The organism is Bradyrhizobium sp. LHD-71, from assembly GCF_031157255.1.
In the GTDB taxonomy this organism is placed as follows: Bacteria; Pseudomonadota; Alphaproteobacteria; order Rhizobiales; family Xanthobacteraceae; genus P52-10.
In genome coordinates this window covers 115,344-173,014 of the sequence record NZ_JAVIFX010000016.1, presented here as the reverse complement: position 1 = coordinate 173,014, position 57,671 = coordinate 115,344, and the positions used below count along the sequence as shown (strand labels likewise).

The following is a 57,671-nucleotide window of genomic DNA, read 5'->3' as shown; positions in this document are numbered from 1 at the left end:
GTCTGGCCGAAGTCGATCGCGTCATCGTTGCTGATCTGATCAAGAAGCTATCCGCGCGACATGCCGTCGTTCTTATCGAACACGATATCGATCGCGTTCTCACGATCTCCGATCGCATTTCCGTGCTCCATCAGGGACGCATGATTGCCGATGGCCGCCCGACCGACGTCGCCAAACATCCGGACGTCATTGCTGCCTACCTCGGTGTCGCCGATCCCAAGCACGTATCGCCACGCGAGATCGAGCGCAACATTCGCGCGCCAGCGCGCCTGCTCCTCGAGGCTAACGGCGTCGCCTGCGGATACAGCGGCAGCACGGTGCTGAGCAACCTCGACCTCAACATTCGCGAGGGTGAAGCCCTCGCTCTGCTCGGCCGCAATGGCGTTGGCAAAACGACGACGCTGCGATGCCTGACCGGCACGCTTCCCGCAGTCGCCGGCAAGATCAGTTTCGAAGGTAAGTCGATCAGCGGACTGAAGCCCTACGAGATCAACCGACTAGGTATCTCGCTTGTGCCAGAAGGACGCCGCCTCTTCCCCAACCTGACCGTCATGGAAAACCTGCAGCTCGCGTCCCGTCCCGGCGGAGCGAGCCTTGAACAGGTCTTCGACCTGTTTCCTCGCTTGCGCACCCGACAGAAAGCGAAAGCCGAAAACCTGTCGGGCGGAGAGCGCCAGATGGTCGCGATTGCTCGGGCTCTCGTCGTACCGAGCAAGCTGATCCTGCTCGACGAACCGTTCGAAGGTTTGGCCCCCACGGTCGTCAAGGAGGTCATGGACGCGTTGGTGAAGTTGCGTGGCAAGGTCGCAATGATCATCGTCGAGCACCACGCGGAAAGCGTGCTGCCGATCGTGGATCGCGCTTATGTGCTGGTCAACGGTCAGGTCGCTTTCGACGGCGACGCGGGTACACTCGAGCGCGATCGCGACCTGCAGGCGCGGCTGCTCGGTGTCATGCAAAGCAACGAACTTGAAGCCACCCTCAAGCGTGCTGCAATTTGATCTGGAAAGAAATGTTAGAACTTAATCTGACCGGCGCAACCCGTCTTAACTTCATTTTGGGCGACCCGATCGCGCAGGTGAAGTCTCCAGCCGGGGTAACGAAGGCGTTTTTCGACAGAGGGCACGACGGCTTGCTCGTGCCGGTGCAGGTCGGCACGGACGATCTCGGTTCTTTGCTGTCCGTCGCAGATCGTCTTAAGAATTTGGACGGCATCGTCGTCACGGTGCCGCACAAATTCGCATGTTTCGAGCATTGCGGCAGCGCCAGCGAACGCGCCTGCTTCCTGGGTGCCGTCAGCATCATGCGCAGACGCAAGGATCGCGGCTGGCACGGCGACATGCTGGATGGCCTTGGCTTTGTCGGCGCCGTTCGCAGCAAGGGTTACGATCCGCGCGGAAAACGCGCGCTGCTTGTCGGTGCCGGCGGAGCGGGATCGGCCATCGCAATGGCCCTGGTCGAAGCCGGCGTCAGGGAACTCGCCATTCATGATGCGGACACTTCGCGACGCGATGATCTGATTGGACGGTTAAAGACACTGGGTCGCTCGAACATCATCGTCGGGACTTCCGATCCAAGCGGATACGACCTGGTGGGCAACGCGACACCGGCCGGCATGAAGGCGAGCGACCCATTGCCCATCGATGTCACGAAGCTTGCCCCCACCGCCTTCGTCGGTTGCGTCATCACTGCACCGTCGATCCCACCATTAATCGAAGCTGCACGGCGCCTTGGCTGCCTGACCACAACGGGCACGGAAATGTACAACGCAGTTCAGGATTCGATGCTCGATTTTCTGCTCCCAGATACATCATGAGCAAAAGCACCTCTTGTGTGTAACAACTCAGCCGTCGCCCCCAGGAGCAACAGACGATGACCGCCTCACAACAAACCTCGGCCCGCAACGACGCGAAGCCGGCTCTCGACTACGATGCCATCATCATTGGGGCGGGCATGTCGGGCATGTATCAGCTCTATCGTTTGCGTGAACTCGGGATGCGGGTGCGCGTGTTCGAGGCCGGCACCGGCGTCGGCGGCACCTGGTACTGGAATCGCTATCCGGGCGCACGCTTCGACTCTGAGAGTTACTCCTACGGCTACTCGTTTTCGAAGGAATTGTTGGAAGAATGGAACTGGTCCGAGCATTTCGCCGGCCAGCCGGAAACCCTACGCTATCTCAATCACGTGGCCGACAAGTTCGATCTGCGCCGCGACATCCAATTCCGCAGCCGGATCAGTGCGGCAATCTACGCGGAGGACACCCGCAGCTGGGAGGTGACGCTGGAGGATGGCAGCCGCCTCCATACACGCTTCTTGATCACCGCCATTGGCCCACTCTCCACCCCGACCATGCCCCGGATCAAGGGAGTGGACATGTTTCAGGGCCAGTCCTTCCACACCGCCAGATGGCCGCATGATGCGGTCGATCTTGCCGGCAAACGGGTCGCCGTGATCGGGACCGGCGCCACAGGCGTGCAGACCATTCAGACTATCGCCGGGAGCGTCGGGCACCTGACCGTGTTCCAGCGCACGCCGAATTGGTGTGCACCGTTGCACAACAGCAAGATCGACGCGGAGACCCAGAAGAAGATCAAGGCCGGCTATCCCGAAATTTTCAAGCGCTGCCAGGAGACCTTCGCTTGCTTTCTGCATACGCCGGATCCGCGCGGAGCCTTCGAGGTTTCGGACGAAGAGCGCGAGGCATTCTACGAAACGCTGTATTCCGAACGCGGCTTCGGTATCTGGCAGGGCAATTTCCGCGACATACTGATCGATCGACAAGCAAACGCGACGATTAGCGATTTCGTGGCGCGGAAGATTCGGCAGCGAGTGAAGAACCCGGACGTGGCGGAAAAGCTCATTCCGAAGAACCACGGCTTCGGCACCCGCCGGCTGCCCTTAGAAACGTTTTATTATGAGGTCTACAACCAGGACAACGTCGAGTTGGTGGACATCTCGGAAACACCGATCGAGCGGATCACGCCGAAGGGCATCGAGACCAGCGCTGGGAAGTACGAATTCGACATTATTATTTATGCGACTGGCTTCGATGCGATCACTGGTAGCTTCGATAAGATCGATTTCCGCGGTGCGGGTGACGTGCGATTGAAGGACAAATGGAAGGGCGGGCCGCAGACTTATCTTGGCATAATGGTAGACGGCTTTCCCAACATGATGATGCTGATGGGGCCGCACACAGCGCTCGGTAATATTCCGCGCAGCATCGAATATAGTGTCGATTGGGTCACCGGCCTCATCCGCTTTGCACGAGAGTCCAATTTCACGCGCATGGAAGCTACCCCAGCCGGGGTGGCATCCTGGACTGATCACGTCAAGGCGCTTGGCGTGGGCCTGCTCTCGAACGAGGTCAACTCCTGGATGACCGGAATCAACAGCAACGTGGAGGGAAAGCAGACTAGAATTATAGCACGCTATAGCGGCAGTGCTCCAGCCTACCGCGAAAGATGCGACGAGGTGGCAGCGAAACGATATCAGGAATTGGCAATGGCATAGATGGCCAGCAAAGGCACGATCATTTCGATAACGCGGTTTGCGCAGCCAATAACACGCTTTTGGCGCCGGCAAGCGCTCGCCTTGCCCGTGCCTCTGCGTCCATCGTTCGCGCAAGTTCCGTGGTCGGGACTTCAATGCTGATCGTAATGTCCGTCGGCATGGCCCGCGTCAGCGAAACGAGATCGATGCCACCCTCGCCGGGAAACATTCGCTCAGCCCGGGCGGCATGCAACAGTTCTTCTGTCGTCGTGGGCTTTTCGGCTGGCCCATCGCACAATTGCCAATAATGGAGTCGGTCACCCGGAATGTCGGCGATATCGGCAATTGTGCTTTCCGATCTGTCAAAATGCAGAGCGTCCACAAGGATGCCGGCATTTGCCTGTCCAACTTGTTCGACCACGCGTATCGCGGTCCTCAAGTCAGGCACAAACGTCCAGGGCATGAATTCGAGATCGGCGGTGAACCCGTGCTGCGCAGCGGCCTCGCAGAACTTTGCGAAACGATCCATAAATCGAGCCAAGACGGGATCGTACGCGGCGACCAGAATGTGCTTCGCACCTAGTCGCGCGCCCGTCTCGAAGAATCGAGAGAATTCTGCAACCTCGGTCTCCGATCTAAATGCGACCACTTCCAGATCTGCGACAGTCAGGCCGGTTGCGTCTAGCCGCGCGATTGTTTCTCTCAGTTGCGCCTGGTCGTCCATCAACGGATAGGCGATGCCTCCGGGAATGGCGGGTAAAAGACGGATTCCGACGTGATCGTAGCCGCAGGCTGCGGCGACATCGATCAGCTTTGGCGGTGCAAGTTCGAGCGCAGTCAGCGCGGCGAGCGAAAACGATGGCACTTTTTAGCCCTTGCTGGATGAATGAGATGTAATGAGTTCACTGGCGATGCTTCATCATGACATCGGCAAACTGAAAGCATCATCGCGCAGCCTGACTGGCGATGACAGCGTCTATGACCGCGATCAGGCGAGGAGCGTCGGGCGCCCAACAAACCGATAGATCAGGTGAACGCTGCGGTAGCCAACCGCCGCAGCAATTCAACAGGTCATCACGGTTGCAATTGCACGAAGCCCTGCTGGACGAGTTCTACGATGCGAAAATTCGCTCCGGCGTTGATCTTCACGCCGGGCAGCATGTCGCGGTTCGTCCAGTGATTGTCCCTCATGGTCTTCCCACATTCCTCGAACTCGACACCCAACGCTTGCAGTTCAGCAATTTGATCTTTGTAAGGATTGCCGCCTCGCCACTTACGCGCCTGATTATAAGCGGCGTCGCCGAGCATCATGTAGCCGGAGCTGCCATGGAAGACAGCAACGAGGCGGCCTTTCACGCCTGCTTCGTGAAATTGCGCGCTCATCACGCGGAGGAACGACAGCCCGGTCGGCTCGTCACCTTCGAAAGCCGGCCGGCTGATATTGAACACGACTTTCGCGGCCGAGACCTTCGCCGGGATGTCGATCGTGAGGCCCGGCTGCGGGGGCGCTCCCTCAGCAATGGCCTGCGTGCCCACGAGAAGCGCAAACAGCAGGCCCGTTCCCAGCCGTCGCGCGCGCCGCTCCCAGATCATCCTTGATCGACCGTTTGGGAACGTGTTGAAATCGTAATTCGTCATCATCACCCCTTGAAAACATCGCGAGACCGCGCCCACGCAGGCATGCTGGAGAGATGTATCTATTCAATCATATGCTGGTGTAACAAAATCGTATCTTTCAGCGATAAAGTTGGTCGCATAAATCGAACACGCTGAGGAGACGACCTCAGCGGTGCGACCTGCTCAAGGGAGCGTCATGACTGAGGGAAGCGGGTCACCGGCAGTTCGTGGTGACGGTATTGCCGAAGGCAGAGCTGGTGCAGGTCCGCGGAGCGCGCCGTGACCGGTTGGCTGGCTATGGCAATGGCTGCAGCCCGGCTATAGGCCGATTGGTGGCCCTGGTGTCGCTGCCGCCATTCGGCAATTAGCGTAATCGGCGGTGCCGTACTGCAGGCCGATACTGCTACAATGTAAACTGCGCTCCGACCGTCGCTACCGCTTCCGTAGCCCTTAAGGGCGCTGTGGAAGAATTCCGAAGAGCATCCGATGTCGAAACGAATCGACAAGTCGTGGGCTGGTTTTCGCCAGCATTGAAAATATCGAGCACGACAGGTGCGTCGACCTGTTTTCGCGTCCGGATGGGAGCTACGGATTTGAGGAGTTCAGGCGCGACGTGGAAGACCGCGGCGATTGGACACCGGTTCAGTACTACTCAGGTTCTGCTTGTGCGTCGCAGGACGCCGCGCTAGCGGCGGCAATGCAATCTGTGGTCTGGCTAGCGGAAGCGGTGCGGCGAAGGCCGCTGCCGTGCCACCAAACCCGGCAGCAACTGTCTTGACAGTGTTCCCTATTCGTTCTCATTAGGCAATGGCCCGATCGCCCGCCGCGTGTCCCGTTGCTAGCGAGGCGGTTAACGGAATAAGGGCCTCACAAATTGCGGATGCGGGCGGCATTGGGAAAACGCGCCGCGAAGTCATCCGGTGAAGAACATTCGTGTACTTCGACTTGGCCGCAAGCTATACCGTGTACGTAGCGTACTCCGTTGAGTACGCCGTTGTTGTAAACCGGCGCCGTGGTTCCGGTGCGGACGCGCATTGCGGCGTCCATCGCAGTGCTATTCTGTGGCGGTTCGGATGACCTGGGCGGTTGCTGCGCGTTCTGGTCGTTGCCTGCGCGTTTCAGCTCGGCAATGATCGACTCAACCTCTTCTTCGGTCAGGCGCGCTTTCAGCAAGCGCAAGACGTTGTCAGGCAGAAGTTGCTCGCTATAACCCTTTCTGCGGCAGTCGCTGTCCCTGAGGTTTGGTCTGGTTCCACGGCCAATTGCGCGTCTAGGGCGAGACGCAAGCGTTTGATGTCGCGCCTCGAAAGCCGTTTTCAGCATCGCTTCGAAGTCGAATGCGCTGTCATATGCGCCCTGCGGTCCGCTACGCGGTGACGCGAGTTGGTATCGAGTCACGGCGTCCCTAAAACTCTTGAGGTATTCGGTCGGTAGCATGTTCAAGTCCTTTCAGTTGGGGTGGAGACATTGCGGACTTCACCGCTGGTTCCTTACCAGCATTGGCACCGAGTATTCGGCCTGATTGCGAACAGGCGAATGAAGGTCCTGGCCGTTGAGGCATTGGGGCTTCGCCATAACTGATTACGCAATCGACATCGGCATCGAGCCGCACCAGTCTGGTTTCGCTATTGATCACGGCACTCTGAGTGGATGCCGCTCCGATGTTGACGCTTTGCACCGTCACGAGGGTGCTTAAGTCGGCGACCTGTGCAGCTACCGGTTCAACTCGGCTCCCGACATTGTGTAAGCGGCTGAATTCCACGATCGAAAGTGACGGCATCTGTTGTCCTTTCTCTCCGGCTTCGGCTGCGAGCCTCAGCGTCTTGGGTGCTACCTTCAGTAGCTTCGCGGCATTGCCAAGATTGAGCCAAGGTTCGATCCCGCCTTCGTCACGCTTGAACACCGGGATGCGGTAGTTCGAACGCATGGAGGTGACGCGCTGACGAGTCCAGCGGTTACCACTGCCCGTCTTGAGACCGTTGCGGTTGAGGATGCCTGCGATCAGATCGTCGTTGGCGATCATCACCAACTGACGTACGGCTTCGATGATATCGGCGGAGGTGCTGTTGCACTGTCCGTGTCGGCGTTTTGGCAGCTCGCTGTGGGCACCGCCCGCCCAGTGGGCGATCAGGACGATCTCGAACGCGGTATCATCGATAACGGCGACAACCTCGTGGATGAGGGTGCGCACGATCCTTAACCAGCCGTCCATCAAACCGGGTGCAGCTCAATCGTCGTAACCCAGACCGGGCCACCCGCCCATCCTGGTATCAGTTTCAAGCGACGTCATGCGTAACGCAGATCCCAAATGACCCGATCCTCCAAGAAACTATCGCTTTGGGATCGCCAACTGTCAACAGTTGTCAGAGCCGCGATATTCTCTCTCAAGGCGGCTGACCAGTTCGCGAACACTCGGAACGTCGTCGATCAAACCCACACCTTGACCCGCCGACCATAGATCACGCCATGGCTTCCTAACCGATAGGCGTGGATCATCCGCAAGAATGTCCTGCAAGCGAACTGGATCGAAGCCGTTTTCCTCAATGGACCTAATCATGAAGTTGCATGAGACACCTTTCGTGAACACCGGTGTGTATGCCAGCTCGTGGCTTTTGCTGTTCACAATCATCGCCTTGTAGCCGTCCGGCGCCATTGATTCTTGGGTCGCGATGAAGCGCGTGCCCATGTAACACAGGTCCGCACCAAGCGCCTGAGCCGCCCGCATTGAGCGACCCTCGCTGATTGATCCGCCAAGGACGATGGTGCCCCGGAAGAACTTCCTGACTTGCGGAACAAACGCAAACGGGCTGAGAACGCCAGAGTGTCCACCTCCGCCACCGCAGATCAAGATGAGCCCATCAACGCCTGCCTCGACCGCCTTTTCGGCGTGCCGAAGCGTTGTAACATCGTGAAAGACCAGCCCGCCCCAGTCGTGCACGTACTTTACGATCTCTGTCGGATCTCCCTTGACCGTGATGACAAGCGAAATTTGTCTTTTGCGACAGATTTCCAGGTCACGGACGTATCTTGGAGTGTCGGTGCGCGCCTTTGAAGGCGCGCCGATGTTAGCCGCCACCGGGCCGGTGCGCTGGCTGGTCTCACGCCGGTACTTCTGCAACCGCACCGATATGATCTCGTGCCACTCATCATACTCGTCGGGAGAACGCGTCGAGGAGGCTGGGGCCACGCCGACGATACCCGCCTCTGCTGCTGCTGCAACCAGCGAAGGACCGGTTACGAGGAGTTTCGGTGCAGCAATGACCGGCACCGTAAGATCGCGGAACAATGGCGGTAGGCTGCCAACTTCCGTGGCTTTCCGATCTGCAGATGACGTGAGCATGAGGCCTCCTAGAGAGACGTGTCACCACCAAGAAACTGCTTCACGATCTGGCGACGCAGAATCTCGTTGGTCCCGTCGGCGACGTTAATCTTGCGCATCGTGATGAACGCATCGGTTAGAAACATCTCGTTGGTGAAGCCGATCGCGCCGTGCGTTTGCATCACGCGATCGATTGCCTTCACGCCCGCCTCGACGGCAAACGCCTTTGTCATGGAGAGCTCTTTTGTTGCCGGCAACCCCCGATCGAGAAGTTGTGCGACGTTTATGCTCATCAAGTGTGCGGCATGAATCTGCATTGCCGACTCCGCGAGTGGAAACATGACGCCCTGATATTCAGAGATGGGCGTATCAAACGTCCGCCGCACCTTGGCGTAATCGAACGCCATTTCAATCGCCCAGCGGCAGATCCCGACGACCCGGGCAGAATTGTAGATCCGGCCCAATCCGACGCCCAACATCGCGGTTCGGAAGCCTTTATGCAGGGTGCCGACCAGGTGGTATGGCTCGAGCCTCAGATTATCGAAATGAAGCACTGCCTCGTCGCCACCGGGACTGCCCCACATTTTGATGACCTTCTCGATCACAAAACCTGGCGCGTTAGTTGGAACAAGAAAGGTGCTGATGCCGCCCGCCCTTTTTGAGGCCTGTTCCGGATCCGTGACCGCAAAGACAATTGTATAATCAGCGTGAGGACTGTTCGTTGTCCAGATTTTGCTGCCGTTCAATCTCCAGCCGTCACCGTCCGGCGTCGCTCGGGTCTTGATCATCGCGGCATCTGACCCGGCGCCCGGCTCTGACAGTCCAAAGCAGAGTGTCGTCTTGCCCGACATGATATCCGGAAGAAGCAGCTTTTGTGCTTCAGCGGTCATATTGTTGAGAACCGCACTTGGCCCCTTCGCCCAGTGACTCACCATATGATGACCCAGCCAGTATTTCATTCCACACAGTCGGAAAATTTGTTCCCAGACCGCGAAATAGCCAAGGACAGGAAAGCCGCCACCACCCATCTCCTTGGGCGCGCACATCGCATAAAATCCCGCTTCGGCGGAAGCCATGCGTACTTCACTGATCACCTCCCAAGCGTCATGGGAGAAACGGCCGTCCTCTTTGTAGAGAAGACGCTGATTTGTCAGCAGCTCTTCGTGCTTTTGATGGCGAGGAAACACCTCGGTCTTCAAGAACCCCTGGACCGCCTCGAGAACGGCTTTGAGATCGTCGGAATACTCGTAAGCAATAGCAGTCATTTTTATCCTCCTTGACGTTTATTAGCCCTGCTCATTTCCCGAACGCATCCCAGTCAAACAGGGCCGGCTGCTTCTGTACGAAGCGCTGCACCGCCGCCTGATGATAGGCATCAGTACGAGCCGCGGACTGGGCATACGCCTCGAGATCCAGCACTGTTTTCGGATCAAGGTGCAGCGATTGATTGAGAATCGCCTTGGAAAGCCCGATTGCACGCGTCGGCGCATTGCAAAAGCGTCGTGCCATCTCTCGAGCTGCATCCATCAGCTTTTCGGTGGCATGGACCGAGTGAACAATGCCAAGCTCTTTCGCCTCATGAGCGCCAATCCGGCGCCCCGTAAACATGATTTCTTTTGCCTTCTGCAACCCGACCAGTCTCGGGAGAAGAAACAGCCCATTCCAATCCGGGACGAGCCCGATCCGGACAAAGCTCTGAATGAAGACCGCCCGTTCGCTTGCCAGGATGAAGTCGCCGACAAGCGCAAGATTAAAACCCGCGCCCAGCCGCAGCCCCGTCGACCGCCACGATAACGGGCATCTCGAGGTTAAGGAGATCCAAAAGCCGATTGTGCGCTTCACGCAACCGATCGCGCGCTGCAAACGCCGCGCTGTCGCGACCACGTTTGTGCATCGCCTTCACGTCGCCTCCAGCGCAGAAGCCGCCACCGGCTCCCGTCAGGATCAGCGCTTTGATCTGATCTCCAGCGCCAGCTTTCAAGACCTTGAGTGCTTCGTCGAGATCTCGGCGCATCACCATGGACAGCGCGTTTCGCGCGTCCGGCCGGTTGAGCGTCAGCGTGGCAACGTGGTCCTCAATATCAAGTGTAATCTCAGAGAACGAATGAGTATTCGCGTCAGTCATAGATCCGGCTTCCTTCTCATGGTGTCACAATACTCGTGATGGCCGCGTCCCGCGGACATGCCAGGGACCGCTTATCCTGGGTTGAGCAGACGCTCGCGCCCTAGCTGTGGACGATTACCACATTGCGCTGCACGTTCTTCGCTAGCGTTCGTCGCGCGCCTAAGGGTCTATCGTGCATTCGAGAGGGCGCCGCGCAGATAAACCGAACTCTGTCACACCTGGCCGATGTGCAGATCCCTGGGCCATTTCTTCTCTCAATTTATGACTCCCTTTTTGACTAGCCTATACGAACCCTCGCGCAGGGGTCGACGACATTCCCGGCAGCGCGCGCAATATCGCATATGCAATGGGCGGCCGTTTGGTGATCAAGACAACTGCTGACAGTTGGCATGCAACGCGCGAAACCTAATCGATCAGTGGCTGCCCCCCGGCTCACACAGGGAAGAAAAACAGCCGCAGTGTACGACTCAGGCGCAAGCAGAGTGGCAGGCCCGATCATCGTCGTCGCGCTGGGAATGTCGATGACGGCGGCGCTAAATGTCTTTCGAAGACTGTGCGCTGGAGAATTCCGCTATCGACTCTTGGAGTATGCGCGCGAGATCTTGATGGCTTCGTTTGATCAGGGACGCAGATCCGGCGATGCTCAGCACGAGAGGCTTCTTGAGAATATCGTCGAATGGCAAGCGCACAGCGACCGATCCGATACCCTTAAAAACGCCGCCGGTGATCCAGGCATAGCCGTTTGCTCGCGTTTGTTGGACCTTTCTCATCACAGCGTCGGCCTGCACCTTTTCGCTGTATGGGCTCTGAGCGTTGATTGATCGCACCAGTTTGCCAATCTCAGCGTCGTCGCACTCTGACAACAGAACAAGCCCGGGCGCGGAACGGCAGATAGGCCGAAGCGTGCCTGGTCTAAGCGCTAGTTTGGGAGAAGCAAACCGGGCGGCAACATGGATATACTGCACCTCTTGGCCGTTCTGCGTACAAAGCAGAGAGGTGATTTTCGTCTTTTCGTGAACGCGATGGACTAGATCGAACAATGTTGATCGGCCGACCGGGCCTGCCTGTATCCATCCGCCTAAAAGCGCGACGCGCATCGTCGGTGCGAATTGACGCGTCGCAGCGTCGTGATTGAGATAGCCAAGCTTGCGCATCTCGTTCAAAAGAAAGGACGTGCTGGACTGTGGGTACTCAAGTAGCTTCGCTATCTCGCCCGCGCGAGCTGGCCGACGTAGTTTCTCAAAGAGGTCAAGGACAGCGAGTGCCCGACCTGCTGACTTGACGCTGCGCTCGACTGGCATTGCCGCACCCTCAAACCTAGAACACAAGACAGTGTTTAGGGTGAAGCGCTACCGCGAATTTACAGAATCGTGCATGAGGGCATTTGATCAGAGCCGACTCGACCGTTCCCACCCGCGTCCAAGGATTAATGCATGGCCACCTGCAGCGATCAGCCTTGTATATTGGCTTTCTTGATCACGTCGCCCCACCTTTGTCGTTCGTCGACGATGAACTGCGCCAGCTCGGATGGGGTTAAGGGTGGCGACTCTCTCCCGGGTTGCACCAAAGGGGGCTTCTCAGGACCATCGCCGGCGATCTCTTCAATCACTGCCTTGTTGAGCGACTGAACGATGTGATCGCTTGTCCCTCGCGGTGCACAGAACGATATGAATGGTAGGTTGAGAACATTTGGGAGACCCAGTTCAACAAAGGTCTCGACCTGTGGGAACAACGGGATGCGTTTGGTGTGGCTTACGGCCAACGGTATCGCTTCTTTGCGCTCAACCCAGTCGACGATCTCGAAGGGAGTGACAAACATCGCGTCAATCGTTTTGCTTTGCAACGCCAGCAGTGTGTCGGCGCTTGCCCGGTAAGGTATGATCGCGGCGTCGATATTCGCTTCCCTCACGAAAAGTTCCGACACAAGATGGACGGTTGAGCCGATAGAGCCAGTGCCGATGTTCAGCTTGCCGGGATTCTTTCGCGCGTATTCCAGAAGGTCGGGTAAAGACTTCGGGCCGAAATCTGGTCGCACAACCAAAACGCCGGCGCCGCGTTGAACGAGGGCGACAGGAATGAAGTCAGAAACCGGGTCATAAGGAAACTTTCGACCTGTATTCTGCCAAATGAAATAACCGTTGATCAGCTCACCGTTGGTGCCAATGAGCAGTGTGTGGCCGTCTGGTTTGCTCCGGGCTACTGTTTCTGCCGCCACCGTTCCTGCGGGGCTCGGCTTGTTATCGATGATAAAGGGAACGCCAAAACGTTTGGATAGCCGTTGGCAAACCGGCCTGACAGGAAGGTCGATACTGCTCCCGGCCTTTCCGCCGATCAGAATCTGAACTGGTCTGGTAGGCCGCCAGTCCTGCGCGAGAGCCCGCTTCGAAGCCAGAATCATTGTCGAAAAGCCTGCAGCATATGTCAAAAGCTCGCGCTTTGTGATCATGTGTCTCCTCCACCGATGTAGCTGCCGTTACCGCGCAGTCTACCCCTATAAGACAGCACTAGTCGGAACTCAGAAAGCCGGCTCGCGGCTCTCGAGCCACATATTGCATATGCAATTGAACAGACTAACGTCGGCGGCCAACCAGTGGCAATTCTCTCGCGCGAGCCGGAGCGACACGAGAAGAACTGACGCTCCAAGCAGATCACCGCCGGACAGCGCAATTCGGCGGCTGGGCAAGCGGCCCAGGCGCGAGCCGGAAACTACACAGCCCTCCGTCCGCGCCCTGCAGGCCAGGAAGCGCGTTGGGACAGACTGGTCAAACGGCGCCGTCGCCGCGGCCCGTGCTGGATCGCTCTTAGATGCTTGGTGCATAGAGCCGGGGAAGCCAGAGGCCGACGACTTGCGCAGGCAAGCCAAGTTTCACGCTGCTGCGCGGGCCTTCTTTAGCGGTCCCAACACTGAATAGGACTGCACGCAGACCCGCGATTGATCTGCACTTCCCACCGTCATCTATCCATGGAACAAGAAAGATGATCTGCCGTTCGGGCTCACAGATCCGCTCGATCAGCGGTTGTGTGTACCGAAAACTTAAGCTCGGGCGTAGTGGTGGTGAAGTCCGCCAAGGATGACGCGTGATCTGATGCTTCCGATGCGCTGAATTTGGCGAGTGACCGGCGCATCCTTATCCAATGATCGATGCGTTCTGATGTCGTTGTAATAGCGAGCATAGGATCGCAGGATATAGCGTAGATGCGCCTCACCCAAGGCAATGATGTGGTCCACACACTCACGGCGGATCGACCCGATCAGCCGTTCTGCGAAGCCATTCTGCCAAGGCGAGGCTGGTGCGGTAGGCTTGTCCCGGATGCCCATGGAGCGCAATCGGCGTGTGACGACGCTGCCATAGATCCGGTCGCGATTGCGGATAAGGTAGTGCGGGGCCTCATCCCAAGGAAATGCCTCCGTGATCTGACGTGCAACCCATTCGGCCGTCGGGTTTGCGGTGACGTTGATCCAGATGAGCTCTCTGCGGCCGAGCCCGACGATGACAAAGCCATAGAGTAGGCCGAAACCAACAGTTGGAACAACGAACAGGTCCATGGCGGCAATGTCTGGCGCGTGGTTATGCAAGAAGGTCCGCCATCCCTGGCTGGGCGGCCCCCGCCGATTGACCATGTACTTGGCGACGCTCGACTGCGCGACCTCAAACCCGAGCTTGAGCAGTTCGCCGTGAATGCGTGGCGCGCCCCAAAGCGGATTTTCGACGCTCATCCGCCGAATCAACAGGCGCAGCTCCGTCTCGATCTGCGGTCGCCCTCCCACTGGGGCGCGACTTCCAACGCCGGTAGCAACGAAAGCCGGCCCGGTGCCAACGCAGGAGCGTCTCGGGCCGGATGATCGTGAGAACCTGCAGGATTGATGGAAACCAGCGATACAGCTGGACAAAGAACCAGCGATCATTGTTCGTGAGCCGGACGCGACCATGCAGCCTACGCCTCAAGACAATCAACTGATGTCGAAGCACCGCGTTCTCGGCTTCAAGCCGCAACTTCGACTTGAATGGCGAGGTCAGGACGGCAAGAACGAAAAGAACAGCCCGATCATTCCGCCAGCTTAGGCGATTCCGTCATGTCATCAACTCGGGTAAGGTTTTCGGTACACACAGGTACCGGCAAGGCTGTTCTCCAGAGCGAACAACTCTTGAAACCCTATGCCCTTGCCGCCGTCAAATCCATGGGCGAAGTCACAGATCTGCAATGTCATCGCGACTCGAACGTGTGACCTTTGCCTCTATGGGCCTTGCTTCTTCCAACTCGCCAATTGCCCAGACCCGTCCGATCCGCTAGATCTGTCGCAACGCACCCGTACCTTAGCCGGATAGAGAGTTGTTGCGGCGAGGGTTGAACGAAGATCAACGCATTGAAGTCCTAGAGATTTCCGCCGAGTTCGAATCCCATGCATTCTCGGCGCGGGCGTGAATTTTTGTCCTAGCCTTAGAACGTGTTCGCGCGCTTTGCGCCTTCAAACATCGACCTACTGCCCCACTTCTAGCGGAACGGTGAAGACAAAAACTCGGCGGGCTGTACACTTTCACCAACCACTTGAAGATCGTTCCTGCTGATCAGTTCCGAACGGTGCACTTCAGCAGCGCTCATGGCGGCCATCGTCTGTCGCAACGTGCCGACATTCGATCCGAGCGACACAATCCCGCCTAACACCACAGCGATCGATGCGATGGCAGCGACCTGATTGAATCCGAATAGGCCGAGTATAGTAACGAGCAGCAATACGACGCCGCCGGCGATTGCCGCTTTGGAAAACATTATGAGTTTTCGGCATCCCTCGGAAACTTCGGCAAGTTCCTCAAATCGCGCTTCGATCCGTGAAATTTCGCCGCTCGGATTGTTCTCGTCCATCAGATTCAAGATTACATCCGCAAGGTTCACCGTTGGAAGTGGCGGGTCTGCTCATCTCCTTCCTCAGCGCTACGGGCATCCATCACGATCGACGAAATGTCCGCTCAGTGCAAAATCGGTGCGCAGGTATCCTCTTGCTTTCAGACTATCTTATTTTCCGGACTCCAGAGGTAGCAACACCAGTTGCATGTCATTGCCGCCTTGTTCGGCGCGTAGACTCGGGCGAACCGAGATCCAACATATCGAGTTCCGGGTCCGCCGCGGTCCTCCTAACATCACCCAAACATCGGCGAGGTCCGCTTTGGCCTCATGAACGGACATTGTTAGCTCGAAGCCAAGCGTCGGCTAAGGCCAAGAGCAGACATTCGGAGATCATAAAGCTTGCAGTGGCGATCGCGCCAAGCAGCAATCTTCAGGTGAGGATCGCGGGCGTCGTGCCGCGCGACAGCCAAGCGACCCTCAACACTGGGACGTGGAACTCCTCGTCGGCAGCGTTCGCTGACGGCGCCTTGAAGCTTGAAGCGCACGCCGAGCTCACTGAAGTCGACAGTCTTGTTGTTCGCCTTGAAGGTCATGCCGCCCTTGCCGTCCGGCACAGGTACGAACGTGGTGCCCAGGGCGTCTACTCTGGTTGAATGTTAAGTTGTTTCAAGGCTGCAATTAGTGCAGCCGAGTCATCGGTGAACCTCTTTTTCGCATTTGCGGCCGGAATGGCAGGATCCAGATGAAACTGCTCGGTCGCCTGCTGAACACGCGAATCTTTGCCGCCCAGAACCAATGCTTCAGAGAGCTTTTCGAGTATATCTTCGGGTGTTTGGGCCGGTGCCCAGAACCCAACATAGCCACGAATATGCGACGCCTGCGGTTTAAGGCCCTGCTCAGCCAAAGTCGGGACGTCGGGAAAGGCGCGATTTCTTGTTCCCACCGAAGCAATCAGCTTGCCCCGCCCGGCTTGTAAAACCGGCAACGTCGGAGCCGTGCTGCCGACCCCAATGTCGGTTGAACCAGCCATGAAATCGGACCACATGGGAGCTTCGCCACGATAATGGATGGGCTCGATTTTCAATCCGTACTGCTGATTGAGCTCTGAAGCCACCAAGTGTGGCGTCGAACCGATGGCATATGTAGCCATGCTAAGCTTGTCGGCTTTCTTTGCGAACTCCACAAACTCTTTCAGGTTGCTGATGCCGGTGTCGGGCTGTACGACAACCAAACTACCACTACCAGCAACGATCGTTACGATTTCGAAATCCCTCTCAGGATCGTAGGATAGATTCTTCATCGTAACGCGATTCTGAATCATCGTTGTCGAGATGGAGGCCATGAGGGTGTAGCCATCGGGTCGTGCTTGCTTGACGTCGAGGGCGCCGACAGTCCCGGAGCCACCGCCTTTGTTCTCAACGACAAAGGGCTGACCAAAGTGACGGCTGAGAAACGCCGAGTATGCTCTTGCCACGACATCGGTCGAGCCGCCTGGCGGATAACCGCACACGACCCGCACGGGTTTTGTTGGCCACCCGGCTTGCGCAGAAGCTCGCCAGCCGAGCAAAGCCGAACTGGCGATCGCCGTTCCTGTTGCAATAAGTGCCCTACGATTCATGCGCTTAGCCATCTGTCGGATCCTCCGTGTTCTTATTTTAGTGTTCGATTGTAGACAGTGTCGCCGCAACAACTGTAGTGGCCTGCGTATGGATTGTGAAGCAGCTCGCGACTGCACGCCCGGAGCATTTTCGATATTGGAAAGAATGATGATGGACAGCTTGTCGTCGGGATAGACCGCGGAGAAGATCGGACGCGAACTTGCTGCCCTCCAGTTTGGTATTCCCAAGATGCATCACGAGGTGCCGATCGATCCGGCATTGCTCGAGGGATACACGGGATACTATCAACTTGGGCCTAAGTTCATCCTCAATCTCACACGCGAAGGGAGCCGATTGTCTGTCCAGGCCACGAGGCAAACGACAATAGAGGCATTTCCTGAAAGCGACCGGCTCGTCGACCTACAAACTGCCTTCGACGTGGACTCCAGCGGGCATGCCACTCGGCTCGTGCTAAATCAAAATGGCAGGGTTCCTCCACGACCACGCATTGACGAAGCCGAGGCGAAACGGATCGAGGCGCACAACCAAAAGAGTGCAAGGCAGTTAGGATGGGCCATTTCCGGAAGTAGATCACCTACCGACATGAAGTGAAATTCTTCACGTTGGATCGCTCAATTGGTTTTCTCGGAGGTCAGATAGTTCACCGTCATCATCGCAAGCGCGCGCACGCCGACGACGAGTGCGCTCTCATCGATGAAAAAGTCGGGGCTGTGGTTCGGTGCGGCTTTGGTAAAGTCTTGACTGCGCGGCACAATACCGAGGTTGAAATAAAGCCCGGGCACTTGAGCGAGGAACACCGAGACATCGTCCGCCGCGCCGGAAAGCTCACTGAGGATCACATCGCCGTCGGCTGCGCGCTCCAAGACCGGCACCATGCGCGCGGTGACGCGCTCGTCGTTCAGGGTCGCGTCGTAGATTTCGAGGATATTGACCTCGGCCTTTGCGTCGGCGCTGATGGCGATATTTTCGGCGATCTGCTTGATGTCACGATGGATGCCCTTGCGCACCCCCTGGTCGTATGTACGGATGGTGCCGGTCATCTCGACGCTGTCGGGAACGATGTTGCCGCGCGAGCCGCCATTGATGGTCGAGATGCCGACCACTGCCGGTGACTTCATCAAGTCGGCGCGCCGGCTGACGATCGTCTGCAAGCCAAGCACGATCTGCGACGCGGTGGTGATCGGGTCAACGGCGCGCCAGGGAAAGCCGGCGTGGCCCTGCCGGCCGATGACCTTGATGCGCAGTCCGTCGGCGCTGGCCCTCGCCGGCCCGCCGCGATAGGCGAGCTGGCCCGCGGGTAGACCCGAGGTGACATGCAGCCCGAAAACGGCGTCCGGCTTCGGATTCTGCAGTACGCCTTGCTGGACCATCAGCTTGGCGCCCCAGCTCTTGCCCATCAGGGCGGCGGCGAACGGATAGAGACTTGGTCCTTCCTCGGCTGGCTGGAAGATGAATTTCATGGTGCCGGGCAGCTTGTCCTTCATCGCTGTTAGAACTTCCGCGGTCGCCATCAGGATAGCGGTATGCGCGTCGTGTCCGCAGGCGTGCATGACATCGACCTCGCGGCCGAGATATTTCATCTTGGCCTTGGACGCGAAGGGAAGGCCTGGCGGCTCCTTCACCGGCAGCGCGTCCATGTCGGCGCGCAACGCCACTACTGGGCCGGGCTTGGCCCCTTTCAGAACTGCTACCACGCCGGTGACAGCCACGCCGGTCTTTACCTCGAGGCCGAGGCTGGTGAGGTGCGCGGCGACGAGCGCGGACGTGCGCGTTTCCTGTTCGCCCAGTTCCGGATGCTCGTGGATGTCGCGCCGCCAGGCGATCAGCTTGCTTTCGATCTCGGCCGCGCGCTGCCGGATTTCCTTCTCCAGGTCAGGAACGGGCGATTGCGCGTGCGCTGGCGGCGGCATGGACGCCGCGAGAAGGACGAACGGCAGTAAAAAACTAAGATGCCGTGACATGGGCTTTCTCCGGGGCGGGAATGGAAATGATGCGCGGGTGTCCCATTTTCAACCAGGATTTCCCGCAAGCTGCGGCGCCAAACCTTTGAGAAGGCTATCTTCGAACGGCATCGGCGGCGGGAGAGTTCGGTGGAGGCCTCCGTCACGCTGCTTTGAGGCCGCCAGCTTCGCCCGAAGTTGACGACCCTCGAACATCAATACTGCTATCGCCGCATTGCATCCCACGCCCGGCACGATCGAGATCGTGTTGCCGAGCGCCGTTCTGCTGTCGGTCGACAGCTACGTCAACGACATTGCCTTGAAGCGCGTACCGCAGGCGCTCGGCGCATCGCTCACGTTTCGATAGGCAGCGCGAACGACGCGCCGAGAGCGACAAGGTCGGCCTGGCGATGGACGCCGACCTTGTCGAACAGTCGCACCAGGTGGGTCTTGACCGTGCTAATACCGACGCCCAGCGCCTCGGCTGTTTCGGTCATCGTCCGCCCTGCGGTGATGTGCTCGAAGACACGAACTTCGGCAGCCGTCAGGTCGAACAGGGCAGCAACCACTTCGCTTGGTGCGCGAGGGGGATGCGTTGCCGGGGCGATGAAGATCGCTGCGACGGCGTTCGGCGCCACATTTGGCCGCATCACTCCATAGCGGAGCGGCAGGACGTGCAGCACACGCGCGTCACCCTGGGCCGTCCGTGCGGGCACGCCGATGCCTTTGCGGCCGATAGCGCTCTCGTTTTCGACTGCCTGGGACACCGCTGCGGCGAGGGCCGCACCGACGCCACTTGATTGTGCGGTCAGCATATTGTTGCGTGATCGGAGAAGGTCACCTTCGGCAAGTAAGGCGCGCGCGGCGCGGTTGGCATGGACGATCTGAAGCTGGGGACCGGTGAGCACGACCGGCACTGCCAAGGTATCGAGCACGGTTTCGAACGTGGCGACGGCCATCGTCCTGACGTCGAGCAACCCGCTGATAGCGGCGGCACGCTGGAGATCTGGGATGAGCAGCTGCGTCGTGGCAATTTCGTGCTCACCGATGGGGCCGGCCTCACGGTGCCGCCCGAACCCCATCACGCCCATCGTCCTTAAATCACGCACGAGGATGACATTCATCGTATCGATCACGCCACCCGAGATACCGACAGGGCCGATGCTAGACTCACTCTGGTTCCCGAATTCCGCGGCCCTTCCGGGAAGGAAGGCGGCATCGAATGCGTTGCTTAACTTGGGCAGGGTCTGCTTCGGTGGAGGAGTCACCGGCGCCTTCGCAGGCGCGGATGGCAGAAACTGTCGCCCGGCCGCCTTGATCATGGCATAAAGGATAAGTTGCTCTTTGGGTGTCAACATCTCACTGAACTGGTCTAGTTTCTTACCAAGACCAATCACATCATCGTCGGCGACAGCAACCTCCGGCATATGTTCTTCCTCTGACTATGCGCTAAGGATAGGCCCACCGCGCCCCGGCCGCCCTGAAGGACTGCCGTAGAGACACCGGAGAAACGCCGGATTTTTCCGTAGGCGTCCCGCGCCGACACTGGCAAAGTACCTGTCCGCACTTGTTCGGGATGGGCCCCAGTTCGATGGAATCACACACATTCTCGTACCGCATCGGCGACTATCAACTCGACCCGGTTCGCCGGGAACTGCGCTTTGGCCAGGCGCTGCGGCGGCTCGAGCCGCAGGTGTTCGACACCTTGTTGTTTCTTGTCGAGAACCGCGCGCGCGTCGTCAGCAAGGACGATCTCGTCACGGCGGTGTGGAACGGCCGCTTCGTGTCGGATGCCACCGTTGAAAGCCGGATCAAAGCCGCGCGCAGGGCGGTTGGCGATGATGGACGGTCCCAGAAGATCATCCGCACGATCCCTCGGCGGGGCTTCCGCTTCGTCGCCGACGTCGAGGGCGTGGATGGCCAGGCGGGCAAGATATCGTCCGCGAACGACAGGATGTCCCTCGCCGTATTGCCCTTCAGAAACTTGAGCGTGGCTTCCGGGCTGACGTCTTTCATCGACGGCATCGTCGGGGACTTGATCATTGACCTGTCCAAGTTCCCCTCGTTGCGCGTCGTCGGCCATAGCTCGACGGCCACGTACCACCAACAACCCTTCGACCTTCGCGGAATGGCGAGGGAACTCGACGTTCAATACGTGCTCGAGGGCAGTCTGGAAGAGACCTGCGAAAGGCTGCGGATCACGGCGCAACTCACCGAGGCAATCTCGGGAACGCAGCTCTGGGCCGAACGCTTCGACATCAACCCGGTCGATCTGCCTGCGGCTCGCGACGACATCAGGATGATGATCGTCGGTTCGTTTATTGGCGTAGGTAGTCCGCTCAACAAGGCCGAGCAGCAGCGTGCGATGCGAAAGTCGCCCGATGCGCTGACGGCGCGCGATCTGTACTATCGGTCCGAGGCCGAGTACTACAAGTTCAACAGGATGGCCAACGAACAGGCCCGGGCTCTCCTGGAAAGGTTCCTCGTGCTCGATCCCGGCAGTGTCGCCGCGCACTCATTGCTGGCACGGGTCCACTTGTGTGATGCCCAGTTCTTCAGGCCTGAGTGCCGTGCGCAGTCCCTTGACCTGGCGCACAAGGAAGCACGGACGTCCGTTGAACTGGATCCCATGGACTACAGGGGTCACTGGGTGCTCGGAGCCGTTCTTCGACAGCGCGGCGATTCTGACGTCGCGATGGCCGAGTACGAGCGCGCGCTTGATCTCAACCAGAACAATCCGGGCACGTTGGCCGAGTGGGGGGAGTTCCTCTCCCTGTCGGGCCGCGCGGATCAAGCCGTGCCCCAGATCCAGCGGGCGATGACACTCAAACGCTTTCATCCTGACTGGTATATCCGGGCGCTGGACCGGGCCTACTACAACGCGCGTCAGTATGAGGAGGCAATCCGGCTTGGCAAGCGTCTCCAGAATCCTCTTGTCTCGGTGCTCGAGAATGTCGCGGCAAGTTATGGCCAGCTGGGCCGGCATCAGGAAGCAGCATGCATGGTCGAGAGGATACTCGCCATCAAACCCGACCATTCCATAAAGTCATTCATCGCTAACAATCCCGAAATGGAACAGGGCGTACTGCTCCATTTCGTGGAAGGGTTGCGCAAATCAGGACTGCCAGAAAGGTAGTGGCGCTGGGCATCCGCCCTGCCCGTCCCGCCTTGCCATGAGGATCGCGGCTGCGGGTGCCGCCGCCCCGCGCCGGGCATCGCGCAACATCCGACGCACGTCACTTCATCCGGTTACTTCCTTTCGCCCGCGAGACTGGAGGCAGTGCCTGCTCCCAGCGAGCCGTAAATCGCATGCGCGGAGTCGGAGCGAATCCAGATTGCGAGTTCGCGCGCTGTCACTCTGATCGCGGCACATTGGCTTGGAAAAGGACAGCGCTGCCGACGCATGTCGAGGGGCACCGAGTAGCAATGGTCCGGAGGAAGCAGCTCGCCGACATAGAGAAGGGCGTCGATCATACCACTGCAAAACGCGGCCTCGGCAGACTTGGTAATCCCCTCGTGGCGACGAGCGAACGGCATCCTGGCAGCCCGGCCTGACGGTCACATCAAGCCGTGCCCAGGGGTTTCGGCCAAGCCGGCGTGCCCGATCGCCAATCCGGTTGGGACAATGGTCAGGGCACGGCGCATGCATGCTCTCCGACCAGCATGCTTAGACAAAGAAGCTCAGGCCGGACATGACAAGCAGGAGGTTGACCGTCAGTGCGAACTGCCGGTCATTGAGCCGATTGAAGAAGACCAAGCCGAAGGTCGAGCCGAGCAACATTGCCGGCAGATAGGCCACTCCGGCGAAGTCGAACGAAGCGTGGCTTCGAGAGGCGAGGCCCGGCAACGATATGAAAGCGATGGCAGCGAGCTGCACGATCAGAATGAAGGGCTGGTAAAGCCCGCGTTGCTTCTCTTTGGACCAGCCCTTGAAGCCACACCAGATCGTGACGAAGGCACCGGGAAAGGCGGCCGCGCCTCCGGTGACTCCACCGAGAAAGCCCGCCGCAGCATCGAGAAATACGCTCTGGCGCCTCACGATCATGGGACGGCGCAAGATCATGAAAACGGCGTAGAGAACCAGGAAAGCGCCGACAACTTGGCCGTACAGGGCGGGCCGGGTATGGAGCAGGACGAAGATACCGAGCGGCAATCCGAGCGCGGCGCCGAGGAGAAAGATCGACAGAGTGCGCCAAGGGATTTCGTGCCGCAAAGCCCACACCATCAGGGATTGACCGCCGACACTGCAGATCATCATGATCTGCACGGCTCGGACCGGGTCGTCGATCAGGTGGAAGAGCATCGCGCCGCAGATGGCGGAGAAGGCGAAACCCGCAATCCTCGATACGAGTGCCGCGGCGAGGATCGCGAGGATAATCCAGAGGGAGCGCTCGGTGGGTGTCAGTGCGACCAACCACGTCGTGTAGGCGGCTAGCGAGAGCACGCCGATGATGCCAAGCGCAAGACGATTGGATTGGGTCGGAAAGACGAACTGCTCATGACCCTCCCGCTCAAGCCACGCACCGAATCTGTGCCGAGAATTTGATCGGGCCGAAGTGCGCTCCTGGCACCAACAACTGACATGGATGGTGTGACGCGGATCTGGTAGCCATCGCAAGAATTGCTGGCGTCCAAATGCTTCGGTCTTGTCGTGCCGCACAGGAATCTATTGCGGTTGCCGTGTACGAGCGGAACTCCGCAGCGTCATTATGACACTTCAGAGGTGGGGCAATAACGAGAACGGTCGCATGTGAGATTGTTACTTCTCCGCTCCCGGCGCTTCAGGTTTCAGGTAAACGATCAGGCAACAGCAGCACATTCCAAGTCCAACCAGAGGATATTTCAGCGCAACAATCGCGGCCGCCGCGAAGACACAGAGGGTGGTGATCGACCTGAAGCGCATGATCCTGCGCTCCTTGGGCGAGACCTCTTTGACTGGAGCTCGCTCAATAAGCTCCCAAATCAAGGAAATATAAGTCGCGTTTACGAGGAAGAAGACCGCAGCATAGAAAGCAACCGGCTGCGGTGCCAACTCACTCACGGCCATCCAAGCGGTGGAGAGTGGAAGCAGAGACACGGAAAACAGATGCACGAAATTGAACCACATTAGACGTGGAGTGGCCTCGGTGGCATACCGCATGAGATGGTGGTGATTGGCCCAAACGATCGCGATGAAAATATAGCTCACCGTATAGCTGAGCCATGTATGCCAGAGCGACAGGAGGGCCTTGAAGGTGGGGAGCTCCGGAGGCCGCAATTCCAAAACAAGGACCGTTATAAGGACAGCGAAAACCGCGTCGGAGAACAGGCTCAGTCGTTCCGGGCTCCTTCTTGCGTGTGGCACGGCCGTCACCCCTTTCCTCCATCGACACCGATTCGATGCTCTACCGAACTCAGAGGGCTGGCCTCCTCTGCCCGTCAATGTTGCGAGACGATCACTTCAGGAAATCGCGAATGCTTTCCACAATTTTGTGGGCATGCGTTTCCAGGGCGAAGTGGCCAGTGTCGAAAAAGCGAACAACCGCACGAGGATTGTCGCGCTTGAATGCCTCGGCGCCTGACGGCACGAAGAACGGGTCGTATTTGCCCCATACCGCCAAAAGCGACGGCTTATGCGTGCAGAAGCACTCCTGAAATAACGGATACAGTGCCTTCGATCTCAGTGACGGGCACGCGCGCCGACCAATCGTCGGTAACTGTCCATGTCTCAAGGTCGTGCTTGGGCGGCCGGCCGATGCGGGGCCACGGCTCCAACGGGATGTAAAGATCATCGGGCGGGATGCCGAGATGCGGATAGTCGCGACGGTCTCTACTAGGTTCTGTGCGCGCTCGGGACATCCCGACAGGATCGCGCGATCAGTCGAAATCAAGAATACCCCAATTTTACGCGTTAATTGACGCGGATCGAATGGAATCCTGCCAGATTGCCGCGTAGCTTCTCGAACTGATTGCTGGGCGGCACGCGCAAGTCCTGATCGGTCGTCGCATCGTCGATCATCTGAAGTTTGCGGAACAACCGGGCCTCGAGATCGGGCGGGATGTACCGCGAGCGGACATCATCCACGAAGAAGGCACGTAGCCACTCATCCCGAAAGCCAACGATTATCCCAAGGCTCCAGTCAGCCAAGAACCTATGTACCACTCTATGGGTCAGCAAGCCATGTCCTCGCCTACGAATGCCAAGCCCTGTGTCGGCATTGGAGCGCTCGCGCTCCCAATCAGCCTTACCTGCTTAGGAAGTGGGGGAGTCTCAGCTGTGATTTCACCCTCAGCTGAGATCCATGAGCTGGTCCGTCAACCCGCATCGCACCATCACAGGGTTCCGCGAACTCCATCGGCCCTGCCGCCACGGGCGTGCCGACACTCAGCGATAAGATGACGATGGCATGCTTGAAATGTTATGGCGTGCGGTCCCCTAACGATGACTCAATCATGTTTTCGTTTGAACGACAAAGAGACGTGGGAACCAACTGGGCTTGTTCGATATCGCCGATGGGCCAAGACCGGAAGACCTCAAAGTGAGTGTGACGCGTCCGCTAGGGTTGCGTCACCGCCACGAGGTACATCAGCTGCGATGCCGCTGCATAGATTGCGGCTGGCAATGGCACCTGGTTGGGATGCGACCATGCTGTCGCTGATCCAGGCTCTTGCCCGGCCATAGATGAATCTGTCGCCATAAGCGTCGTGCGCTGATAGATTCGCAGAGCAGCAGTCCGCGACCGCAAGGCAGATAACGACTTCGCCTTAGTAACTCGCGACGATCGATGCATCCGCCGCCAAAGCGTCACTCGCCTGGGTCATAGCCGCAGCAAGGTCAACGTTGCAGCCACGCTGACAAAAAAAAACGGCACCTTTTCGGGACACCGCCAAGAAGTTCCACATGCTCGATTAGCTCCTCAAGATGAACTGATTAAGCGCCAATCGCAAATCTATATTTTAGGTAAGGTTGAACAAACCTTATGGACGATGGTTACCGGGCTCTTAATGCTTCGATCAAGCCGCGCCGCTAAAGTGCTCTGAGCCCACAAAACTGGACCGTTTTTGACTAGAGTTTTCCACGCCGATTCCCCGGGCTGGGAGGAGCGGAGAGCGATAAAGGCATCGAGATTTTCGGACGCTCGGATGGCGTTCATTTTGAAACAGACCACCGATGGAATGCCGGTGGCGAACGTTTGCCGCAAGGCCGGTATTAGCCAGGCGACCTACTTCAATTGGGAGAAGAAGGTACGACGGGTTGCTGCCGACCGAGATGCGCCGGTTGAAGCAGCTCGAGGACGAGAACGCCAAGCTGAAGCGGATCGTCGCAGATCTGTCGCTCGACAAAGAGATGTTGCAGGACGCTATTCGCCGAAAGCTTTGAGGCCTGTCCGGCAGCGCAAGCTGCTTGACGAGATGCGTGGTGAGTGGGACGTGTCGATCCGAAGGGCATGTCGTGTATTCGAGGTCGACACACCCACCTATCACTACAAGTCCCGTCCCCCCGGGCAGGCCGTCCTCGAACAGCGGATCAAAGAGATTTGCCAGACTCGTGTTCGTTATGGCTATCCGGCGGATTCACGTGCTGCTGCGGCGTGAGGGATGCCGCCACGGGCAGAACAAGACACGCCGCATCTACCGCGAATTAGGGCTGCAATTGCGCAACAAGACGCCCAAGCGGCGCGTCACGGCTAAACTGCGTGACGATCGCAAGCCGGCGACACGATCGAACGAGACTTGGGCCATGGACGTCGTGCACGACCAACTGGCGACCGGTCGCAAGCTCCGCGTGCTCACCGTCGTCGATACGTTCTCACGCTACTCCCCTGCGCTGGAGCCACGCTTCACGTTCCGCGGTGCCGATGTTGTGGAGGTGCTGGAAAGGGCCGGCCGGAAAGGGGATTCCCGGCAACAATCCGGGTCGATCAAGGCACTGAGTTCGTCTCACGCGACCTGGACCTGTGGGCTTATCAGCGCGGCGTCACGCTCGACTTCTCGCGACCAGGTAAGCCCACGGACAACACCTTCATCGAAGCCTTTAACGGCCGCTTCCGAGCGGAATGTTTGAACGCCCACTGGTTCCTGAGTCTTGCGGATGCCCAGAAAAAGTTGGAGGATTGGCGCAAGTACTACAATGAAGAACGCCCGCATGGGGCGATCGGCCAGAAGACGCCGATCATGTTGCTGATTCACGATGGCGCAGCCAGCCCGCCATCATAGACAGAGCCGGAAAACTCTACCCGCCGGCGGTCCAAAGTTCGGCCTCAGTGCAAAAACCCTGAGACTCTAACCGCTGCTGGATGAAAGTTCAGTGGCAGGTCATTCCAGCACAAGGACGCGGCGTCTCCGATGAATGTCATGCCGCGTCCCATGCTGTCAGGAGGTCAAGTTTCGGAATGGCCAATTGAACGCAACGCCACTCCCGACGAATCGTTGCTAGGCACAGGTTGAATCCGCGCTCAATGCACCGTGCCCCCCGGTAGTTCGTCTGCCTGGCTCAGCAATTGCTCGCCCACAATGGCGGACAGCAGCGCATCGATCTGGTAGAGCAAGCCTTCTGGAGCGAATTCCACCTTTGGTTGAGCTCTTAGTTCGTGGGCGACAACTCTTTCGATCAGCACGCTACCGAAGCCCTGGCGAGTAGGAGGGACGACTGGTGGTCCACCGCGTTCTCGCCACTGAAACCGGAAACGAGCTCCAGCACCTGCGCCCTCGATCGACCAATTGATTGCGATCCGACCATGAGGCCCCGACAGCGCGCCATATTTGCTGGCATTGGTGGCAAGTTCGTGCACCAGCAGGAAGAAGGTCTGGGTCAGGCGGGGATTGAGCATCAGATCGGGTCCGGAAACGTCGACCCGCTCCGAGAAGGCTTCGAATTCGAGACGGATGATCTCGGCGATCCGAGCGCCTTCGAAACCGCCATTCACCAACACTGATTGGCTGCGTGCCAGCGCATGTATGCGATTGCTGAGTGTCTCGCGTGCGTGGTCGATTGACGTCTTTCCAGAAAGGCTGCGCGACACCATGGATTGAACAACGGACAGCAGATTCTTACCGCGGTGCGCGAGTTCATCCGAAAGGACGCGTTGACGCTGCTCGGACGCCTTTCGCTCTGTGATGTCACGAGCGATTTTCGAGGCGCCGATGATGGTGCCCTTCTCATCCCTTATGGGGGAGACGGTCAGCGAAACGTCCATCGGCGAACCGTCCTTCCGGACGCGGACGGTTTCGAAATGGTCGATGTATTCACCCCGCTTGAGCCGCGCCAGAATTTCAGGTTCTTCGTGCAACCGATCGGCGGGAATGAGCATCGTAATGGGCTGACCGACGGCTTCCTCCGCCGTGTAGCCGAACAGATGCTCCGCGCCGTTGTTCCACGTTGCAATAACGCCCTCCAGCGACTTGCTGATGATAGCGTCCTCTGATGATTCAACAATGGCTGCCATCCTGGCGCGGGTCTCTTCTGCCGCTTTGCGCTCGGTGATGTCCACGAGCATATTGATGCCGCCAACAACCCGGCCGTCCGCATCGCGCAAGGGCGTCGGGTAGGGTGTAAACCAACGCCGCTCGCCGTCCGGTCGCTCGATGACGGCTTCGGCGCCGCGAACGATGCGGCCTTCCTTCAGTGCGATGGCCATGGGACATTCGTCATGCGGCATCGGCGTGCCATCTGCGTGATAGAGCTTCCAGCTCACGCACCATTGGTCCGTACCCAGTTGCGGAGTACGCCCGGAGAATTCGACTGCAGCGGGATTGAAGTGCGTGATACGACCCTCTGCGTCGGTCGTGTAAACCGCCGCGGGGATCGCGTCGATCATCTCGCGGAAACGACGCTCGCTCTCCCGCAAATTCGCATTGAGCTTTTCCAGGGCTTGGCGAGACTGGACCGCATCTTCCATCAGATTGAGTGCGGCGCGGCGTGCATCTTGAACCTCCGCATTGGCCGCCTGCAGTTCGGCCACGCGCTGGCCAAGTTCGGTGTTGACGTGATGCAGACGCTCTTCGCTTTCGCGCAAAGCCTGTTCGGCGCGCTTACGCTCGGTAATCTCGCCTTGCGCGTTCTGATAGAGACGACCGTTGTCGATTGCGATCGCTGCTTGAGCCGCAATTCCCAATAAGAGGCCTTCTGAACGCCCCGTAAAAACACCCGGCTCGGGATGACCAAAGAATAGTCCACCAAGGACGTCGCCCGACCGGGAGATCACGGGCGCTGCGAGATAGCTTCGGACGGGAAGATGACCTTCGGGCATGCCATAGTGCGGCTCGTTCTGGCCGTAACGAGCGTCCTTCACAACATCGTCTAAACGCACGGCCCCTTCACCCCTGAACGTGGGGCTGAACAGTGCAGAATTCCGGGGCAACGGAAACTCGGCGAACGCCTCTCGCGGTGCGCCCGCGAGCGCATAAAGCATGTAGCTCTCGCCGCGCTCGTCAGTCACGTTGTAGAAAAACGCGCCGAACGCGGCACCGGTCAATTCGGTCGCAGCGTCGGTGACGGCTTGTACGGACTTCTCAAGATCAAGTTCGGCCGCGATGACTGACCCGACACGGTTCAATACCGCAAGCGTGCGCGCTTCTTCCCTCAAGCTCGCATCCGCTTCGCGTCGAATACGCGCCAATTCCAGATTGCTGCTCACCCGAGCGATCAGCTCGCGCGCCGAGAACGGCTTGATGAGATAATCGTCCGCGCCGGCCTCGAGGCCTTCCACCCGGCTCTCCTCGCCGGCGCGCGCCGAAAGCATGATCACCGGAAGATCGCGCAGCGCCGGGTCGGCGCGGATCGCACGCACCAGTCCAAAGCCATCGAGATGCGGCATCATCACGTCGGCGAGCACAAGGTCGGCGCGACGCTCGCGAAGGGCTTGTAGGGCTGCTTCACCATCCGCGACCGCCTGCACGTCGCAATTGCCAGCGAGCAGCCGGCGCACATAGGCTCGCATATCGGCATTGTCGTCGGCAAGGAGAATGCGCACGCCATCTCGCAGCGGTGGCAAGTTGCCGGGCTCGACCATCGCGCTCGGTGCCTCGATCAAGGGCACCACTTCGTCTGGAAGCCAGCGCAGCGCCTCTTCGACATAGGCGTCCGCGCCGACGGAGGTTGATGTAAGGCGCCCTCCGGTTCCGATCCGATCTTGCGGCAGATGCGCTGTCCCGAACGGAATGCTTATCGTGAAACTGGTGGAATGGTCCGCTCCGCTGTCGGCGCGGACTGTGCCGCCGTGAAGTTTCACGAGCTCCTGCACCAACGCGAGCCCGATTCCGCTGCCCTCGTGCGTTCGGCTCTTCTGCCCTTCGATTCGATGGAACCGTTCGAACAGATTCGGCAATTCGTCTTCCGGTATGCCGACGCCGGTGTCGCGGATCGACAGCTCAGCCTGCCCATCGACCTCATGCACACTGACCGCGATCTCTCCTTCGAAGGTGAATTTGAAAGCATTGGACATGAGGTTGAGAACGATCTTCTCCCACATGTCACGATCGACATGGACGGGTCCGGGAAGAGGAGGACAATCCACGACAAGCTTCAGACCTGCGCGTTCGCAGACTGAGCGGAAATTGCTGGCAAGGTCGGCTGTCAGCACGGCAAGATCGACGGCTTCGTAAGTCGCCTGCGCCCGGCCTGACTCGATCCGGGAAAAGTCGAGCAACGAGTTGACAAGCTTGAGAAGGCGCAGCGAGTTGCGGTGCGCGACATCGACCCACTCACGCTCAGCGGCCGGCAAATCCGAACCTGCGAGAGCGTCCTCCAGCGGGCCGAGCATCAAGGTCAGCGGCGTGCGGAACTCGTGACTGACGTTGGAGAAGAACACGGTCTTGGCCCGGTCGATCTCGGCCAGCGCCTCAGCCCGCTGGCGCTCGGCTTCGTATGCGCGAGCATTCGCGACTGAAGTTGCGATCTGGCTAGCCACCAGCTCATAAAAGCTGCGATAGAGTTCATCCAGCTTCAGCCGCGCGCTGACCCCCGCCACCAAAATTCCGGCGAGCTGGCCTGGGATGTTCGATCGGATCGGCACCGCAACCGCCTGGCACGGCGGATCGGGCCATGGCCCCGCTGGAACTGCCGCTCCGAACGGGCCGGCAAGGTTCTCGATGACCTGCATGGCGCCGGTGTGCGCCACCTCCGCGAGCGGCCAGGGTCCCTGGTCGGCTGCCCCCGCACTGAGCTCGATAGCCGACGGGTTCGCGAGATCGTCTGCCACGACGCCAGCGGAGCCGGTCAGCCGCGCCAGTTTCCCGTCACTATCGAGCAGATACAGCAGTGCAAAAGGAACATCTTTCCCATGCACGGAAAGGGTCCCGGCTGCGATGGCGCACGCTTCCTCTGCGGTCTTTGCCTCTATCCCCCTCGCACCGAGGTCTCTTAACGCGACGACCCGCCGTTCTCCTACAATCCGCTGGGTATGTTCGATCACCGCCGTAAAGACGCCTCCGATGCTGTCGTCTTCGGAGCGGATGGGGCTGAACGAAAAAGAAAAGTAGCACTCTTCTGGAAAGCCGTGTCGCTGTAGAACGAGGAGTTGGTTGTCCGACCACGTCGCCTCACTGTTTGCGACGACGCCGTGGAGCATGGGGCCGATGACGTCCCAGATTTCCGCCCAGACCTCACGGCAACGTTGCCCGAGCGCCTGCGGATGCTTACTAGCCAGGATCTGGGCGTAGGCGTCGTTGTAAAGCACGACGAACTCGGGGCCCCAGTAGATCACGATGGGAAAGCGCGAGCCGAGGCAGATGCTGATTGCGGAGCGCAAACTCTGGGGCCAGCCATCCAGAGGTCCAAGCGGCGTCTTGGACCAGTCCGTTTGGCGGATCAGGCCCGCCATCTCGCCACCGCCGACAAGAAAATCGCGCGGGGCAGGCGTCTTGCTGGCCTGCGGCTCATCTGTCTGCGCTCTTGGCCGACGTCGTGCACCGGTCGCCGATGTTCGCTGTTGTTTCGCAGTGCGAGCCTTAGCCATTGGCGTCGCCTCCCTCCTGCTCGAATTGGAGGGGGTAGCGGGCCGGCTCACCTTGTCGCTCACAGAGCTCGTTGATCTCCTTTTTCAGCTCGATCATGCGTGTTTCGCGCCCGACGGCGGCGCGATTGAAGCGGGCCAACTCGTCCGCATGCACACGAAGCTCCGACTGAAACTGGAGCATTTCGGTGACATCCTGGATGCCCAGAAGAATGAGTTTAGTTTTCTCGTCTCCTTGGAGCAACGTCCGTGCATTCAACAGCATGGTGCGGCGTCCAATCCGCTCGAATTCGTGCGTGACCTCGAAATCATTGAAGAAGCTGTTGCGGGGAAGGATTTCTTCTAGCAAATGACGCAATCGGGGGATGTCCCATTGGCGATTGCCCAACTCGTAGACCAAGGAACTTTCCGACTCCGCTGGCGACACTTTGAAGGTCTTGTAGAACGCCTCGTTGGCACTGAGGACGCGCAAGTCTCCATGCAGAATGACGAGTGGATCGCGCGCGGTGCGAATGACCGCCTCCGCGTATTCGCGCGCTTCTGCTGCGGCGCGCTCGACCCGCTTCAGTTCATCAACGTCCACCAGGACAAGCACCGCGCCGTCCACTTTGTTGTCGAGCGTCAGGTAAGGGCGCACGCGCAGCGAATACCAGTGTCCGTCCTTGTCACGCACCTCGCGCTCGTCCTCGCGGATGCTGGTGATGACATTTCTCACAAGCCCGTCCAGATCGGCGACATCGAGATTGTGGCGGATTCCGCCGATGGGCCGTCCGATGTCGGTGGCAAGGAGATTGAATTGTTTTTCGGCCCGCACGCTGAAGCGGCGAATGGTCAGGTCGCGAGCCAGCAAAAGTATAGGGAGATTGGTCGACGTCTGGAGATTAACCAGGTCGCCGTTCAGCCGGCCGAGTTCGATGTTACGATTGGCCATCTCCTCGTTGACGGTGGTCAGTTCTTCGTTGGCCGACTCCAGCTCTTCCTTGGATGTCTCCAGCTCTTCATTGATGCTCTGCAACTCCTCATTGGCGGATTGGATTTCCTCGTTGGACGCTTGCAGTTCCTCATTCGTCGCTTCGTGCTGTTCCTGTAGCGATTGCACGTAGTCGCTCATTTCGGAAAGCTCGCGCTCCAACTCGGCGATACGGTTGGCCTCTTCCTTCTTGCTGGCGACGCGCTGTGGCTTCACATCGCCGCTCGGCCGTTTCCCGGAAGGCCTACCCGCAGTACGCGAGGTTTTTCCCACATCCTCGAACAGAATCAAGAAACTGCGCTCGCGCAAATTCTTGAGCGGAACGACTTCGACATTGACCGTCCGTGTCGCGCCGTTCTGATTGACCCGGATATTCTCTCTGCGCGCGGTCTTGTTGTCTTTTTTCGCCTGATTGATGACGGCGCGCAGCGGCAGCATCAAACCTTGTCGTGCCATCTTCAAAACGTCGAAACTTGCCTTGCCAGTGGGCGGTTCAAGAAAGGCGCTGGTTGGTCCACGGAATTGGAGGACTTGCAGCTCCGCATTCACCAACACGCCCGGAGGGGCATATTTATTGACCGTGACCCGATCCGCCTCGCGCTGGGAATTGAGTTCGGCGTGGAAATCGTCTGGTTGTCCCGGAACCCGCTCTCTCGGACGAGGAATCCCGGCTTGCTGAGGCCGCGCCAGCAATGCTCGTTCGGCGGGCTCTTTTCGAAGCGGCAGATGAAACGCCGGGGTTGGCGCTGCTCTCTTGGTGAAAATCTTGTGCTTTCTGTCAACCGGCTCAAACAAGTCGGCGAAACCACTGATCGACTCCGAGGCGCCTAGGAACAAGAAGCCCTCCGGCTTCAGCGCGTAGTGAAACGTCGGGAGCAGCTTCTTCTGCAGGCTCGGCTCAAGATAGATCAGCAGGTTGCGGCAGCTCACGAGGTCCATGCGCGAGAACGGAGGATCGCTGATGAGGTTCTGCCGGGCGAAAACCACCATCTCACGCAACTGCTTGCTGACCCGGTAGCCGCCTTCTTCCTCGACAAAAAACCGTTGCAGCCGTTCCGGCGACACATCCTGCGCGAGGGTCTTCGCGTAGAGACCGTGGCGGGCCTTGTCCAGCAGTGCCTCGTTGAGATCCGTGGCGAACACCTGGAGTTTTTGCATGCGAGGAGCTTCGTCCGCGACTTCCACGAACGACATGGCGATTGAGTATGCTTCCTGGCCGGTGGAGCAGCCAAGCACCCAGACCCTCAGCGGTTCGCGGCGAGCCTGCTGAAAGAGCTTGGGAAAGACCTCGCGCTTGAGAACGTCGAAGGCCTCGGCGTTGCGGAAAAAACTCGTCACGCTGATGAGCGCGTCGGAGTAAAGAGCGTCGAGTTCCTTGGTGTTGCCTCGCAGAAACTGGGCGTAGTCTGCCAACGTATCGTGCTTGTTCAACACCATGCGCCGGACAATACGCCGCCGGATGGTGGTGGATTTGTAGAGGGAGAAGTCTACCCCGCAATGGTTGCGGAGAAGGAGAAGAATCTTCTTGTAACCGTTGTCCCCTGGCTTTTCGCGCGCTGTCTCGCCTTCGGCTCGCGCTTGGCTCGCTCCCGTGCGCGGCGTTCCCTCGCCGCCCGACGGCAGTGGGGTTTCGTCGTCCTCATGCGCCGTCGCGGACGCTCGGTCGTCTTCCGGAGAAGCGTGAAATTCACCTTCCCCAAAGGCGAACGGATGCTTCGAAATCCGGTCGAGCTCTTTCGCAATGCTTTCCGGATTGAGAACGAAATCCACGCACCCCGCCGCAATCGCGCTGCGTGGCATCGAATCGTAGTGCGCCGAGTCATCCTGTGCGAACGTGATCCCGCCCTCGGCCTTGATCGCCTCCAATCCTAACGTGCCATCGCTCGCAGTGCCGGACAGGATTACGCCGATCGCGCGCTCTCGCTGGTCCTGCGCCAGCGATTCAAGGAAGGCATCGATCGATCGATGTCCTATGGTGCTTGGGTGGCGCGGATGAAGTCGCAAGACACGATCCGCAATGGACAGGCTGCTGCCGGGCGGAATGACATAGACGTGGTCAGGCTCAACCGGCAGGTCGTTCGTCACTTCGCTAACCGGCAGAGAGGTGGTCCTCGACAGAAGCTCGGTCAACGCGCTTTCCCGGACCGGATCGAGGTGCTGCACCAACACAAACGCCATGCCGGTGTCGGTCGGCAAGTGTCGAAGCAATGTCGTGAAGGCCTCTAGGCCACCGGCGGAGGCACCAATGCCGACGATCAGCGGTGCTTTCTGTTCGTTCGCCGGCCGGTCGAAAGTACCGGATCTCGTGGCGCGCTTGGCGGGCGGAGCGGACTTTGCTTCCCTCGTTTTTCTAATTGGCCTTGGCGTATCGGTGTTTTTTTTCGAACTCATCTCACTCGCCGACGGAACCGCCCCAGCGTTGATCGCCGCTGGGGGCGATCCGCCCCCAGTGCGCCAGCATGCTGGCTAAAGCCCATTATTTGCACATTTTCCCCCTCCAGGGAGTCAGAATCTCGCGATGCCGGCTACCGCAGCCAGCAGCGACGCGGAGCGCCCGAGGCTAGGCGATCGTAGTGGAATGGCCGTCGCGCGTGCGCCAAAGAGCGCCGACGTAGACGCAGTCCAAAATCCCCGGCAACGAGCGGGTTGGCGAGCGTGCGTACATCGCATTTTGGCGGGTCATCGATCTGGCGGCCGTACTGTCCATCCGAGCGATTCGGCATGTTATCCGCACTTTGCCATCTGGCATGTGGCCGCCAGCGACGCAACGCCGTCTTCGAGAATTAAGAGCCCTTCGACATCGGGCGCCGGTGAACCCAAGCCACAATAAGCGCCAGCGGCTAGATTGCTTCTTGCCGCGACGCTTGCCCTTTGCTTTGTCTGGTGCATCGCGCTTGATGAAGCTGATTTCTCCGTTGCCCTCAAGCAGTGCTGTTTTCACGTCGGCGATGTCGCAGCGATCGGCGAGGACGAGGCCAGAGCAGAGACCTCCGGCATCGAGGCTGAGGGCTTCAGGCGGCGGCCGGCGACGCGTCGGACGTGATGGGTTCCGCTCAATTGTATATGGTTACATGTCGCGCATTCGGCGAGGCGACGCCCGTCTTGCCTTCCCGATACGCGTCGTGCAGATGCATCCAATTCCACCTACCTTGGCGGAGTTGAAGCTCATCGACGTGATCGCTGAACCGATTCAGAAGATGAACCGGTTAGCGCCGATCAGCATACTGAAAGCACTCGCCGGCAGTCCTGATGCGCTGCCCACACAACTCACCAACATGGCGCGACGCGGCACATCGCATTCAATGACTCCGGGCGCGTTCCTCTCCGCCGCCGTGGAACCTGAGGACAAGCCGCAATTAGGCCGCGCTCAGTCGAAAATTGCGTCTCACTCTCGCCCCACTCTCGCAGAAGAAACGAGACTTGGGAGCGCGTGGTTACGGGTGGGCTGCATGGCGAACCGAACATTTCAACTCATGTTGGCGATGCTCGCAAGTGCGGTGCTGACTGCGACCTCGGGCAGCGCTGCGCCACCCGCCGACGAATGTCTCACCAAGCCGAAGGGCCCGGCGCCTGCAGGCAAGCATTGGTACTATCAAACGAACCGCACAACTCAGCGCAAGTGCTGGTATCTAGCCGACGCAGGTGCGAAAATTGTAGAGCCCGCGCGACCGAAAGCAGCGGCCTCAGCACCTCCCGACGATCGCGGAACAACCATGCAGCAGCCTCCAGTCGCGAACGCGCATGCGGAACTGACTGAGCAGCCGCAGGCTAGGCAACCGGCGGTACCCATGCCACAGCCCCTGCCCGAGACACCTACACAGTCCAAGCCCGAAACATCGCAGGGCGCGGCTGACGGCACGAATACGCGCAATTGGGCGCTTGCCTCGCGCTGGCCCGATCAGTCCATTGCGTACTCTTCTGATCGCACAGCCACGGTCGACGATCGCATGCCGGTTTCGCAAGCCGAAGACCCACGGTCGGTACTCGCCGCGAATCCGGTCGCGCCGGTCGAGCAGCCGTCAATCGTTGCCGAGAATTCCTACTACCTACCTTTTGGCCAAATCGTAGCTGCCCTCATCGTTGTTGTCGTTGTTGGCGGAGTGATCTTCATGTCCTTGGTTTCAAGGCGGCGTCACCGGTCATTGGCGACCGTTGAAAATTACCACACAGAGTCCGTTTAGGCCTCATCAGTGGACATGCCGAAAACCTGGCGCCGCGTCAGTTTCGTGCCAGGACCGTTGGTGCGTCTCTCACTGCGAGGTGAGCCAGTGATTAGTTGGCCACACAATGCCCGTCGATCACCATCAAGCCCCCTCCGAGTGAAGGGCTGTGCCATTGATGCGTCGGTGGTGACGGAAAGGCACATCCTGCGAGGCTGAGTCTTCTGCCAATTGCGACTTGGGATATCCTGCGCCGGTGTAACTGATGCGGTGCGGGTCGCCCGCGCCAGGCGGCTCTATCTTGATGACGTCGGCACCCCAGTCGCCGAGTGCCGCCGCAGCGGCCGGTGCAGCGATGAACGACGAGATGTCGAGGACGCGGATGCCGGCGAGTGGCAGCGCATTGTCGAGCTCATCGCCGAAAGGGCCTGCCTTGTTTGTTTCGTGGGTCACTTGCGAGCCTTCTATTCTTGTTTTTTGAAGGATCTGAGGTTGCCTTTGCCCGCCAGCGAGTCAAGTGTCAGCGCCGAACAGGGCGCTCTCGATAAACGCCGCCCTCCTCTTCCATGATCCTTTGAAAGATGCGCTCACGTCGCGTGAGCCACCAGCCGTGCTGAACGGGCCAGGCCTCGTATTCGCCCTGTGCCGACAGCTCGACCTGTGCGTGAAGCGGCCAGTTGGGATTGTAGAGCGCTTCCCGCCCGATCGCGACCATATCCGCATGACCGTCCTGCAGGATGCTCTCCGCCTGTTCCGGCTCGACGATCAGGCCGACAGCCATGGTCTTGATCTTCGCCGCTTGTCTGATCTCGGCCGCAAACGGCACCTGAAAACCGAAACCGCGCTTGAGGCGGACGTTCGCGGTCGACGAATCATGGAGCGATCCGGATGAGCAGTCGACCACGTCGATACCGCGCTCATGCAGCGCGCGGGCGAAGCGCACACTGTCCTCGACCCGCCAGCCTCCCTCGTCGACCGCCGAGATTCGATAGAACACCGGCCACTCCTTCGGCCAGACGCTGCGGACGATCTCCGCCGCCTCCAGCGGAAGGCGCGCGCGCGCCTCGAACGAACCTCCATACCTGTCGGTCCGACGATTACTCTCGGGAGACAGGAAGGTGTGCAGGAGATAGCCGTGAGCGCCGTGAAGCTCTGCGATCTGAAAGCCGGCGTCGAGCGCCCGAAGTGCCGCGGCGCGCCATGCATCAAGCACCTCTGCAATATCGTAAACGGACATCTCGCTTGGAACGGTTCGGGCCGGGCTCGCGGCAATCGCGCTCGCACCGACGGGCTGCCAAGGAGGCTCTCCGCGAACGAGATCAGCGGCCGAGAGCGGACCATGACCGTCCCACGGACGTTGCGTGCCGGCTTTGCGTCCCGCGTGAGCAAGCTGAACCGCTGGTATCGCACCGTGCTGTTTGATGAGATCCGTAATCCGCCGCAGCGGTGCGACCTGGTCATCGCGATAGAGCCCAAGGTCGCCATAGGTGATGCGGCCTCTTTCCTCGATCGCGATCGCCTCCGAAAAGACGATCCCGGCGCCGCCCAGCGCGAACTTGCCGAGGTGAAGCAGGTGCCAGTCGGTTGGCAAACCGTCGCGGCCCGAGTATTGCAGCATCGGCGCTATCACGACGCGATTGCGTGCGGTCAGCTCCCTCAGCTTGATCGGTGTAAACAGCAGCGGTGAGGACATCGGAGTTACCATCGGTCAGTCGATTCTGGCGCCGGAGCTCTTCACGAGTTCCTGCCAGTAGGGAATGTCGCGCTTGATGTAGTCGGCGAAGACGCTCGGCTGCTTGTCAAACGCCACGTCGGCGCCGAGTTGCAGCAGCTTTTGCTTGATTGCCGGATCGCTGAGGACTTGACCCAGAACGCCATGCAGTTTGGTTATGATCTCGTTCGGCGTGCCAGCTGGCGCGAGCAACCCATACCAAGTCGCAATCTCGAAACCCGGAAATCCCGACGACGATGCGGTCGGCACGCCGGGCACGGTCGCCGAAGGCACTTCGCTCGCGACCGCAAATGCTTTGATCTTGCCTTCCTTCAAGAACGGAAGCGCGATCGGCGGGCCCGCAAACATCACCTGGATTCGATTAGTGATGAGATCGGTCATCGCCGCCGGCACACCACCGTAAGGCACATGAACCATCTTGGTTCCGGCTACCTTGTCCATCAGCACGCCCGCGAGATGAGGCGTCGACCCGAGCCCGGATGATCCATAGTTCAGCTCTCCCGGTCTGGCTCGGACATAGGCGATGAATTCCTTCAGGTTGTTTGCCGGAATTGAAGGATTTGCGGTGATGACCAGCGGAAACGTCGCGATCCGGGTGATCGGCACGAAATCCTTGATCGGGTCGTATGGGACCGATCTGAAGAGGCTCGGATTGATCGACAGCGGCGCCAGTCCGAGCAGAAGCGTGTACCCGTCGGCAGGCGCCCGGGCGGCTGCGCCAAAGCCGACGTTTGAGCCGGCTCCCGGACGATTGTCGATGACGACGCGCTGGCGGAGAAGCTCCCCCATCCTCTCGGCAACAACGCGCATCAGGATGTCACCGGGACCGCCGGCGGCCAGCGGTACAATCACCTGTATTGGCCGCGTCGGATAATCGAGGGCGGCGAGCGGCGTCGGCAGAGCGATCAGGCCCGCCACGCTCCACAACACCGCCCAAACCCTGGCAGCAACGCCCATCGCAACCTCCCGCGCTTGTCGATTGTGCGTCGACGTAGCAAAGAGGAGATATTCGATCCATAGTAGGACTGTGCTATCTGATATAGAAAATATGGATATCATAATGGACTTCGATCAGCTCAGGCATTTTGTGCGCATCGCCGAGCTTGGAAGCTTCAGTCGCGCTGAAGCCGCGCTCGACATTTCTCAGCCATCCTTGAGCCGACAGATGCGGCTGCTCGAAGAAAGTCTGCAGACCAAGTTGTTTGCGCGGACCGGCCGCGGCGTAAATCTGACTCCCGCAGGCGCGGTCTTCTTTCCACACGCACTGGCGATCCTTGAGGGAATCAGCCGGGCGAAGTCGGCACTCGCCGGCCCCAGCAACAGCCTGACGGGTCGGATCGTGGTAGGCCTTCCGCCCAGGATTGCGCGAATGCTGACCGGTCCTCTGGTTGACGCGTTCAGACATCGGTTTCCGCAGGCATCGATCGTTATCGCTGAAGGGCTAAGCCCAATCCTTATCGAGGACCTGAAGCTCGGCCGCATCGAGGTCGCGCTGCTCTTCAACGCAACCATCGACAATCAGCTCAGCCTCGAAGGCATCTGCGAGGAAGAGCTTGTGCTGATCGGTCCGGCGCAGCCGAAATCACCGAAGATCCCGGCGCGGATCAGATTCAACACGCTGTCAGAGTTTCCACTGATCCTGCCGCCAATGCCGAACTCTGTGCGGGCCGCCATCGAAACGGCGCGACAGCGGACCACGACTAATTTGAACGTCGTCGTCGAAGTGAACACGATGCATGCGATCCTCGAACTGGTCGAACGACAGATCGGCTTCAGTATTGTTCCGAAAGGAATGCTCGCTGAGACAAGATTTGCGAAGAGCTTTACCGTGACCGATATTCGCTCACCCAAGCTACTCAACACGGTATCGCTCGCGACTGCCGCTAGACTGCCCATGACAAAGCTGGGCCTCGAAACGCACGCCCTCCTTCGCAAGCTCGACATTCCGAAGCTTCTCGGTGCTCGCACTCTCGATCGCGGATATCATCGCTGAGGCACAGTCGGACCTTCGAAGATCAGGGGCACCGCCACTCACTACTTTGCCGCAATGCCTGCGTCCTCGACGATCTTCAGCCATTTCTTTAGGTCCTCGGCAATGAATTGGTTGAATTGGCCGGCCGTTCCCCCGACCGTGTCGATACCCTGCTTTGCGAATTTCTCTGCGACCTCAGGCGAACGCAGAATTTCATTTATCAGCCCGTTGTAGCGCTCGACCACCTGAGATGGCATTCCCGCCGGTCCCAGCATGCCGTACCAGATGACGACCTCGACACCCTTGATGCCCTGCTCGGCAAGTGTCGGCACATCCGGCGCAACCTTCAGGCGCGACGGGCTCGCGACGGCGAGCAGCTTGATCTGCTTGGATTCTGCCAGAGGCGCCGCCACCGAGATGGGCAGAAACATGGCGCTGACGTGCCCGCCAACTAGATCCTGAACCGCCGGCGCCGAACCTCGAGCCGGCACGTGCTGCATGCTCGTTTCTGTTGCGAGCTTGAACAGCTCCATCGACAGATGGTGCGGTGTACCGTGTCCCGGCGAGCTGTAGTTGAACTGGCCCGGATGATCCTTCAGATATTCCACAAACGTCCGCGCCGACGTCACAGGGATCGACGGATGGACGACAAGCGCAATATTAACGTCGGATGTGTAAATGATCGGCGAAAAGCTCTTCAATGGATCGTAGGGAAGATCCTTGAAGAGCCCGGCGTTCTGGGTGAGCGGCGACCCCGACATCAATAGCGTGTGGCCGTCCGGCGCCGCCGTCGCCACCGCCTGCGCACCAATGTTGCCACTCGCCCCGGGCTTGTTATCGATGATGACCGGCTGGCCGAGACGCTGCTTCATCTCCTCGCCAATGATCCGCGCGATGATGTCGACCGTGTTGCTGCCCGGCGTGAAAGGAACGACGATTGTGATCGTGCGGCCCAGCGTCTGTGCCAATGCCACATTCACAGTCATCGCAAGCGAGCAGCTTAACGTCACAAGCCATTGCGCGATGGGTCGGAAAGGATGCATCGTCTCCTCCCTGGCTAGCGGACTTGCATCGAGCGCCGCGCGAGCAATACTAGCCGATGATGGCGGCTGGAACAGGGCCAGAAGGGCCGTCTGGTGCATTGCGGGAGCAAGCGACGTTGAACGCGCAAGACAAAGACGCGCACACCATCATCGTTGGTGGCGGACCAGTGGGAATGGGCCTTGCCATCGAGCTTGGGCAGCGCGGCGTTCCGACCATCGTTGTTGAGCGTTACGTCGCACCGCAGCGGATCCCCAAGGGGCAGAACCTGACCCAGCGGACCATGGAGCATTTCCATTTCTGGGGTGCGGAACAACAGCTGCGTGCGGCACGGACGATCGCAAAGGACTACGGCATCGGCGGCATGACCGCGTACGGTACCCTGCTCAGCGGCCACGCTCACGACTGGATGCAGCGGGAGCTGGTTCGCCCCTTTTACTTCACGGATAATGAGCGGCTTCCGCAGTATGCAACCGAAGGCGTCTTGCGCGCTCGCGCCCGGACTCTGCCCTCGCTCACGCTGATGTTCGGCTGGGACGCCGATCGCATCGCGCAAAACGACAGAGGGGTAACGATTGACATCCGCGAGCGAACCGGCTCGCGACGGATGACGGTTAGAGGCGAGTTTGCCGTCGGCTGTGACGGCAGCCACTCCCTCGTGCGCGAACAGGTCGGAATTCAGCAGACCTTGTCAGATCACGACCGGTTGATGGTGCTGCTGGTCTTCAAATCCCAGGCGCTGCACGAGCTCCTGAAGCGGTTTCCCGGCAAGTCGTTCTACAACGTGCTGCACCCTGACCTGAAAGGCTACTGGCGGTTTTTCGGGCGTGTCGACCTCGGCACCACGTGGTTCTTCCATGCGCCAGTGCCGCCCGGCACGACAAAGGACAATTTCGACTTCAAGGGCCTTCTGTATGACGCGGCCGGAGCGCAATTCGACGTTGCCTTCGACCATATCGGTTTCTGGGACCTGCGGATCGCAGCTGCCGAATCTTATCGCGCAGATCGTGTGTTCATCGCCGGCGACGCTGCGCACAGCCACCCACCCTACGGTGGCTACGGCATCAACACGGGCTTCGAGGATGCGCGCAACCTCGGCTGGAAGCTCGCCGCGACCCTGCACGGCTGGAGTGGTGAGCGATTGCTTGATTCCTATGACGCCGAACGCAGGCCGGTGTTCAAATCTACCGCACGCGATTTCATCGAGAGGTCAATCGAGACGGACCGCGTGTTCGTCGCGACCTACGATCCGAAGCGTGATCTGTCCGCCTTCGAAGCTGGCTGGAAAGAGCGGACGTCCGGCGCGCGCATGGAAGTCGATGCGTTCGAGCCCAATTATCGGGGCTCGCCCATTGTCTTCGGCCCGCCAGGCGCGGAAACCAATGCGAAGGGCGCACATACCTTCAGGGCGCAACCAGGTCACCATCTCGCGCCGCAAATGCTGTCGTCGAATTGCAATGTCTTCGAGGAGCTCGGATCAGGATTCAACCTGATTGCGCTCGATGCTGCCGATACGAACGTCGCCGCATTCGCGCAAGCCGCCAAAGCGATGAATATCCCGCTCAAGATCATCCGCGACACGTTCGCTGCCAAGCGAATGGCCTATGAAGCGAAATTCGTTCTCGTAAGGCCGGATCATTTCGTTGCGTGGTGCGCGAATGAAGCGCCCGCTGACGCGCATGCAATCCTGCGCAAGATCGTCGGCGCGGATTAACGATTGCTCATCAACGCTTCTGCCGCGAGTGCACCAAGGCGCGTGACCCCGCGCTCGATCCACGGGTCCCATGAATGTCCGCAACTGATCCTCAGGCAATTGGCATAGCGGCCGCTCGCGGAAAACACTTCACCCGGCGCGAAACAGATGCCGTGATCGAGCGCAGCTTGAAATAGCACTCCGGTATTCACAGGCTGCGGCAATTCCAGCCACAACACGAAACCGCCGGCCGGACAGCTGACCCGCGTTCCGGCCGGAAAGCTCCGGTCGATCGCGCGCGTCATCCGTTCGATATTTGCGGCGAACACGCGACGGACGCGTCGGAGGTGACTGTCGTAGCCGCCGGAGGCAAGGAATTCACCGAATGCGGCCTGCGGCAGCACCGAGCCGCAGAGCGTCAAAGCGGCCTTGGCATCGAGCACGCGAGGCAGATGCCTGCCGGCAGCGATCCAGCCAATGCGATAACCCGGCGCCACCGTCTTGGAGAACGAACTACAGTACATCGTGACGCCATGGCGGTCGAGCGCCATGAACGGACGCGGCCTTTCGTCGCCGAAATAGATGTCTCCATAGATATCGTCTTCGATCAGCGGCACATGATGCCGCGCCAACAGATCGAGGACGGCAAGCTTCTTCGTATCCGGCATGGTGCAGCCAAGCGGGTTATTGAAACTCGATGCGAACAGGCATGCTGCGATCCGATTTTGGGAGAGCGCAGCCTGCAACGGATCCAGATCGATTCCCTCGCTCGCATCCGTCGGCAGTTCGAGCGCCTTGAGATCGAGTGCCTTCAACGCATGCAGCAGGCCGAAATAGGTCGGCGATTCGATCGCGACCGTATCGCCGGGACGCGTTACGGCGCGAAGAGCCAGAACCAGCGCCTCGGTGCATCCGACGGTGATTACAAGATCGTCCGGCGAAAGCGCCTGGCCCCAGCGCGTCGCCCGACGCGCGATTTCTCTCCGAAGCCGCAGATCGCCCTGCGGCCCTGTGTAGATATTGTAGACACCGCCCCGCTCCCGCGCCGTTCGCGCAAGCAGCCGGTCAAGTCGCCCGGCGTCGAGAAGGTTGGTGTCAGGGATCGCGCAGCCGAGCGGCACAAGGTTTGGATCCGATGCATGCTCCAGCAGCTTCACGACGACGGCTGGCACACTGACCGCGGTAGCGCGCGCCGGCGGACGCGACGTCGTCGGCGGCTTTCGTGCGGGTGGCCGAGACGCAACATAGAATCCGGACTGCGGTCGCGCTTGCAGCACGCCCCGATCCTCGAGGAGACGATAGGCCTGCAGTGCCGTCGCCATGCTGACCTTGCGGTCGCGGCTGATCGATCGCAGCGACGGCGCCCGCGTTCCTGGCACCAGGGTGCCGCGGTCGACCAGCGCTGCAATGAAACGCGCCAACTCTTCGTAACGAAAATTTTCCTGGTCCATTGCGCCATTCTAACTGTTCTGGTCGCAATTGTCATTGACTGTAACTGTTATGGTCGCGGACAACCTGCTAGATCGGCGTTCAGCGAGAAGGAAGACGCCGATGACACGGTTTGTCCGAAACGACATCATTTCCCTCATCGGCGCTGCGCCGCGGCACGACCTTGCCGAGAGTGTGGGCCCCGACCTTCGCCTCGCCGAACTCATCCATCCGGACGACGATGAACTTGGCGCGTTGCGCCTCGGCTACGCAACAGCCGCTGGGGATCCAAAGCTCCGAGCGGCGATCGCTGCTCAGCATGGCGTCGCCGCCGACGATGTCGTGATCACCGTCGGCGGGATGCACGCGCTGTTCCTTTCGGCTTACGTTCTGTGCGGCCGCGGAGAAGAGGCGATCATCACGACGCCGGTTTTTCCGCTCGCACGCGACGCGCTGACGAGCGTGGGCGCGACAGTCCGGCCGTTGCCGCTTCGGTTCGAAGAGGATTACCGGCTGGATTGGCGCAGGCTGGCCGCCCTGCTCTCGCCCGCGACGCGACTGGTTTCACTGGCCTCGCCGCAGAACCCATCCGGTGTCGGGCTGCCGCACGCGGTCTTGACAGGAGTCTTGTCGGCGATGGCGGCACGCTGCCCGGACGCTTTCCTGCTGATCGACGAGACCTATCGCCATGCCGTTTATGACGAAGACAGGGCCGCATCCAGCGCCGCGCTCCTCGGTCCGCAGGTCATTGTCACCGGCTCGTTGTCGAAGTGCCACGGTGCTCCGGGCCTCCGCATCGGCTGGGCAATTACCCGAAATGCCGCGCTGCGCGAGCAGATCATGCTCGGCAAGTTCAGCACGGTGATCGCCAACTCGACGGTCGACGAAATGTTTGCGCTCCGCGTGCTGGCCCAAGCGGAAGACATCATCGACGCCCGCCGGCGGCACTTGAGCGACACGCTGGCCCGCACGGCCGCATGGGTTGAAGACAACGCGGGCCTGGTCGCGTGGGTGCGGCCCGATGCGGGCGCGCTGTGTTGTGTCCGGCTTCGGCCGGACGTGTTCGACGAGGCCGCCGTCGCTCGGTTCTACGCCGCGCTCGGCCGGCTTGACGCGCGCGTCGGCAATGGCACCTGGTTCGGCGAAGAGCCGCGGGTGTTTCGCCTTGGCTTTGGCCTGCTTCCTGTGTGGGAACTGGAAGCAGCCCTCGATGCGCTCACGGCGGCCCTGCAACAGGCCAGACGCAGCGCAGCTTAGGAGGATAGGATCAAATGAGCGAGCTTTCGTTTCAACAGGTTGACGTGTTCACGCACGTCCCCCTCAAAGGAAATCCGCTGGCCGTCGTGGTCGATGCCGATGGCCTCTCTGACGAGACCATGGCATCTCTCGCCAACTGGACGAACCTCAGCGAAACAACCTTTCTCCTCAAGCCTACAGATCCCGCAGCCGACTATCGCGCGCGGATCTTCACGCCCGAACGCGAACTGCCATTTGCAGGTCATCCAACGCTCGGAAGCTGCCAAGTATGGCTCAACAGTGGGCGGACGCCGAAACAAGCCCAAATCGTTCAGGAGTGCGGCGCCGGCCTCATTCGCATCAGGCGCGATGATAAGCGCCTCGCATTCGCGGCGCCGCCGCTTCGCCGGGGTGGCGACGTCGATGCCGAAACGCTGACGAGACTTGCAAACGGACTTCGAATTAAGCCGAACGCCATCAAGGCCTCTCAATGGGTCGACAACGGCCCAGGTTGGGTGGCGGTGATGCTGGAAAGCCGTGCCGAAGTCCTGGCGTTACAGCCGGATTACCCCGCTCTGGCCGACCTTAAGCCCGGCGTGGTCGCGCCGTGGCTTGCGACGGACGGCGACGACGCCCAGTTCGAGGTCCGTGCGTTCATTCCGACACGCGCTGCGGAAGATCCGGTCACAGGCAGCCTGAACGCAGGTCTCGCTCAATGGCTGATTGGTGCCGGTCTCGCGCCGAACGCCTACGTCGCGGCCCAGGGAACGGTGCTCGGCCGCGCCGGCCGTGTTCATGTCGAACGTGACGGAAGCGACATCTGGATCGGCGGCAGAACGATCAGCTGTATCGAGGGAAAGCTCCAGATGCCCCGCGGTGCTTAAGCAAGGAGGTCAACTGTCAGGTGCAGCGCTTGCTGTTGAAGCATCTGGTCCAGTGGGCCCTCAAGAGAGGCTGCGGCCGGCGGGGCACCGAACGTGTCAAAGTCTTGCACTAGCGTTCCGTCGGCAAGGCGACTTGCAGTCTCCTGCTCGCTCAAAACTGGATCTGAGACCGACGTCACGACGGCATCCTGCCGCGTGTTCGAGATCGGCACGTCGCCTGAGCTGCCATCCCGCCACATGAAGGTGTCGGAACCGTAGAGGTCGCCGGTGCTGGTCCACTCCGGAAATAGCGAAGGATTGAGCGCGGCCGCGCGATCGGTTGTGACGCCGCCGTTGAAATGGCTAACCGCGGCTAATTGCCAATTGGAGTCCAAGCCGGCGACAGGGGCAGCATCGGCGGCACCATACAGCGCCTGCACCGCGGCGATGTCGGAGGCCGTGAGATCATTCAGTGATGAAATGTACGGATTCATGATCGCCGGCTCGTCACTGTAGTGGCCTATTCCAATCGCGTGTCCGATTTCATGCAGCGCAACCGCATAGAACGTTGCACCGAACGAAAGCGCCTCGCTTCCCGACGACGGGTTATAGAGCTCCGACGAATCGAAGTTGATTTGCACTGGCGATGCGAAGAGGCCGGTTGCCGGATCGTAGTAATAGCCCGCTTGCCCCAGCACGTTGTAGGGACCGTCGATTTCGGCCCAACCAATGACGATATTGGCTGCGGCTTCGGACGAGACTTCCTGGAACGTGATCTCGCCGAAATCATCCCAGCGGCTGAACGCAGCGCGGATCTCCTCGGGGAAGAGATCCGGGGCGGCGTAGCCTGCCGAGATCTGTTGTTCAAAGACCGCAGCGGATGTGCCCGCGTAATACCACGTCACCGTGCTGCCGGGTGCCCAGTGGGCTTCTTCCAGAACATAGCTTGGCAAGGTTGCCTCCCTGTGTTTCGCCCGCGCGCCGCTGCACGTTTGTCTTTGAATGTGGAGCTTATTCGGCGATACCTTACGCTCACCTGACTAAGCTCTTTATAGGAACTCCTGCAAACCCGTGATGACTGCAGGTATCCGCGTTCAATTGATGACGCGCGTCTGACCGCCGGGCCGCGAAACGCCGCGAGGGAAGCGCCCCACGGCGTCCCCGTTCCTGGTGTCACACGCCGCTCAGTAGCACGGATAGGGCGCAACCGGCCGGAGACCACCATCCCCTGGATGGGGCATTCCTCGGGGTGCCTCTGCAGCGGAATACGAAGGCGCTTGAGCGCGTTCAGCGTGCCAGTCGTGCGGCGAAATTCGCCGCGCGCATCGAGGTTGTTGTGAATGACCGAGAACACGCCCGCATATTCGTCGTAGAGGCGGATCTACTCGCCCGTCAGCCGGTGCTCGACCAGTTCGTATGCTACGCCTTCATAAGACAGCGAGCACGCTGCATAGAGGCGAAGCGCTGTGAGGTCGCGCGCCAACACCGCCAGCGCGGCGCCCCCGCCCGCCTCGATCGCCTCGACGAATCCGCGCATAGGCGAGGTTGTGGTCGCGCCGATCGCCGAGACGTAGAGCACGCGGGCGTTGGGGAGCGCATATTGCAGCGCATCCCTCTCTGTCATAGCTCGCCAACGACAGATCATCACATCAACCATAGCCCGGACCGGTTTCGTCCGCGGCTTGTACGATCTGCGGCTAGACCCGCGTCTCCGCAAGGTGACAGGCGACCTGCCGGCCTGCGACCTCCCGCAACTCCGGAACCTCGGCACTGCAGCGACTGGTCGCGAACGGGCAGCGCGGATGGAAAGGACAGCCTGACGGCGGATTCATGGCGCTGGGAATCTCGCCCCGCGCGGTGGCGCGCTGCCGCTTCTGGCCAGGACGCGGCAACGGTACAGCGGCGAGCAGAGCGTCGGTATAGGGGTGCAAAGGCTTGCGGTAGATGGTCTCCTTGTCGCCGATCTCGACGATGCGGCCAAGGTACATGACGGCGACGCGATCGGCGATGTGGCGCACGATACGCAGGTCGTGCGAGACGAATACGTAGCTCAGGCCGCGCTCGCGTTGCAGGTCGCGCAGCAGGTTCACGACCTGGCCTTGCACCGATACGTCGAGAGCCGACACAGGTTCATCGCATATGATCAACGCTGGATCGAGCGCCAGCGCGCGGGCGATGCCGATGCGCTGGCGCTGGCCGCCGGAGAATTGATGCGCGTAGCGCGCACCATGCTCGGGCGCGAGGCCGACCTTGGAGAGGAGCTGCGCAGCGCTTTCGCGGCACTCCTTGCGCGAGACGCCGGCGAGCCGCAGCGGCTCGGTGATGATCTCGTGCACCCGCATGCGCGGATTGAGCGAGCCGTAGGGATCCTGGAAGATCATCTGGAAGCGCCGGCGCAGCGCCTGCAGGGCAGCACCTTTTGCCGTCGCGACATCCTGGCCATCAAAGGTGACCGAGCCGGCGGTCGAATCGAGCAGGCGGATCAGCAGCCGGCCGAGCGTGGACTTGCCGCACCCGCTTTCGCCGACCAAGCCCAGCACCTCGCCGCGCGCGACGCTGAGGTCGATGTTTTCGACAGCGCGAACAGTGCCGACCTGCGTAACGCCGAGCGGACCGCCGAGAACAGGAAAGTGCTTGGTCAGGCCGTGCGCGGTTAGAAGATTGGTCATGCCGCGGCCTCCAGCGGGCGGATGCATGCCGCGGCGTGATCGGGTCCAAGGGAAAGCAGCGGCGGCTCGCCCGCTCGACAGGCGTCGACTGCGTATTTGCAACGTGGCTCGAAGCGGCATCCCGATGGTAATGCCGTGGGCGCGGGCACCATGCCGTCGATCACCGCGAGGCGATCGCCGGACTCCTCCTCGTCGGGCATGCATTGCAGCAACGCAGCCGAATAGGGATGCGCCGCCGCGCTGAAAAGCCGGGTGGTTTCGGCGCGCTCGACCAGGCGGCCGGCGTACATGACGACGACGCGATGCGCCTGCTCGGCCACCACGCCCAGATCATGGGTGATGAACAGGATGCCCATGCCGAACTCGGACTGGAGATCCGAGAGCAGGTCCGTGATCTGCGCCTGGATGGTGACATCGAGTGCGGTCGTGGGCTCGTCGGCGATCAACAAAGCCGGTTCGCAGGCAAGTGCTGCCGCGATCATCACCCGCTGCCGCATACCGCCGGACATGCGATGCGGATAGTCGTCGAAGCGACGCGCCGCGGAGGGAATGCCGACGCGGTCGAGCAAGGCAATGGCGCGCGTTCGCGCTTCGCGCCGCGACAATCTGCGATGCAATCGCAGCGGCTCCGCGACATGCGCGCCGATCGACAGCAGTGGATTGAGCGATGTCATCGGCTCCTGGAAGATCATGGCGATGCGATCGCCGCGGATCTTCGCCATCGCACGCTCGTCGAGATGGGCGAGGTCGCGGCCCTCGAAGCGGATCTCGCCGCGCGTCACCCGGCCGGGCTCCTGCAGGAGCCGCATGATCGCCATCGCCGTGACGCTCTTGCCGCTGCCGCTCTCTCCGACCAATGCCACCGTTTCCTTGGCATCGATAGAAAAGGTGACGCCATCGACGACGGCGGTGGCGTCCCGCGGCGTCCCGAAGGCGATTGCGAGGTCGTCGATTTCCAACAGCGCCATGAAGCAAAAACTCCGGTTACGGATTTGCCTGCAGAATAATCATAATGACCGGACATTTAGGCATTGAGACATACAATATCCGGCCTATGGTTCGCGCAAGCTGCCAAAGAGGGGAAAGCAATGTTGGGGCCAAGATTGGGTCCACTCGGCGAGGAGTTCTCGACCTTCGCGATTTCGGCGCGTTGCCCGGAGACCGGAAAATTCGGCGTGGCGATCTCCACCAGGCCGATAGGCGTCGGCTCACGCTGCCCGTTCGTGAGACCCGGTGTCGGTGTCGTCGTGACAATGGCGGTTACCGATCCGAGACTGGGCCCGCTGGGCATCCGCCTGCTGGACCTCGGTTTCTCGGCGTCCAAGACGATGGCCGAGATCGCCGCCAGTGATCCGCATATCGATTATCGCCAGATCTCTGTGATCGACCGTGACGGCAATGCCGTCGCCCGCACCGGTGGCGAGAACCACGATTGGTCCGGTCATTTCTGCGAGCCGGGCATGGTGGCGATGGGCAATGGCCTGATTTCCGAACGCACGGCCTCGGCGATGGCCAACACGTTCCGCGCCATGAAGGGCGACGATCTTGAGGCCCGCTTGATGTCGGCGCTCGAGGCAGGGCGCGACGCGGGCGGCCAGCATGGCGGCCAGCACTCCGCCGCGCTCATGGTCTACCGGCAGCATGAGTATCCGCTGGTCGACCTGCGCGTCGACGAGCATGTCGAGCCGATCGGCGAACTGCGCCGCGTGTTCGATCTCTACCGGCCGCAGATCGAATACTACGAAACGCGCCCGTGGCAGCCCGCGGCGTTGGGCGTCGTTGAGGATTGGGTCGAGGCGCGGGCGTGCGTGAAGGGAGGCAAGTCGTGACCTTTACTGTTGTCGGCCGCTGCCCGCGGACCAAGATGCTCGGGGTCGCCATGGCGACGCATGCGCCGGCGGTGGGCAATCGCTGTCCCGTCGTGATTCCGCGCATGGCAGCGGCGTCGGTGCAGGCGATCGCTGATCCGCGCCTGACCCTGCTGTGCACGAAGCTGATGGGGCTCGGCTATCACGCCGGCAAGATCATCCAGCAGCTGGAGAGCAGTGATCCGAATGCGCCGTTGCGTCAGATCGGCGTTGTCGATGCCTGGGGCAATGCCGCTGCCATGACGGGCGGCGAGAACGGCGCCTACGCTGGTCACATCATCGGCCAGGGCTGGCTGGTGATGGGCAACGGCATCGTCGGTCCGCAGGTGACCGAAGCGATGGCACAATCCATGCATTCGACCGGAGCGGAGCTTCTCGAGGAACGTCTAGTGCGCGCTGTCGAAGCGGGCGGACGGGCCGGCGGCCAGGTCGATGGGCACTTCTCCTCGTCGATCCTGGTCTATGGCGACGAGCCGTTCGCCTACATCGATCTGCGTGTCGACGTACACGATGAACCGATCGGCGAATTGCGCCGGATCTTCGAATGGTTCCGGCCGCTGTTGCCGTACTACAGCGAGCGACCCTACAACCCGCGCCTGCCGCGAGACGATCGCTGGCGCGACCAACAGCGCAAATAAATCAGCAAGGCAGAGGAAACAAAACGAGGTGTTGTCAGACTGGAGGTCGTGATGCTTGGAGTGATGAGAACCGTGTTTGCGGCAGCGTTGGCTGTCGGGGTGGGCGCGTCGTCTGCGCATGCCCGACAGGACAAGGATACGCTGGTGGTGGGTGCATCGCTCTTCACCGACTCCATCGCGCCGACGGGCGGCGCCTACATCACGTTGAGCCTCTGCTACCAGACCTGGGAGCCGCTAGTCGCGCGCGATGACGAGGACAAGCTCGTACCGGCGCTCGCCGAGCGCTGGGAGGCGTTGAGCCCGACGCATTGGCGCTTTCATCTGCGAAAGGGCGTGAAGTGGCATGACGGCACGCCGTTCACCGCCGCGGACGTGAAGTTCACGATCGACTACGTCATCGATCCCAAGCAGGTCTACGCGCGCAAGACGCGCATCGCCGGTGTGGTCAGCACTGAAATCGTCGACGAGATGACGGTCGACATCAAGACATCGACGCCGGCGCCGCTGTTGCTGCGCGGCCTCGCCGACATCCCCATCGAGTCGAAGGCGCACACCGAGAAGGTCGGCCAGGTTGAGGCGCACAAGAAGCCGATGGGCACCGGCCCGTGGAAGTATGTCGAATGGGTCGCCGGCGATCACTATGACCTGGCCGCCAACGAGAACTACTGGGGCGGCGCGCCGGTGATGAAGAAGCTGCGCATCCGCGCCATTCCTGAGGGCGCGACACGGGTGGCCTCGCTGGTGGCGGGCGAGACCGACATCGTCGAGGAGATTCCCGTCGACCTGCTGCCGTCGGTCGAGCGGCGCAAGAATCTCAAGATCGACGCCGTCGAATCGTCGGTGAGCCTCGTGCACACCTTCGATACGCGCAAGCCGCCGTTCAACGATGTACGCGTTCGCCGCGCGATCGACTACGCGATCGACAAGCAGGCGCTCGTGAAGCAGATGCTAGGCGGCTATGGCTCGGTGCTGGATGGTCAGCTCGTGACCAAGGGCACGTTCGGTTACAACCCGAACATCAAGTCGCGCCCCTACGACCCGACGACGGCCAAGGCGATGCTCGCCGAAGCAGGTTTCCCCAAGGGTTTCGAAAACAAAATCAACACGCTGTCCGGCCGCTATCTCTCCGATGTCGACATCGCCAACGCCGTCGCCGGCATGATGAGCCAGGTCGGCGTGAAGACCTCGGTCAATGTCGTCGAGGGCGGTGTGTGGTCCCAGCTCGACCGCAGCCGCGATCAGGGTCCGATGTATCAGGTTGGCTGGTTCAGCGTCGGCGACGCCGATTTCAATACCGTCTGGTACACCGAGGCGAGCAAGCGCAACTACTGGACTAACGCCGAGTTCGACAAACTCTGGCAGGAAGCACGCTCGACCATGGACGAGGCCGCCCGCCTGCGTGCCTACAATCGCATGATGGAGATCATGCACGACGAGGTGCCGTCGATCTTCCTCGCCGGTCTGCCACGCATCTCGGGTCGTTCGGACAGGGTAACCGGCTGGATGCCGTCGCGCGACTCGCTACTGCGCCTGCACAAGGTGAGCGTGAAGTAGGCAATTCGACCATGCGCTACCTCCTGCGGCGACTGATGCTGCTGCCAGTCCCGTTGATCTTTGTGATCGGGTTCGTTTTCGTCGTGCTGCGGCTGACGGGCGATCCGGTGGCGATCTACCTGGGACTCGATGCAACGCCGGAGCAGGAGGCAGTGCTGCGCGCCGATCTGCATCTCGACGAACCGGTACCGGTGCAGTTCGGCTACTTCCTGCTCGATCTGGTTCGCGGCGACTTCGGCACCTCGATCCAGTTCAAGCGACGGGCAATGGAAGTCGTGCGCGAGCGGCTGGGCTCGACGCTGCAGTTGCTCGCGCTGGGCCTGCTCGTCGCCGTGGTGCTGGGTGTTCTGGGCGGCGTCGCCAGCGCAGTGTGGAAGGACAGGGTGCCGGATTTCGTGATCTCGGTGCTGGCCGTCGCCGGACAATCGATGCCCAGTTTCTGGCTCGGCATCCTGCTGATCCAGCTGTTCGCGCTGGAACTGCAATGGCTGCCGACGTCAGGCAAGGGCGGCTGGGAGCACATGGTATTGCCGGTCATCACGCTCGCCACGTTCCTGGTGCCCAATTTCATCCTGGTGATGCGTGTCAGCGTGCTGGAGGTGGCGCGTGAGCAGTTCGTCGTCACGGCACGCGCCCGTGGCGCGGGGCCGGCGCGAGCGTTGTGGCTACACATCCTGCCCAACGCCATCAACCCGGTGGTCAGCCTGATCGGTTTGCAGCTTGGTCGTTTGATGGGCGGCGCCGTCGTCACCGAATCGATCTTCGCCTGGCCAGGTGTCGGTCGCCTGATGGTGAGCGCTATCTTCCAGCGCGATGTGCCGATCGTGGTTGCCGCCGTTTTCATTGTCGCGCTGACCATCGTGCTCGCCAACCTGGTCGTCGACCTGGTGCAGGCGGCGATCGATCCGCGCATCAGGCTACGGTGATGAGATGAAGTGGTTTGGTCCGCGACTGAAGATTCAGATTGGCGTCGTGCTGGTGGTGGGGATGTGCCTGACGGCGATTTTCGCGCCATTGCTTGCGCCACACGATCCGTATTTGCAGAACCTGATGCTACGCCTGAAGCCGCCCGTGTGGGACGACCGCGGGAGCTGGACCTATCCGCTGGGCACGGACAATTTGGGCCGTGATCTGCTGTCACGCCTGGTCTACGGCTCGCGCCTGTCGATCGTCGTCGGCCTGCTGGCGATGATGGTGGCTCTGACCTTCGGCACCACGCTCGGTCTGGTCGCCGGTTATGGCGGCGGTCGCGTCGAGCAGGTCATCATGCGCTTTGCCGATGGCTATCAGGCGATACCGGAGATCCTGCTGGCCATCGTGGTCGTCGCCGTCTTCGGCGGCAGCGTCACGGTCTTGATCCTGGTGCTGGGCTTCGCCGGTTGGGAAAGCTACACGCGCGTCGCCTTCAACCTGACGCGGTCGTTGCGAGAGCGGCCTTTCGTCGAGGCTGCGGTCGCATCGGGTGCGGGCGACCGCTACGTCATGTGGCGGCACATCCTGCCGCAGATGTCGCCCGTGCTAACCGTGATCGCGACCTTGCAGGTCGGCCAACTCGTCCTCCAGGAGACCGCGCTCAGCTTCCTTGGCCTTGGCCTGCCGCCGCCGACGGCGACTTGGGGCAACATCCTCGCCGAGGGCCGCGACCGTCTGCTGGTGGCGCCGTGGATCGCCAATCTGGCCGGAATCGCCATAGTTCTGCTTGTGCTGGGAATCAACCTGCTGGGCAATGGCCTGCGGGAGACGCTCGATCCGCGACGAGTGGATCGGCGATGAGAAAAAAGAAAAGGGTGAGGAAATGCAACGCGGCCGGGTTCCTGCCTACTACAGGATCTATCAGGTGCTGACCGAGCGCATCGCATCGGGCGCGTTCAAGCTCGGCTCGCAATTGCCGACCGACAGCGAGCTGATGGCCGAATTCGGCGTCAGCCGCCACACGGCGCGCACGGCCGTCGAGCTGCTCGTCGCCGACAAGCTGGTGCAGCGTTTTCCCGGCCGTGGAACCTTCGTACTCGAGAGCGATCCCGTCAGCCCGGACTGGAGCGCGCGCGCGCTCGAGGATCTGAAGATCGACGATCCGGATGCTCGCTTCGAACTGCATGCCATCGAGCATCTGGCGCCGCATGCCGATGCGCGCGTAGCAGCGTTGCTGCAGGTGGCGTCCAGCGAGCGGTTGATGCGTATCTCCTGGAGCCGCGTGCGGCCGACAGGGCCGATAGCCTTCTGCGCCGCGCATTTGCCGCAGGCGCTGGCGTCGCGCTTGCCGTCGGACATGTCCGAGCAGATTCATTCGGCGCATGTCATCCCGCTGATCGAGAAGTATAGCGGCGTGCAGGCCTTCCGCGTGCGGCAGGCATCCTTGGCCGTCGCCGCAGATGCGGAGGTTGCCCGACATCTGCAGGTCGAGATCGGCGCGCCGCTGCTGCTCCTGCAGCGTACCTACTTCGATATCCACGGCGCCCCGATCTATTACTCGGATCTGTACGTCCGATCCGACCGCTACGTCCACAGGATAGAGCTCTTCCGCCAGCGCCAGCAGATGGAACTGGCGCGTCCCATGTCGGCGCGCGCCGCCACGCCGATCATCACTCAGAGTAAGACGAGGTCCCGATCATGAAGAAGCCGTTCCATCTCGCTTGGTTCCTGTCCCAGGGCTATGGCCCCAAGAGCTGGCGCAGCGAATTTCCCGGCAGCGATCTCAATCGCTGGATGATGCCGGACATCTTCGTCGACCTCGCTAAGGGCATGGATCGCGCGTGCTTCGATTACATGATCATCGAGGATTCTTCGAACGTCCCCTACACCTACCAGGGATCGCACAACGCCTATCTCCAATACGCCGCGAGCGCACCCAAGCTCGATCCGGCGGTGCTGGTTCCGTATCTCGCCGCGGCGACGAAGACGGTCGGCATCGTGCCGACTCTGTCGGTGTCGGAGTATCCGCCCTACCTGCTGGCGCGACTGGTGAACTCGCTCGACCACACGACGGAGGGACGCATCGGCTGGAACTGTGTCACCGGCAGCAATGACGGTGCGGCGCAGAACTACGGCCATGAGAAACACCGTCCGCACGACGAACGTTACGACGTCGCCGACGAGTTCTGCGAGGTCGTAACCAAGCTGTGGGAGGCGTGGGAACCCGATGCGGTCGTGCTCGATCGCGAGAAACCCATGTTCGCCGACGGCAACAAGGTCCATGCCATCCATCACGAGGGCAAGTACTTCAAGTGCCGCGGGCCCATCAACGCGCCGCGTTCGCCACAGGGGCGCGTGCCGATCTGCCAGGCTGGCGGTTCGCCGCGCGGTCAGCTCTTCGCGTCGACCTGGGCCGACACCATCATTACCGAAGGAGGCGGCAGCATCGAGTCGATGAAGGCCTACCGTGACAAGGTCCGCAAGCAGGCGGTGGGGCTCGGCCGTAATCCCGACGATGTCAAGGTGTTGTTCCTCGCCCACCCAATCATCGATGTGAGCATGGAAGCAGCGCGTGAGCGGGCGAAGATGGAGCAGATCGAGGCCGAGAAGCATCTCGACCTGCATCTGTCGGGAATGTCGCGCCTGACCGGCATCGATTTCTCGAAGTTCGACCTCGACGAGCCGCTGCCGATGACCTTGACGACCAACGGTCACCAATCGTCGCTGGCGAAGTGGCTGGGCAAGACACCGCGCTCGATCCTGCAGACCTACGCGCGCAAGGCGGGGATCGAATACACCGGCACCCCCGACTACGTGGCCGGCCTGATGCAGGAGGTCATGGAGGAGGTCGGCGGTGACGGCTTCCTCATCTTCAACAGCTACTTCGATCGTCGCTATGTAATCGAGGTTTGCGATGGCCTGGTGCCGGAGCTGCAGCGCCGCGGCGCGACGCGCAAGGCCTACGCTCACAAGCACCTGCGCGACAATCTCTTGGAATTTTGATCCTTCTGTCACTCGATCGACGACTGTCTTGACGAGGAAACTC

Annotated in this window: 43 protein-coding genes and 6 pseudogenes (1 of these 49 only partly in view); 18 read left to right on the top strand and 31 right to left on the bottom strand. The window is 60.4% G+C overall.

All coding sequences use genetic code 11. The features are described 5' to 3' along the window. The 3 genes in view from RCO31_RS19105 to RCO31_RS19095 are tightly spaced (at most 56 nt apart) and all read left to right on the top strand, a layout consistent with a single transcriptional unit that may run on beyond the window. A protein-coding gene (locus RCO31_RS19105; protein WP_308970033.1) for a branched-chain amino acid ABC transporter ATP-binding protein/permease crosses the window boundary here: on the top strand, nt 1-1,001 show its 3' end. It extends 1,531 nt beyond the left edge of the window; 1,001 of the gene's 2,532 nt are visible here — the last part of the coding sequence; its start codon lies beyond the left edge, outside the window; its stop codon occupies nt 999-1,001. Nucleotides 1,002-1,012: 11 nt separating this feature from the next. After that, nucleotides 1,013-1,816 (top strand): ThiF family adenylyltransferase, encoded by an 804-nt coding sequence (locus tag RCO31_RS19100; RefSeq protein ID WP_308970032.1) that lies wholly within the window; start codon nt 1,013-1,015, stop codon nt 1,814-1,816. Nucleotides 1,817-1,872: 56 nt separating this feature from the next. Further along, a complete protein-coding gene (locus RCO31_RS19095; RefSeq protein WP_308970023.1) occupies nt 1,873-3,513 on the top strand; it encodes an NAD(P)/FAD-dependent oxidoreductase in 1,641 nt (546 codons plus the stop codon). A gap of 19 nt (nt 3,514-3,532) precedes the next feature. Here RCO31_RS19095 and RCO31_RS19090 read toward each other — a convergent pair whose 3' ends face one another. The 15 genes and pseudogenes from RCO31_RS19090 to RCO31_RS19025 form a co-directional block, all read right to left on the bottom strand. Further along, complete coding sequence (locus RCO31_RS19090) at nt 3,533-4,357, bottom strand: TIM barrel protein (RefSeq protein WP_308970022.1); 825 nt, start codon at nt 4,355-4,357, stop codon at nt 3,533-3,535. A 209-nt stretch (nt 4,358-4,566) separates the two neighbouring features. Next, nucleotides 4,567-5,028: a DsrE family protein gene (locus RCO31_RS19085; protein WP_308970021.1), complete on the bottom strand. Its 462-nt coding sequence runs from the start codon at nt 5,026-5,028 to the stop codon at nt 4,567-4,569. Between the two features lie 948 nt (nt 5,029-5,976). Beyond that, nucleotides 5,977-6,546 (bottom strand): hypothetical protein, encoded by a 570-nt coding sequence (locus RCO31_RS19080; protein WP_308970020.1) that lies wholly within the window; start codon nt 6,544-6,546, stop codon nt 5,977-5,979. Then, nucleotides 6,515-7,300, bottom strand: a complete 786-nt coding sequence (locus RCO31_RS19075; RefSeq protein ID WP_308970019.1) for a hypothetical protein — start codon at nt 7,298-7,300, stop codon at nt 6,515-6,517. The genes RCO31_RS19080 and RCO31_RS19075 overlap by 32 nt, the downstream gene beginning before the upstream one ends. Before the next feature lie 162 nt (nt 7,301-7,462). Further along, nucleotides 7,463-8,449, bottom strand: a complete 987-nt coding sequence (locus RCO31_RS19070) for a nitronate monooxygenase (RefSeq protein WP_308970018.1) — start codon at nt 8,447-8,449, stop codon at nt 7,463-7,465. An 8-nt stretch (nt 8,450-8,457) separates the two neighbouring features. Beyond that, the gene (locus tag RCO31_RS19065; protein WP_308970017.1) at nt 8,458-9,693 is read right to left on the bottom strand and encodes an acyl-CoA dehydrogenase family protein; all 1,236 of its coding nucleotides are present in this window, start codon (nt 9,691-9,693) and stop codon (nt 8,458-8,460) included. 31 nt (nt 9,694-9,724) lie between these two features. After that, complete coding sequence (locus tag RCO31_RS19060) at nt 9,725-10,270, bottom strand: enoyl-CoA hydratase/isomerase family protein (RefSeq protein WP_374991503.1); 546 nt, start codon at nt 10,268-10,270, stop codon at nt 9,725-9,727. After that, nucleotides 10,179-10,448 (bottom strand): enoyl-CoA hydratase-related protein, encoded by a 270-nt coding sequence (locus RCO31_RS34765; RefSeq protein ID WP_374991504.1) that lies wholly within the window; start codon nt 10,446-10,448, stop codon nt 10,179-10,181. The genes RCO31_RS19060 and RCO31_RS34765 overlap by 92 nt, the downstream gene beginning before the upstream one ends. Nucleotides 10,449-11,086: 638 nt before the next feature. Beyond that, nucleotides 11,087-11,854, bottom strand: coding sequence for a helix-turn-helix domain-containing protein (locus RCO31_RS19050; RefSeq protein ID WP_308970016.1), 768 nt, complete (start codon nt 11,852-11,854; stop codon nt 11,087-11,089). A 149-nt stretch (nt 11,855-12,003) separates the two neighbouring features. Beyond that, nucleotides 12,004-12,999 (bottom strand): tripartite tricarboxylate transporter substrate binding protein, encoded by a 996-nt coding sequence (locus RCO31_RS19045; protein WP_308970015.1) that lies wholly within the window; start codon nt 12,997-12,999, stop codon nt 12,004-12,006. Nucleotides 13,000-13,440: 441 nt separating this feature from the next. Then, a pseudogene (locus tag RCO31_RS34760) lies at nt 13,441-13,636 on the bottom strand (hypothetical protein); the annotation flags it as partial. Beyond that, on the bottom strand, nt 13,588-14,271 hold the full coding sequence (locus tag RCO31_RS19040) for an integrase core domain-containing protein (protein ID WP_308970014.1): 684 nt from the start codon (nt 14,269-14,271) through the stop codon (nt 13,588-13,590). The pseudogene RCO31_RS34760 and the gene RCO31_RS19040, both read right to left, overlap by 49 nt. A 776-nt stretch (nt 14,272-15,047) precedes the next feature. Further along, the gene (locus RCO31_RS19035) at nt 15,048-15,416 is read right to left on the bottom strand and encodes a hypothetical protein (RefSeq protein WP_308970030.1); all 369 of its coding nucleotides are present in this window, start codon (nt 15,414-15,416) and stop codon (nt 15,048-15,050) included. 622 nt (nt 15,417-16,038) lie between these two features. Next, nucleotides 16,039-17,028 carry a tripartite tricarboxylate transporter substrate binding protein gene (locus RCO31_RS19030; RefSeq protein WP_308970013.1) on the bottom strand — a complete coding sequence of 330 codons (990 nt, stop codon included), beginning with the start codon at nt 17,026-17,028 and terminating at the stop codon, nt 16,039-16,041. 600 nt (nt 17,029-17,628) lie between these two features. Then, on the bottom strand, nt 17,629-18,978 hold the full coding sequence (locus RCO31_RS19025) for an amidohydrolase (protein ID WP_308970012.1): 1,350 nt from the start codon (nt 18,976-18,978) through the stop codon (nt 17,629-17,631). A 214-nt stretch (nt 18,979-19,192) separates the two neighbouring features. Between RCO31_RS19025 and RCO31_RS19020 the strand changes: the two genes are divergently transcribed. Further along, nucleotides 19,193-19,324: a hypothetical protein gene (locus RCO31_RS19020; protein WP_308970011.1), complete on the top strand. Its 132-nt coding sequence runs from the start codon at nt 19,193-19,195 to the stop codon at nt 19,322-19,324. Here the strand turns inward: RCO31_RS19020 and RCO31_RS19015 are convergent. Next, nucleotides 19,311-20,384 carry a helix-turn-helix transcriptional regulator gene (locus RCO31_RS19015; protein ID WP_308970010.1) on the bottom strand — a complete coding sequence of 358 codons (1,074 nt, stop codon included), beginning with the start codon at nt 20,382-20,384 and terminating at the stop codon, nt 19,311-19,313. The genes RCO31_RS19020 and RCO31_RS19015 overlap by 14 nt on opposite strands. A 164-nt stretch (nt 20,385-20,548) precedes the next feature. On the opposite strand from RCO31_RS19015, the gene RCO31_RS19010 reads away from it, so the two are divergent. Beyond that, entirely contained in the window at nt 20,549-22,093 is a 1,545-nt protein-coding gene (locus RCO31_RS19010) for a winged helix-turn-helix domain-containing protein (RefSeq protein WP_308970009.1), read from the top strand. Between the two features lie 531 nt (nt 22,094-22,624). Here RCO31_RS19010 and RCO31_RS19005 read toward each other — a convergent pair. From RCO31_RS19005 to RCO31_RS18990, 4 genes and pseudogenes are all read right to left on the bottom strand, one after another. Further along, nucleotides 22,625-23,401, bottom strand: a complete 777-nt coding sequence (locus tag RCO31_RS19005; protein ID WP_308970008.1) for a sulfite exporter TauE/SafE family protein — start codon at nt 23,399-23,401, stop codon at nt 22,625-22,627. A 315-nt stretch (nt 23,402-23,716) separates the two neighbouring features. Then, nucleotides 23,717-24,310, bottom strand: a complete 594-nt coding sequence (locus tag RCO31_RS19000) for a TMEM175 family protein (protein ID WP_308970007.1) — start codon at nt 24,308-24,310, stop codon at nt 23,717-23,719. A gap of 82 nt (nt 24,311-24,392) precedes the next feature. After that, a pseudogene (locus RCO31_RS18995) lies at nt 24,393-24,608 on the bottom strand (alpha/beta fold hydrolase); the annotation flags it as partial. 242 nt (nt 24,609-24,850) lie between these two features. Beyond that, nucleotides 24,851-25,063: pseudogene (locus RCO31_RS18990) on the bottom strand (type II toxin-antitoxin system RelE/ParE family toxin); the annotation flags it as partial. 986 nt (nt 25,064-26,049) lie between these two features. Here RCO31_RS18990 and RCO31_RS18985 point away from each other — a divergent pair. Beyond that, nucleotides 26,050-27,153: pseudogene (locus RCO31_RS18985) on the top strand (IS3 family transposase). Nucleotides 27,154-27,392: 239 nt separating this feature from the next. On the opposite strand, the gene RCO31_RS18980 reads toward RCO31_RS18985, so the two are convergent. Both RCO31_RS18980 and RCO31_RS18975 read right to left on the bottom strand, forming a co-directional pair. Further along, nucleotides 27,393-31,757, bottom strand: coding sequence for a PAS domain S-box protein (locus RCO31_RS18980; protein ID WP_308970006.1), 4,365 nt, complete (start codon nt 31,755-31,757; stop codon nt 27,393-27,395). A gap of 127 nt (nt 31,758-31,884) precedes the next feature. Then, on the bottom strand, nt 31,885-35,250 hold the full coding sequence (locus tag RCO31_RS18975; protein ID WP_308970005.1) for a chemotaxis protein CheB: 3,366 nt from the start codon (nt 35,248-35,250) through the stop codon (nt 31,885-31,887). A 731-nt stretch (nt 35,251-35,981) separates the two neighbouring features. Between RCO31_RS18975 and RCO31_RS18970 the strand changes: the two genes are divergently transcribed. Then, nucleotides 35,982-37,040, top strand: a complete 1,059-nt coding sequence (locus RCO31_RS18970; RefSeq protein WP_308970004.1) for a hypothetical protein — start codon at nt 35,982-35,984, stop codon at nt 37,038-37,040. Nucleotides 37,041-37,286: 246 nt separating this feature from the next. On the opposite strand, the pseudogene RCO31_RS18965 reads toward RCO31_RS18970, so the two are convergent. The 3 genes and pseudogenes from RCO31_RS18965 to RCO31_RS18955 form a co-directional block, all read right to left on the bottom strand. Then, nucleotides 37,287-37,418: pseudogene (locus RCO31_RS18965) on the bottom strand (CoA transferase); the annotation flags it as partial. A 121-nt stretch (nt 37,419-37,539) separates the two neighbouring features. Next, nucleotides 37,540-38,712: an NADH:flavin oxidoreductase/NADH oxidase gene (locus RCO31_RS18960; RefSeq protein ID WP_308970003.1), complete on the bottom strand. Its 1,173-nt coding sequence runs from the start codon at nt 38,710-38,712 to the stop codon at nt 37,540-37,542. 15 nt (nt 38,713-38,727) lie between these two features. Further along, complete coding sequence (locus tag RCO31_RS18955; RefSeq protein WP_308970002.1) at nt 38,728-39,708, bottom strand: tripartite tricarboxylate transporter substrate binding protein; 981 nt, start codon at nt 39,706-39,708, stop codon at nt 38,728-38,730. 22 nt (nt 39,709-39,730) lie between these two features. On the opposite strand from RCO31_RS18955, the gene RCO31_RS18950 reads away from it, so the two are divergent. Next, the gene (locus RCO31_RS18950) at nt 39,731-40,744 is read left to right on the top strand and encodes a LysR family transcriptional regulator (protein WP_308970001.1); all 1,014 of its coding nucleotides are present in this window, start codon (nt 39,731-39,733) and stop codon (nt 40,742-40,744) included. Nucleotides 40,745-40,785: 41 nt separating this feature from the next. On the opposite strand, the gene RCO31_RS18945 is transcribed toward RCO31_RS18950, so the two are convergent. Beyond that, complete coding sequence (locus RCO31_RS18945) at nt 40,786-41,766, bottom strand: tripartite tricarboxylate transporter substrate binding protein (protein ID WP_308970000.1); 981 nt, start codon at nt 41,764-41,766, stop codon at nt 40,786-40,788. Between the two features lie 116 nt (nt 41,767-41,882). On the opposite strand from RCO31_RS18945, the gene RCO31_RS18940 reads away from it, so the two are divergent. Next, entirely contained in the window at nt 41,883-43,478 is a 1,596-nt protein-coding gene (locus RCO31_RS18940) for an FAD-dependent monooxygenase (protein WP_308969999.1), read from the top strand. On the opposite strand, the gene RCO31_RS18935 is transcribed toward RCO31_RS18940, so the two are convergent. After that, nucleotides 43,475-44,908, bottom strand: coding sequence for a PLP-dependent aminotransferase family protein (locus tag RCO31_RS18935; RefSeq protein WP_308969998.1), 1,434 nt, complete (start codon nt 44,906-44,908; stop codon nt 43,475-43,477). The two genes, RCO31_RS18940 and RCO31_RS18935, sit on opposite strands and share 4 nt — an antisense overlap. 49 nt (nt 44,909-44,957) lie before the next feature. Here RCO31_RS18935 and RCO31_RS18930 point away from each other — a divergent pair, with 49 nt between their 5' ends. Together RCO31_RS18930 and RCO31_RS18925 are read left to right on the top strand one after the other, a co-directional pair. Continuing rightward, nucleotides 44,958-46,142, top strand: a complete 1,185-nt coding sequence (locus RCO31_RS18930) for a pyridoxal phosphate-dependent aminotransferase (RefSeq protein ID WP_308970029.1) — start codon at nt 44,958-44,960, stop codon at nt 46,140-46,142. A 14-nt stretch (nt 46,143-46,156) separates the two neighbouring features. Next, nucleotides 46,157-47,005: a PhzF family phenazine biosynthesis protein gene (locus tag RCO31_RS18925; RefSeq protein ID WP_308969997.1), complete on the top strand. Its 849-nt coding sequence runs from the start codon at nt 46,157-46,159 to the stop codon at nt 47,003-47,005. On the opposite strand, the gene RCO31_RS18920 is transcribed toward RCO31_RS18925, so the two are convergent. The 4 genes and pseudogenes from RCO31_RS18920 to RCO31_RS18905 all read right to left on the bottom strand — a co-directional run bounded on the left by RCO31_RS18920 (nt 47,002) and on the right by RCO31_RS18905 (nt 50,621). Further along, complete coding sequence (locus RCO31_RS18920) at nt 47,002-47,937, bottom strand: matrixin family metalloprotease (RefSeq protein WP_308969996.1); 936 nt, start codon at nt 47,935-47,937, stop codon at nt 47,002-47,004. The two genes, RCO31_RS18925 and RCO31_RS18920, sit on opposite strands and share 4 nt — an antisense overlap. Nucleotides 47,938-48,266: 329 nt before the next feature. After that, nucleotides 48,267-48,515, bottom strand: a pseudogene (locus RCO31_RS34755) (strawberry notch-like NTP hydrolase domain-containing protein); the annotation flags it as partial. A gap of 166 nt (nt 48,516-48,681) precedes the next feature. Then, on the bottom strand, nt 48,682-49,653 hold the full coding sequence (locus tag RCO31_RS18910; RefSeq protein ID WP_308969995.1) for a dipeptide ABC transporter ATP-binding protein: 972 nt from the start codon (nt 49,651-49,653) through the stop codon (nt 48,682-48,684). Next, a complete protein-coding gene (locus RCO31_RS18905; protein ID WP_308969994.1) occupies nt 49,650-50,621 on the bottom strand; it encodes an ABC transporter ATP-binding protein in 972 nt (323 codons plus the stop codon). The genes RCO31_RS18910 and RCO31_RS18905 overlap by 4 nt, the downstream gene beginning before the upstream one ends. A gap of 120 nt (nt 50,622-50,741) precedes the next feature. Between RCO31_RS18905 and RCO31_RS18900 the strand changes: the two genes are divergently transcribed. From RCO31_RS18900 to RCO31_RS18870, 7 genes are read left to right on the top strand one after another with little or no spacing between them, the layout of a single operon-like run. Continuing rightward, complete coding sequence (locus tag RCO31_RS18900) at nt 50,742-51,482, top strand: DUF1028 domain-containing protein (RefSeq protein WP_308969993.1); 741 nt, start codon at nt 50,742-50,744, stop codon at nt 51,480-51,482. Continuing rightward, nucleotides 51,479-52,159: a DUF1028 domain-containing protein gene (locus tag RCO31_RS18895; protein ID WP_308969992.1), complete on the top strand. Its 681-nt coding sequence runs from the start codon at nt 51,479-51,481 to the stop codon at nt 52,157-52,159. Before RCO31_RS18900 ends, RCO31_RS18895 begins: the two co-directional genes overlap by 4 nt. A gap of 51 nt (nt 52,160-52,210) precedes the next feature. Beyond that, on the top strand, nt 52,211-53,713 hold the full coding sequence (locus RCO31_RS18890) for an ABC transporter substrate-binding protein (protein WP_308969991.1): 1,503 nt from the start codon (nt 52,211-52,213) through the stop codon (nt 53,711-53,713). An 11-nt stretch (nt 53,714-53,724) separates the two neighbouring features. After that, on the top strand, nt 53,725-54,639 hold the full coding sequence (locus RCO31_RS18885) for an ABC transporter permease (protein ID WP_308969990.1): 915 nt from the start codon (nt 53,725-53,727) through the stop codon (nt 54,637-54,639). 4 nt (nt 54,640-54,643) lie between these two features. Then, nucleotides 54,644-55,486 carry an ABC transporter permease gene (locus RCO31_RS18880; RefSeq protein WP_308969989.1) on the top strand — a complete coding sequence of 281 codons (843 nt, stop codon included), beginning with the start codon at nt 54,644-54,646 and terminating at the stop codon, nt 55,484-55,486. 22 nt (nt 55,487-55,508) lie between these two features. Next, nucleotides 55,509-56,327 carry a GntR family transcriptional regulator gene (locus tag RCO31_RS18875; protein WP_308969988.1) on the top strand — a complete coding sequence of 273 codons (819 nt, stop codon included), beginning with the start codon at nt 55,509-55,511 and terminating at the stop codon, nt 56,325-56,327. Then, nucleotides 56,324-57,628, top strand: a complete 1,305-nt coding sequence (locus RCO31_RS18870) for an NtaA/DmoA family FMN-dependent monooxygenase (RefSeq protein WP_308969987.1) — start codon at nt 56,324-56,326, stop codon at nt 57,626-57,628. The genes RCO31_RS18875 and RCO31_RS18870 overlap by 4 nt, the downstream gene beginning before the upstream one ends. Nucleotides 57,629-57,671 lie beyond the last annotated feature (43 nt).

Bases quoted from the DNA above. Each gene is read 5' to 3' on its own strand.
- RCO31_RS19025 (WP_308970012.1), bottom strand. From the start codon at position 18,978: ATGTCACGGCATCTTAGTTTTTTACTGCCGTTCGTCCTTCTCGCGGCG.
- RCO31_RS18910 (WP_308969995.1), bottom strand. From the start codon at position 49,653: ATGACCAATCTTCTAACCGCGCACGGCCTGACCAAGCACTTTCCTGTT.
- RCO31_RS18930 (WP_308970029.1), top strand. From the start codon at position 44,958: ATGGTCGCGGACAACCTGCTAGATCGGCGTTCAGCGAGAAGGAAGACG.
- RCO31_RS19030 (WP_308970013.1), bottom strand. From the start codon at position 17,028: ATGGCTAAGCGCATGAATCGTAGGGCACTTATTGCAACAGGAACGGCG.
- RCO31_RS19070 (WP_308970018.1), bottom strand. From the start codon at position 8,449: ATGCTCACGTCATCTGCAGATCGGAAAGCCACGGAAGTTGGCAGCCTA.
- RCO31_RS34765 (WP_374991504.1), bottom strand. From the start codon at position 10,448: ATGGTGATGCGCCGAGATCTCGACGAAGCACTCAAGGTCTTGAAAGCT.
- RCO31_RS18980 (WP_308970006.1), bottom strand. From the start codon at position 31,757: ATGGCGGGCCTGATCCGCCAAACGGACTGGTCCAAGACGCCGCTTGGA.
- RCO31_RS19100 (WP_308970032.1), top strand. From the start codon at position 1,013: ATGTTAGAACTTAATCTGACCGGCGCAACCCGTCTTAACTTCATTTTG.
- RCO31_RS19080 (WP_308970020.1), bottom strand. From the start codon at position 6,546: ATGCTACCGACCGAATACCTCAAGAGTTTTAGGGACGCCGTGACTCGA.
- RCO31_RS18925 (WP_308969997.1), top strand. From the start codon at position 46,157: ATGAGCGAGCTTTCGTTTCAACAGGTTGACGTGTTCACGCACGTCCCC.
- RCO31_RS18955 (WP_308970002.1), bottom strand. From the start codon at position 39,708: ATGGGCGTTGCTGCCAGGGTTTGGGCGGTGTTGTGGAGCGTGGCGGGC.
- RCO31_RS18935 (WP_308969998.1), bottom strand. From the start codon at position 44,908: ATGGACCAGGAAAATTTTCGTTACGAAGAGTTGGCGCGTTTCATTGCA.
- RCO31_RS19095 (WP_308970023.1), top strand. From the start codon at position 1,873: ATGACCGCCTCACAACAAACCTCGGCCCGCAACGACGCGAAGCCGGCT.
- RCO31_RS19045 (WP_308970015.1), bottom strand. From the start codon at position 12,999: ATGATCACAAAGCGCGAGCTTTTGACATATGCTGCAGGCTTTTCGACA.
- RCO31_RS18890 (WP_308969991.1), top strand. From the start codon at position 52,211: ATGCTTGGAGTGATGAGAACCGTGTTTGCGGCAGCGTTGGCTGTCGGG.
- RCO31_RS19015 (WP_308970010.1), bottom strand. From the start codon at position 20,384: ATGCCGGAGGTTGCTGTCGCCGACGATGATGTGATTGGTCTTGGTAAG.
- RCO31_RS19040 (WP_308970014.1), bottom strand. From the start codon at position 14,271: ATGAGCGTCGAAAATCCGCTTTGGGGCGCGCCACGCATTCACGGCGAA.
- RCO31_RS18900 (WP_308969993.1), top strand. From the start codon at position 50,742: ATGTTGGGGCCAAGATTGGGTCCACTCGGCGAGGAGTTCTCGACCTTC.
- RCO31_RS19010 (WP_308970009.1), top strand. From the start codon at position 20,549: ATGGAATCACACACATTCTCGTACCGCATCGGCGACTATCAACTCGAC.
- RCO31_RS18880 (WP_308969989.1), top strand. From the start codon at position 54,644: ATGAAGTGGTTTGGTCCGCGACTGAAGATTCAGATTGGCGTCGTGCTG.
- RCO31_RS19050 (WP_308970016.1), bottom strand. From the start codon at position 11,854: ATGCCAGTCGAGCGCAGCGTCAAGTCAGCAGGTCGGGCACTCGCTGTC.
- RCO31_RS18960 (WP_308970003.1), bottom strand. From the start codon at position 38,712: ATGTCCTCACCGCTGCTGTTTACACCGATCAAGCTGAGGGAGCTGACC.
- RCO31_RS18885 (WP_308969990.1), top strand. From the start codon at position 53,725: ATGCGCTACCTCCTGCGGCGACTGATGCTGCTGCCAGTCCCGTTGATC.
- RCO31_RS18870 (WP_308969987.1), top strand. From the start codon at position 56,324: ATGAAGAAGCCGTTCCATCTCGCTTGGTTCCTGTCCCAGGGCTATGGC.
- RCO31_RS18945 (WP_308970000.1), bottom strand. From the start codon at position 41,766: ATGCATCCTTTCCGACCCATCGCGCAATGGCTTGTGACGTTAAGCTGC.
- RCO31_RS19035 (WP_308970030.1), bottom strand. From the start codon at position 15,416: ATGGACGAGAACAATCCGAGCGGCGAAATTTCACGGATCGAAGCGCGA.
- RCO31_RS18905 (WP_308969994.1), bottom strand. From the start codon at position 50,621: ATGGCGCTGTTGGAAATCGACGACCTCGCAATCGCCTTCGGGACGCCG.
- RCO31_RS19065 (WP_308970017.1), bottom strand. From the start codon at position 9,693: ATGACTGCTATTGCTTACGAGTATTCCGACGATCTCAAAGCCGTTCTC.
- RCO31_RS18875 (WP_308969988.1), top strand. From the start codon at position 55,509: ATGCAACGCGGCCGGGTTCCTGCCTACTACAGGATCTATCAGGTGCTG.
- RCO31_RS18975 (WP_308970005.1), bottom strand. From the start codon at position 35,250: ATGAGTTCGAAAAAAAACACCGATACGCCAAGGCCAATTAGAAAAACG.